The organism is Microbacterium salsuginis (genome assembly GCF_012524205.1).
In the GTDB taxonomy this organism is placed as follows: domain Bacteria; phylum Actinomycetota; class Actinomycetes; order Actinomycetales; family Microbacteriaceae; genus Microbacterium; species Microbacterium salsuginis.
The window spans coordinates 961,839-1,017,337 of the sequence record NZ_JABACI010000001.1 but is presented as its reverse complement, the minus strand read 5'-3'; the positions used below and the strand labels follow the sequence as shown (position 1 = coordinate 1,017,337).

General features: G+C 69.9%; 54 protein-coding genes and 1 tRNA gene (2 of these 55 cut by a window edge). 30 read left to right on the top strand and 25 right to left on the bottom strand.

Going from position 1 to position 55,499, the window contains the following annotated elements:
• On the bottom strand, window positions 1-754 hold the 5' portion of the coding sequence (locus HF576_RS04960) for a substrate-binding domain-containing protein (RefSeq protein WP_168911624.1). 257 nt of this gene lie to the left of the window's left edge; 754 of the gene's 1,011 nt are visible here — the first part of the coding sequence; its start codon is at window positions 752-754; its stop codon lies off the left edge, out of view.
• Window positions 755-906: 152 nt separating this feature from the next.
• On the opposite strand from HF576_RS04960, the gene HF576_RS04955 reads away from it, so the two are divergent.
• The 9 genes from HF576_RS04955 to HF576_RS04915 all read left to right on the top strand — a co-directional run bounded on the left by HF576_RS04955 (window position 907) and on the right by HF576_RS04915 (window position 11,702).
• On the top strand, window positions 907-2,430 hold the full coding sequence (locus tag HF576_RS04955) for an ATP-binding cassette domain-containing protein (protein WP_168911623.1): 1,524 nt from the start codon (window positions 907-909) through the stop codon (window positions 2,428-2,430).
• Window positions 2,427-3,464: an ABC transporter permease gene (locus HF576_RS04950; protein WP_168911622.1), complete on the top strand. Its 1,038-nt coding sequence runs from the start codon at window positions 2,427-2,429 to the stop codon at window positions 3,462-3,464. The genes HF576_RS04955 and HF576_RS04950 overlap by 4 nt, the downstream gene beginning before the upstream one ends.
• The gene (locus HF576_RS04945; RefSeq protein ID WP_168911621.1) at window positions 3,461-4,534 is read left to right on the top strand and encodes an ABC transporter permease; all 1,074 of its coding nucleotides are present in this window, start codon (window positions 3,461-3,463) and stop codon (window positions 4,532-4,534) included. Before HF576_RS04950 ends, HF576_RS04945 begins: the two co-directional genes overlap by 4 nt.
• Window positions 4,535-4,566: 32 nt before the next feature.
• Window positions 4,567-5,607 (top strand): rhamnose ABC transporter substrate-binding protein, encoded by a 1,041-nt coding sequence (rhaS, locus tag HF576_RS04940; RefSeq protein ID WP_168911620.1) that lies wholly within the window; start codon window positions 4,567-4,569, stop codon window positions 5,605-5,607.
• 229 nt (window positions 5,608-5,836) lie between these two features.
• Window positions 5,837-6,835, top strand: a complete 999-nt coding sequence (locus HF576_RS04935; RefSeq protein ID WP_168911619.1) for an ABC transporter substrate-binding protein — start codon at window positions 5,837-5,839, stop codon at window positions 6,833-6,835.
• Between the two features lie 80 nt (window positions 6,836-6,915).
• The gene (locus tag HF576_RS04930; RefSeq protein WP_168911618.1) at window positions 6,916-8,490 is read left to right on the top strand and encodes a sugar ABC transporter ATP-binding protein; all 1,575 of its coding nucleotides are present in this window, start codon (window positions 6,916-6,918) and stop codon (window positions 8,488-8,490) included.
• Entirely contained in the window at window positions 8,487-9,533 is a 1,047-nt protein-coding gene (locus HF576_RS04925; RefSeq protein WP_168911617.1) for an ABC transporter permease, read from the top strand. The genes HF576_RS04930 and HF576_RS04925 overlap by 4 nt, the downstream gene beginning before the upstream one ends.
• Window positions 9,530-10,564, top strand: coding sequence for a galactofuranose ABC transporter, permease protein YjfF (gene yjfF, locus HF576_RS04920; RefSeq protein WP_168911616.1), 1,035 nt, complete (start codon window positions 9,530-9,532; stop codon window positions 10,562-10,564). Before HF576_RS04925 ends, yjfF begins: the two co-directional genes overlap by 4 nt.
• 124 nt (window positions 10,565-10,688) lie before the next feature.
• The gene (locus tag HF576_RS04915; RefSeq protein WP_343234165.1) at window positions 10,689-11,702 is read left to right on the top strand and encodes a LacI family DNA-binding transcriptional regulator; all 1,014 of its coding nucleotides are present in this window, start codon (window positions 10,689-10,691) and stop codon (window positions 11,700-11,702) included.
• A 200-nt stretch (window positions 11,703-11,902) separates the two neighbouring features.
• Here the strand turns inward: HF576_RS04915 and HF576_RS04910 are convergent, their stop codons facing one another.
• From HF576_RS04910 to HF576_RS04890, 5 genes are all read right to left on the bottom strand, one after another.
• Window positions 11,903-13,141 carry an MFS transporter gene (locus tag HF576_RS04910; protein WP_168911614.1) on the bottom strand — a complete coding sequence of 413 codons (1,239 nt, stop codon included), beginning with the start codon at window positions 13,139-13,141 and terminating at the stop codon, window positions 11,903-11,905.
• Window positions 13,142-13,302: 161 nt separating this feature from the next.
• Window positions 13,303-15,243, bottom strand: coding sequence for a glycoside hydrolase family 127 protein (locus HF576_RS04905; RefSeq protein WP_168911613.1), 1,941 nt, complete (start codon window positions 15,241-15,243; stop codon window positions 13,303-13,305).
• Window positions 15,240-16,133 carry a carbohydrate ABC transporter permease gene (locus tag HF576_RS04900; protein WP_168911612.1) on the bottom strand — a complete coding sequence of 298 codons (894 nt, stop codon included), beginning with the start codon at window positions 16,131-16,133 and terminating at the stop codon, window positions 15,240-15,242. The genes HF576_RS04905 and HF576_RS04900 overlap by 4 nt, the downstream gene beginning before the upstream one ends.
• Window positions 16,134-16,144: 11 nt before the next feature.
• A complete protein-coding gene (locus HF576_RS04895; protein ID WP_168911611.1) occupies window positions 16,145-17,086 on the bottom strand; it encodes a carbohydrate ABC transporter permease in 942 nt (313 codons plus the stop codon).
• Between the two features lie 55 nt (window positions 17,087-17,141).
• Window positions 17,142-18,443, bottom strand: a complete 1,302-nt coding sequence (locus tag HF576_RS04890; protein WP_168911610.1) for an ABC transporter substrate-binding protein — start codon at window positions 18,441-18,443, stop codon at window positions 17,142-17,144.
• Between the two features lie 165 nt (window positions 18,444-18,608).
• Here HF576_RS04890 and HF576_RS04885 point away from each other — a divergent pair, with 165 nt between their 5' ends.
• Window positions 18,609-19,631 carry a substrate-binding domain-containing protein gene (locus tag HF576_RS04885; RefSeq protein ID WP_168911609.1) on the top strand — a complete coding sequence of 341 codons (1,023 nt, stop codon included), beginning with the start codon at window positions 18,609-18,611 and terminating at the stop codon, window positions 19,629-19,631.
• A 13-nt stretch (window positions 19,632-19,644) separates the two neighbouring features.
• Here HF576_RS04885 and HF576_RS04880 read toward each other — a convergent pair whose 3' ends face one another.
• The gene (locus HF576_RS04880) at window positions 19,645-20,634 is read right to left on the bottom strand and encodes a DUF5937 family protein (RefSeq protein WP_168911608.1); all 990 of its coding nucleotides are present in this window, start codon (window positions 20,632-20,634) and stop codon (window positions 19,645-19,647) included.
• A 75-nt stretch (window positions 20,635-20,709) separates the two neighbouring features.
• Between HF576_RS04880 and HF576_RS04875 the strand changes: the two genes are divergently transcribed.
• Both HF576_RS04875 and HF576_RS04870 read left to right on the top strand, forming a co-directional pair.
• The gene (locus HF576_RS04875) at window positions 20,710-21,129 is read left to right on the top strand and encodes a cupin domain-containing protein (protein ID WP_168911607.1); all 420 of its coding nucleotides are present in this window, start codon (window positions 20,710-20,712) and stop codon (window positions 21,127-21,129) included.
• 2 nt (window positions 21,130-21,131) lie between these two features.
• A complete protein-coding gene (locus tag HF576_RS04870; RefSeq protein WP_168911606.1) occupies window positions 21,132-21,422 on the top strand; it encodes a DUF4287 domain-containing protein in 291 nt (96 codons plus the stop codon).
• A gap of 76 nt (window positions 21,423-21,498) precedes the next feature.
• Here the strand turns inward: HF576_RS04870 and HF576_RS04865 are convergent, their stop codons facing one another.
• Both HF576_RS04865 and HF576_RS04860 read right to left on the bottom strand, forming a co-directional pair.
• Entirely contained in the window at window positions 21,499-22,095 is a 597-nt protein-coding gene (locus HF576_RS04865) for a DnaJ family domain-containing protein (protein ID WP_168911605.1), read from the bottom strand.
• Window positions 22,092-22,946, bottom strand: a complete 855-nt coding sequence (locus HF576_RS04860) for an NAD-dependent epimerase/dehydratase family protein (RefSeq protein ID WP_168911604.1) — start codon at window positions 22,944-22,946, stop codon at window positions 22,092-22,094. The genes HF576_RS04865 and HF576_RS04860 overlap by 4 nt, the downstream gene beginning before the upstream one ends.
• Window positions 22,947-23,003: 57 nt before the next feature.
• Here HF576_RS04860 and HF576_RS04855 point away from each other — a divergent pair, with 57 nt between their 5' ends.
• Window positions 23,004-24,005, top strand: a complete 1,002-nt coding sequence (locus HF576_RS04855) for a LacI family DNA-binding transcriptional regulator (protein ID WP_168911603.1) — start codon at window positions 23,004-23,006, stop codon at window positions 24,003-24,005.
• 10 nt (window positions 24,006-24,015) lie between these two features.
• Here HF576_RS04855 and HF576_RS04850 read toward each other — a convergent pair whose 3' ends face one another.
• Window positions 24,016-25,035 carry an aldo/keto reductase gene (locus HF576_RS04850; protein WP_168911602.1) on the bottom strand — a complete coding sequence of 340 codons (1,020 nt, stop codon included), beginning with the start codon at window positions 25,033-25,035 and terminating at the stop codon, window positions 24,016-24,018.
• Window positions 25,036-25,143: 108 nt separating this feature from the next.
• On the opposite strand from HF576_RS04850, the gene HF576_RS04845 reads away from it, so the two are divergent.
• The 6 genes from HF576_RS04845 (at window position 25,144) to HF576_RS04820 (ending at window position 31,784) form a co-directional block, all read left to right on the top strand.
• A complete protein-coding gene (locus HF576_RS04845) occupies window positions 25,144-25,755 on the top strand; it encodes a TetR/AcrR family transcriptional regulator (protein WP_168911601.1) in 612 nt (203 codons plus the stop codon).
• Window positions 25,756-25,841: 86 nt separating this feature from the next.
• On the top strand, window positions 25,842-26,570 hold the full coding sequence (locus HF576_RS04840) for an L-ribulose-5-phosphate 4-epimerase (protein ID WP_168912079.1): 729 nt from the start codon (window positions 25,842-25,844) through the stop codon (window positions 26,568-26,570).
• Entirely contained in the window at window positions 26,567-28,207 is a 1,641-nt protein-coding gene (locus HF576_RS04835; protein WP_168911600.1) for a xylulokinase, read from the top strand. Before HF576_RS04840 ends, HF576_RS04835 begins: the two co-directional genes overlap by 4 nt.
• 97 nt (window positions 28,208-28,304) lie before the next feature.
• Window positions 28,305-29,816 (top strand): L-arabinose isomerase, encoded by a 1,512-nt coding sequence (araA, locus tag HF576_RS04830; protein ID WP_168911599.1) that lies wholly within the window; start codon window positions 28,305-28,307, stop codon window positions 29,814-29,816.
• Window positions 29,817-29,916: 100 nt separating this feature from the next.
• Window positions 29,917-30,861: an aldose 1-epimerase family protein gene (locus HF576_RS04825; RefSeq protein ID WP_168911598.1), complete on the top strand. Its 945-nt coding sequence runs from the start codon at window positions 29,917-29,919 to the stop codon at window positions 30,859-30,861.
• Between the two features lie 41 nt (window positions 30,862-30,902).
• A complete protein-coding gene (locus HF576_RS04820; protein ID WP_168911597.1) occupies window positions 30,903-31,784 on the top strand; it encodes an RNA polymerase sigma-70 factor in 882 nt (293 codons plus the stop codon).
• A gap of 9 nt (window positions 31,785-31,793) precedes the next feature.
• Here HF576_RS04820 and HF576_RS04815 read toward each other — a convergent pair whose 3' ends face one another.
• The 4 genes from HF576_RS04815 to HF576_RS04800 all read right to left on the bottom strand — a co-directional run bounded on the left by HF576_RS04815 (window position 31,794) and on the right by HF576_RS04800 (window position 34,120).
• The gene (locus HF576_RS04815) at window positions 31,794-32,333 is read right to left on the bottom strand and encodes a hypothetical protein (protein ID WP_168911596.1); all 540 of its coding nucleotides are present in this window, start codon (window positions 32,331-32,333) and stop codon (window positions 31,794-31,796) included.
• Between the two features lie 8 nt (window positions 32,334-32,341).
• The gene (locus HF576_RS04810) at window positions 32,342-32,761 is read right to left on the bottom strand and encodes a DUF4383 domain-containing protein (RefSeq protein WP_168911595.1); all 420 of its coding nucleotides are present in this window, start codon (window positions 32,759-32,761) and stop codon (window positions 32,342-32,344) included.
• Between the two features lie 149 nt (window positions 32,762-32,910).
• Window positions 32,911-33,111 carry a hypothetical protein gene (locus tag HF576_RS04805; RefSeq protein ID WP_168911594.1) on the bottom strand — a complete coding sequence of 67 codons (201 nt, stop codon included), beginning with the start codon at window positions 33,109-33,111 and terminating at the stop codon, window positions 32,911-32,913.
• Window positions 33,112-33,271: 160 nt separating this feature from the next.
• The gene (locus HF576_RS04800; RefSeq protein WP_168911593.1) at window positions 33,272-34,120 is read right to left on the bottom strand and encodes an SDR family NAD(P)-dependent oxidoreductase; all 849 of its coding nucleotides are present in this window, start codon (window positions 34,118-34,120) and stop codon (window positions 33,272-33,274) included.
• 109 nt (window positions 34,121-34,229) lie between these two features.
• On the opposite strand from HF576_RS04800, the gene HF576_RS04795 reads away from it, so the two are divergent.
• Both HF576_RS04795 and HF576_RS04790 read left to right on the top strand, forming a co-directional pair.
• Window positions 34,230-34,814 (top strand): asparagine synthase, encoded by a 585-nt coding sequence (locus tag HF576_RS04795; protein WP_168911592.1) that lies wholly within the window; start codon window positions 34,230-34,232, stop codon window positions 34,812-34,814.
• Window positions 34,815-34,852: 38 nt separating this feature from the next.
• Window positions 34,853-34,925, top strand: a tRNA-Arg gene (locus HF576_RS04790).
• Window positions 34,926-35,008: 83 nt separating this feature from the next.
• On the opposite strand, the gene HF576_RS20105 is transcribed toward HF576_RS04790, so the two are convergent.
• The 3 genes from HF576_RS20105 to HF576_RS04770 all read right to left on the bottom strand — a co-directional run bounded on the left by HF576_RS20105 (window position 35,009) and on the right by HF576_RS04770 (window position 37,378).
• The gene (locus HF576_RS20105) at window positions 35,009-35,896 is read right to left on the bottom strand and encodes a zinc-ribbon domain-containing protein (RefSeq protein ID WP_205834725.1); all 888 of its coding nucleotides are present in this window, start codon (window positions 35,894-35,896) and stop codon (window positions 35,009-35,011) included.
• A gap of 33 nt (window positions 35,897-35,929) precedes the next feature.
• The gene (gene dinB / locus HF576_RS04775; protein ID WP_168912078.1) at window positions 35,930-37,126 is read right to left on the bottom strand and encodes a DNA polymerase IV; all 1,197 of its coding nucleotides are present in this window, start codon (window positions 37,124-37,126) and stop codon (window positions 35,930-35,932) included.
• 75 nt (window positions 37,127-37,201) lie between these two features.
• Window positions 37,202-37,378, bottom strand: coding sequence for a hypothetical protein (locus tag HF576_RS04770; RefSeq protein WP_168911590.1), 177 nt, complete (start codon window positions 37,376-37,378; stop codon window positions 37,202-37,204).
• A gap of 124 nt (window positions 37,379-37,502) precedes the next feature.
• Here HF576_RS04770 and HF576_RS04765 point away from each other — a divergent pair, with 124 nt between their 5' ends.
• Window positions 37,503-37,868, top strand: a complete 366-nt coding sequence (locus HF576_RS04765) for a VOC family protein (RefSeq protein ID WP_168911589.1) — start codon at window positions 37,503-37,505, stop codon at window positions 37,866-37,868.
• A gap of 101 nt (window positions 37,869-37,969) precedes the next feature.
• A complete protein-coding gene (locus HF576_RS04760; RefSeq protein WP_168911588.1) occupies window positions 37,970-39,565 on the top strand; it encodes an L-serine ammonia-lyase, iron-sulfur-dependent, subunit alpha in 1,596 nt (531 codons plus the stop codon).
• 212 nt (window positions 39,566-39,777) lie between these two features.
• On the opposite strand, the gene HF576_RS04755 is transcribed toward HF576_RS04760, so the two are convergent.
• On the bottom strand, window positions 39,778-40,779 hold the full coding sequence (locus HF576_RS04755) for a hypothetical protein (RefSeq protein WP_168911587.1): 1,002 nt from the start codon (window positions 40,777-40,779) through the stop codon (window positions 39,778-39,780).
• Window positions 40,780-41,194: 415 nt separating this feature from the next.
• Between HF576_RS04755 and HF576_RS04750 the strand changes: the two genes are divergently transcribed.
• Complete coding sequence (locus HF576_RS04750) at window positions 41,195-41,662, top strand: Hsp20/alpha crystallin family protein (RefSeq protein ID WP_168911586.1); 468 nt, start codon at window positions 41,195-41,197, stop codon at window positions 41,660-41,662.
• Between the two features lie 30 nt (window positions 41,663-41,692).
• Here HF576_RS04750 and HF576_RS04745 read toward each other — a convergent pair whose 3' ends face one another.
• Window positions 41,693-42,310: a thymidine kinase gene (locus HF576_RS04745; RefSeq protein ID WP_168911585.1), complete on the bottom strand. Its 618-nt coding sequence runs from the start codon at window positions 42,308-42,310 to the stop codon at window positions 41,693-41,695.
• Window positions 42,311-42,318: 8 nt separating this feature from the next.
• Window positions 42,319-42,759, bottom strand: a complete 441-nt coding sequence (locus HF576_RS04740) for a MarR family winged helix-turn-helix transcriptional regulator (RefSeq protein ID WP_168911584.1) — start codon at window positions 42,757-42,759, stop codon at window positions 42,319-42,321.
• A gap of 42 nt (window positions 42,760-42,801) precedes the next feature.
• Between HF576_RS04740 and HF576_RS04735 the strand changes: the two genes are divergently transcribed.
• Complete coding sequence (locus tag HF576_RS04735) at window positions 42,802-44,610, top strand: DUF2207 domain-containing protein (protein ID WP_240948633.1); 1,809 nt, start codon at window positions 42,802-42,804, stop codon at window positions 44,608-44,610.
• A gap of 71 nt (window positions 44,611-44,681) precedes the next feature.
• On the top strand, window positions 44,682-46,349 hold the full coding sequence (locus HF576_RS04730) for an alpha-amylase family protein (RefSeq protein ID WP_168911583.1): 1,668 nt from the start codon (window positions 44,682-44,684) through the stop codon (window positions 46,347-46,349).
• 412 nt (window positions 46,350-46,761) lie between these two features.
• Here the strand turns inward: HF576_RS04730 and HF576_RS04725 are convergent, their stop codons facing one another.
• Together HF576_RS04725 and HF576_RS04720 are read right to left on the bottom strand one after the other, a co-directional pair.
• Complete coding sequence (locus HF576_RS04725; RefSeq protein ID WP_168911582.1) at window positions 46,762-48,372, bottom strand: MFS transporter; 1,611 nt, start codon at window positions 48,370-48,372, stop codon at window positions 46,762-46,764.
• Between the two features lie 108 nt (window positions 48,373-48,480).
• Window positions 48,481-49,104, bottom strand: coding sequence for a class I SAM-dependent methyltransferase (locus HF576_RS04720; RefSeq protein WP_168911581.1), 624 nt, complete (start codon window positions 49,102-49,104; stop codon window positions 48,481-48,483).
• 187 nt (window positions 49,105-49,291) lie between these two features.
• Between HF576_RS04720 and HF576_RS04715 the strand changes: the two genes are divergently transcribed.
• From HF576_RS04715 to HF576_RS04705, 3 genes are all read left to right on the top strand, one after another.
• Window positions 49,292-49,879, top strand: a complete 588-nt coding sequence (locus tag HF576_RS04715) for a helix-turn-helix domain-containing protein (protein ID WP_168911580.1) — start codon at window positions 49,292-49,294, stop codon at window positions 49,877-49,879.
• A 139-nt stretch (window positions 49,880-50,018) separates the two neighbouring features.
• Window positions 50,019-50,723 (top strand): DUF899 domain-containing protein, encoded by a 705-nt coding sequence (locus HF576_RS04710; RefSeq protein WP_168911579.1) that lies wholly within the window; start codon window positions 50,019-50,021, stop codon window positions 50,721-50,723.
• A 29-nt stretch (window positions 50,724-50,752) separates the two neighbouring features.
• A complete protein-coding gene (locus HF576_RS04705) occupies window positions 50,753-51,910 on the top strand; it encodes a DUF4232 domain-containing protein (protein WP_168911578.1) in 1,158 nt (385 codons plus the stop codon).
• Between the two features lie 53 nt (window positions 51,911-51,963).
• Here HF576_RS04705 and HF576_RS04700 read toward each other — a convergent pair whose 3' ends face one another.
• The gene (locus HF576_RS04700; protein WP_168911577.1) at window positions 51,964-52,449 is read right to left on the bottom strand and encodes an Rrf2 family transcriptional regulator; all 486 of its coding nucleotides are present in this window, start codon (window positions 52,447-52,449) and stop codon (window positions 51,964-51,966) included.
• A 59-nt stretch (window positions 52,450-52,508) separates the two neighbouring features.
• Between HF576_RS04700 and HF576_RS04695 the strand changes: the two genes are divergently transcribed.
• Window positions 52,509-53,252, top strand: coding sequence for an SDR family oxidoreductase (locus HF576_RS04695; RefSeq protein WP_168911576.1), 744 nt, complete (start codon window positions 52,509-52,511; stop codon window positions 53,250-53,252).
• 25 nt (window positions 53,253-53,277) lie between these two features.
• On the opposite strand, the gene HF576_RS04690 is transcribed toward HF576_RS04695, so the two are convergent.
• Both HF576_RS04690 and pgi read right to left on the bottom strand, forming a co-directional pair.
• Entirely contained in the window at window positions 53,278-54,207 is a 930-nt protein-coding gene (locus HF576_RS04690; protein WP_168911575.1) for an aggregation-promoting factor C-terminal-like domain-containing protein, read from the bottom strand.
• A 182-nt stretch (window positions 54,208-54,389) separates the two neighbouring features.
• Window positions 54,390-55,499, bottom strand: the 3' portion of a protein-coding gene (gene pgi, locus HF576_RS04685; RefSeq protein WP_168911574.1) for a glucose-6-phosphate isomerase. It continues 573 nt past the right edge of the window; 1,110 of the gene's 1,683 nt are visible here — the last part of the coding sequence; its start codon lies beyond the right edge, outside the window; its stop codon occupies window positions 54,390-54,392.

The following is a 55,499-nucleotide window of genomic DNA, read 5'->3' as shown; positions in this document are numbered from 1 at the left end:
CGAGAAGGTCGTTGGCGGCGAAGAGGGCATCAGGCCACTCGCGCCGCGGGCGCGACACGATGCGCGCGCCCGCGGCCACACCCTCGTCGACGGTCATCGCCGCGGTCGCGACGACCTCGAGATCGATGTGGTCGCCGGCGTTCTCGGCGGCGACGCGGGCGCCTGCCAGCCGGTCGTTCACCTGGCGGATGTCGAAGGGGCCGCCGACGAAAGCGATCCGGCGCCGGCCGGTCTGGATGAGGTGCTCCGCGGCCATGCGGCCACCGACGACGCTGTCCACCGACACCGAGGAGAAGCGGCCGTCGCCGCTGAAGCGATCGACGAGCACGGTGGCGATCCCGCGCGAGCGCAGGCGCTGCAGGCGTGACGTCACATCGCCGTACGGCGCGATCAGCAGCCCGCGCACTTGCTGCTCCTCGAACAGATCGAGGTACAGCTTCTCGCGGCGGTGATCTTCATCGGTGTTCCCGTACAGGATCGCGATGCCGTGCCGGGTCGCCTCGTCTTCGGCGCCGCGCACGACGTCGTTGTAGAACGGGTTCTGCCCGTCCAGCACCACGAAGCCGACCGTGGTGCTGATTCCCGCCCGCAGCTTGCGGGCGGCGTCGTTGCGCACGTAGCCGAGCTCGTCGATCGCCCGGGTCACCTTGTCGACCGACTCGGCCGACACTTCGTCGGGCCGGTTGAGCACGTTCGAGACCGTGCCCACCGAGACGCCCGCGCGTTGCGCGACCTCACGGATGCTGACCGGCACGGCGCCCCCCACTTCCTCGTCGGATCACGATTCGGTCACCGTCGCGGCGCGGGTCAGGCCGGCGACTTGACCGATTTCGTCAGTGGAACTTAGAGTAGCCTGAAATCACCTGAATCGATTCATCTCCCTTCACCTCAACGAGGAGGACCGCCGTGGCAGCCGATGTCGCATCCGCGTCGACGCCCGCACTCCAGCTGCACCGGGTCGTCAAGTCCTTCGGTCCCGTCGTGGCGCTCCGCTCCGGAAGCCTGACGCTCGAGCGCGGCTCCATCCACGCGCTGATCGGCGAGAACGGCGCGGGCAAGTCCACGCTGGTCAAGATCGTGGCCGGCCTTTACCGACGCGATGCGGGAGAGTTCCTCCTCGACGGCGAGCCCGTGGACTTCACCAGCACGGCGCAGTCCAAGGCGGCCGGCATCGCGGTGATCTACCAGGAGCCCACGCTCTTTCCCGATCTGTCGGTGACCGAGAACATCTTCATGGGCCGCCAGCCCACCGGCGCCCTGGGCCGGATCGACCGCAGGGCGATGCGTGCGGAGGCCGTCGAGATCTTCCAGCGCCTGGGCGTCGCGCTCGACCCGGACCGCGTCACCGAGGGTCTCTCGATCGCCGACCAGCAGATCATCGAGATCGCCAAGGCCATCTCGCTCGATGCTCGCGTGCTCATCATGGATGAGCCGACCGCCGCGCTCTCGGGTGTCGAGGTGGAGCGGCTGTTCGCCGTGGCCCGGAGCCTCCGCGACGAGGGCCGTGCGCTGCTGTTCATCTCACACCGCTTCGACGAGGTCTTCGACCTGTGCGACACGGTGACCGTCATGCGCGACGGCTCCTACATCGACACCACCGCCATCGCCGACACCACCGTCGACGACCTCGTGCGCCAGATGGTCGGCCGCGACGTCACCGAGCTGTTCCCCAAGCTCCCCGCCGAGGTCGGCGACGTGGTGCTCGAGGTCGAAGGACTCACGCGCAAGGGCGTGTTCCGCGACATCTCGTTCACGGTCCGGTCCGGCGAGATCGTCGGCCTCGCGGGCCTCGTCGGCGCCGGCCGCAGTGAGGTCGCACGTGCGATCTTCGGTGTCGACGTCTACGAGTCCGGCAACGTGCGGCTCGCGGGCAGGGCGCTGCCCAAGGGCAACCCGCGCCTGGCCACGGCTCGCGGCATCGCATTGGTCCCGGAGGACCGCCGCAAGCAGGGCCTCGTGCTCGACGACGGCGTCTCGCGCAACATCACGCTGGCGATCCGCTCGAAGCTGGCGAAGTGGGGCCTGCTGTGGAGCGGCCGCGAGAACGAGGCGGCCGCGGTGTGGGCGAGCCGGCTCGAGGTGAAGACCGCGGCGCTGGATGCCGAGGCGGGCACTCTCTCGGGCGGCAACCAGCAGAAGGTCGTGCTCGGCAAATGGCTCGCGACCGAGCCGAAGGTGCTCATCGTGGACGAGCCCACGCGCGGCATCGATGTCGGCACCAAGGCCGAGGTGCACCGCCTGCTGAGCCAGCTCGCCCAGCAGGGACTGGCGATCCTCATGATCTCGTCCGAACTCCCGGAGGTACTGGGTATGGCAGACCGCGTGCTCGTCATGCGTGAAGGGCGCCTGACCGGCGAGTTCCCGCGCGCCCAAGCCACGCCGGAGGCTGTCATGTACGCCGCGACCGCCGACGCGGAGGTCGCCCGATGACCGCCACGATCACGCCCGTCCGGCCCGGCTCGAGCGCCGCATCGAAGCTTGTCCGACGGATCGGAACCGCGCGCGAGACCGGCATCCTGATCGCCCTGCTGCTGGTCATCCTCGCTGCGACACTGGCGAACCCGAACTTCCTGTTCTCCTCCGACGGCTTCCGCGACCTGCTGCTCACGCCGTCGCTGCTGCTGCTCGTGGCCGTCGGTCAGGCGGTCGTGATCATCACGCGCAACGTCGACCTCTCGGTCGGCTCGATCGTCGGACTGACCGCCTACCTGACGGGCCGCCTGTTCATCGATTTCCCCGGCCTGCCGATCGTGGTGGTCTTCCTGGGGGGCGTGCTGCTGGGTGCCCTGCTCGGTTTCATCAACGGCGCCCTCGTCGCCTTCGCCCGCGTTCCCGCGCTGGTGATCACGCTCGGCACGATGTACATCTACCGCGGCATCAACGTGGCCTGGACCGGCAGCGACCGCATCAACGCGTCCGACCTGCCGCGCGACTTCCGCGGACTGGGCACCGACTCGCTGCTCGGCATCCCGATCCTGACGATCATCGCCGTCGTGGTGCTGATCGGCGCGGCGTGGTACCTGCGCAATCTGCGCAGCGGCCGCGAGCTCTACGCCATCGGCTCCGACCCCGCCGCCGCGCACCTCTACGGCCTGCGCGTCACGAGCCGGGTGATCTCGGCGTTCGTGGTGTCGGGCGCGTTGTCCGGGCTCGCCGGCGTGCTCTACGCCGCCCGCTACGGCACGGTCAGCTCGGCGGCCGGCTTCGGCTGGGAGCTGCAGGCGATCGGCGCCGCGGTGATCGGCGGTGTCGCGATCTCGGGCGGCGTCGGCACGGTGTGGGGCGCGGCCATCGGGGCCTTCCTGCTGCTCACCATCAACCGCGCCCTGCCGATCCTCGGCATCGATGACTTCTGGCAGCGAGCCGTGGTCGGCGTCCTCATCCTGGGCGCGATCGTGCTCGACCGCGTCCTGGCCGTCAGACAGCATCGAAGGCTCATCGCGCAACGGGAGGAGACACGATGACGACGATGACGGATGCCGCGCCCGCACGTGTCTATCAGGCCCACGCCAAGCCCGCCTGGCGCCGTGCGCTCCTGACCCGCGAAGCGGCGATCATCGCGATCCTGGTGCTGGTGGTCGTGGTGGCGCTCGCCGCGGTGCCCAACTTCGACAGCCCGCTGACGGTGACGTACCTGCTGCGCGACGTCGCACCGATCCTGCTGATCGCGCTGCCGATGACGCTCATCATCATCACCGAGGAGATCGACCTCTCGGTCGCCTCGATCGTGGGCCTGTCGAGTGTGATGACCGGCATCCTCACGCAGGCGGGCCTGCCGTTCCCGGTGGCCGCGGTCGTCGCGGTCCTGGTCGGCACGATCGCCGGCGCCTTCAACGGCTTCCTCGTGACCGTCGTGGGGCTGCCCTCGCTCGCCGTGACGATCGGCACGCTCGCGCTCTTCCGCGGCATCGCAGTCGGGCTGCTCGGCACGACGGCGATCACCGAGTTCCCCGAGGAGTGGACTGATCTGGCCAAGGCCAACATCCCGGGAACGCCCATCCCGGTCATCATGATCCCGTTCGCGGTGCTCGCCATCGTGTTCGCGATCGTGCTGCACTTCACGCCGTTCGGGCGGTCGCTGTATGCGATCGGCCTCAACAAAGAGGCGGCGGCGTTCTCGGGCATCGACGTCGGCCGCACGAAGTTCCTGCTGTTCGTGTTCTCGGGCGCGGTCTCGGGATTCGCGGGCGTGTATTTCACGCTGCTGTACTCCAACGCCCGCGGCGACAACGCGATGGGCATGGAGCTGCAGGTGATCGCGGCGGTGCTGCTCGGCGGCGTCTCGATCTTCGGCGGGCGCGGCGCCCTGCACGGCGTGATCGCCGGCGTGCTGCTCATCGGCACGCTCGGCAGCGCCCTGCGCCTCGCCAACGTCACCAGCGACATCATCAACGTCATCACGGGCGTGCTGCTCATCGTCTCCGTGGTGTCGTCCAGCCTCCTCGCATGGCTCCACTCGCGGCGCGCCGCGGCCATCGGGAAGAGAGAGGGGCGGCGCAGGTCCATGCCGGACTCGCCCGCACCCTCGCAGTGAGCAATCTGTCCGCACCACGAAAGGAAACAAAGATGTTCGGACTTCAGCGCAAGCGCCGGGCCGGCGTCGCCGCAGCGGTCGTGCTCGGGGTCGCCCTCGTCGCCACCGGGTGCGCCGGCGGCACGGGCGGCGACACGGGTGGCGACGGCGGCGATGACGCCAACCTGTCGATCACGATGCTGCCGAAGAATCTCGGCAACCCCTACTTCGACACCTCGACCGGCGGTGCCGAGGAGGCGACCGAGGAGTTCGGCGGCACCTTCGAAGAGGTCGGCCCGAGTGAGGCCAGCCCCACGTCGCAGGTGCAGTACATCCAGACGGCTGCCCAGCAGGGCACCGGCGGTCTGATCGTCTCGGCCAACGACCCCGAGGCGATCTGCGACGCACTCGACGAGGCGCGTGGCGCCGGCGTGAAGGTCGTGACCTTCGACTCCGACACCAACCCCGAATGCCGTGACCTGTTCATCAACCAGGCCACTGCGGAGGGCATCGCCAAGGTCCAGGTCGACCTCATCGCCGAGCAGATCGGCGACGCCGGCCAGATCGCGATCCTGTCGGCCTCGGCCAACGCGACGAACCAGAACGCGTGGATCGAGATGATGGAGGAGGAGCTCGCCGCGAGCCACCCCGACATCGAGCTCGTCGAGGTCGTCTACGGCGACGACGATGATCAGACCTCGTTCGACAAGACTGCCGCCCTGCTGCAGACCTACCCGGAGCTCAAGGGCATCATCTCGCCCACGACGGTCGGCATCGCCGCGGCGGCGCGCTACCTGTCGACGTCGGAGTACAAGGGCACGGTCGCGCTGACGGGCCTGGGCACCCCCAACCAGATGCGCGAATACGTCGAGGACGGGACGGTGACGGCGTTCGCGCTGTGGAACCCGGCCGATCTCGGATACCTCGCAGCGTTCGCGACTCAGGCCCTGATCACGGGCGAGATCACGGGTGAAGAGGGCGACACCTTCGAGGCCGGCAAGCTCGGCGACTACGAGGTGGGCGCGGACGGCGTCGTGCTGCTCGGCGACCCCTTCGTGTTCGACGCGGACAACATCGGCGAATTCGACTTCTGAGTCGCGCCTGTCGGACGCCCGGTCGCCTCGTGCGGCCGGGCGTTCGCCGTGTGAGAATGTTCGCGCTCACATCCGTTACCTGTTCGTTGCACGATTCCCGTACCTGAGCGCTTGTGAACGCTAACAGTGAGCGCTAACATCCTGAATCGCGGCCATTGCCGGCCGCTCCGGAAACCAAGAGCGCTGCGGCACACCTCCGGCGCCCGGATGAACAAGGAGGTTCACTCACATGAAGAAGCAACTGATCTCTCTCGCCGCGGCGGGCGCCCTGGTGCTCGGTCTCGCGGGCTGCGCGACCGGCGGTGGCGCCGGCGGCACCGGCGGGGAGGCCGAGGGCCCGAAGCCGCTCGACGAGCTCGTCGTCGGATTCGCCCAGGTCGGCGCCGAGTCCGGCTGGCGCACCGCCAACACGAAGGACATCCAGGCGGCGTTCGCCGACGCGGGCATCGAGCTGAAGTTCTCGGACGCCCAGCAGAAGCAGGAGAACCAGATCAAGGCGATCCGCTCCTACATCCAGCAGGGCGTCGACTACATCGCCTTCTCGCCCGTCGTCGAGACCGGCTGGGACGCCGTGCTCAACGAGGCGAAGGCCGCAGGCATCCCCGTCGTCCTGACGGACCGCGCTGTGGACTCCAAGGATGAGTCGCTCTACGTGTCGTTCCTGGGCTCGGACTTCATCGAAGAGGGCAAGAAGGCCGGCGACTGGGTGCTCGAGGAGTACAAGGACACGACCGAGCCGGTCAACATCGTCCAGCTCGAAGGCACCACGGGCGCCGCGCCCGCCATCGACCGTGCCGAGGGCTTCGCCGAGGTCATCGCCGAGAACCCCAACCTCGAGGTCGTGGCGAGCCAGACCGGTGACTTCACGCGTGCCGGCGGCAAGCAGGTGATGGAGGCGATGCTCAAGTCGCAGCCCGACATCGACCTGGTCTACGCGCACAACGATGACATGGGGCTGGGCGCGATCGAGGCGATCGAGGCGGCCGGACTCGTCCCCGGCGAAGACATCAAGATCGTCACCGTCGACGCGGTGAAGGACGGCATGCAGGCCCTCGCGGATGGCAAGATCAACTTCATCGTCGAGTGCTCGCCCCTGCTCGGAGCGCAGCTCGTCGAGATCATCGAGACGCTCAACGACGGCGGAACCGTCGAGAAGCGGATCATCACCGAAGAGACCACCTTCACGCAGGAGCAGGCCGTCGAGGCGCTGCCCGACCGCAAGTACTGAACACCGGAGAGAGGGGCGGATGCCACGGCATCCGCCCCTCTTCACCACATACTCACCCGCCCGTTCGACGGAGAACCAGGATGACCGATCACACGCGCCCGCCGGCGCCCGCCGACACCCCGGCGCCCGTCGTCGAGATGACCGACATCTCGATCTCGTTTCCGGGGGTCAAGGCGCTGGACAGCGTCTCGTTCCGCATGTTCCCCGGCGAGGTGCACTCGCTCATGGGCGAGAACGGCGCGGGCAAGTCGACCCTGATCAAGGCGCTCACCGGCGTGTACACGATCGACTCGGGCACCACCCGGCTCGGCGGCGAGGAGGTGTCGTTCCACTCCACCGCGCAGGCGCAGGATGCCGGCATCTCGACCGTCTACCAAGAGGTCAACCTGCTGCCCAACCTGTCGGTCGCCGAGAACATCATGCTCGGGCGCGAGCCGCGACGGTTCGGCTCGATCGACACCCGGCGGATGCGGGCGCAGGCGCGCGAGGTGCTGGAGGGGCTCGGCCTCGATGTCGACCCCGGGTCGCTCCTCGGTTCCCACTCGCTCGCCATCCAGCAGCTGATCGCCATCGCGCGAGCCATCAACATCGACGCGCGCGTCCTGATCCTCGACGAGCCGACATCGAGTCTGGACGCGGACGAGGTCGCGGAGCTGTTCCGCATCATCCGCTCGCTCAAAGAGAGCGGCGTGGCGATCCTCTTCGTCTCGCACTTCCTCGATCAGGTCTACGAGATCGCCGACCGTCTGACGGTGCTGCGCAACGGCCGCCTGGTAGGGGAGTACCTCACGCCCGACCTGTTGCGCATCGACCTCGTGCAGAAGATGATCGGCAAAGAGATCGCGACCCTCGACGACCTCGAGCAGCGGGTCCGGGACGCGGAGGCGGATGCCGGTGACCCGACCGTGTTCCTGCGCGCGCAGGGCATCGGTCGGCGCGGCGCGGTCGCCCCCGTCGACGTCACGATCCACGAGGGCGAGGTCGTCGGCTTCGCGGGACTCCTCGGCTCGGGTCGCACGGAGGTCGCCCGGTTGCTCGGTGGCATCGACCGCGTCGACAGCGGCACCGTCGTCATCCGCGACGAGCCCGCGCGGCTGCGCACGCCGCGGCAGGCGCTGTCGCGCCGTGTCGCGTTCTCGAGCGAGAACCGCCGCGCCGAGGGCGTCGTCGACGAGCTCACCGTGCGCGACAACATCGTCCTCGCGCTGCAGGCCGATCGCGGGTGGTTCCGCCCCATTCCCAAGAAGCGGCAGGACGAACTCGCCGAGAGCTACATCCAGGCGCTCAACATCCGGCCGGCCGACCCCGACGCCGTCGTGCGCAACCTCTCGGGCGGCAACCAGCAGAAGGTGCTGCTCGCCCGATGGCTGGCCGTCGCCCCGCGGCTGCTCATCCTCGACGAACCGACCCGAGGCATCGACATCGGCGCGAAGGCCGAGATCCAGAAGCTCGTGGTGAGCCTCGCCGAGAACGGCATGGGCGTGGTGTACATCAGCGCCGAGCTCGAAGAGGTGCTGCGCCTCAGCCACCGCATCGTCGTCATGCGCGACCGGCGCAAGGTCGCCGACCTCGCCAACGAAGACCTCACCGTCGACAGCCTGCTCGCCCTCATCGCCGACGGCAACGGCGACGACACGGACGGAGTATCCCGATGACCGCCCTCCTCGCCCGCTTCGCCGCCAGCCGGCTCTTCTGGCCGATCGTGATGCTCGCGGTGCTGCTGCTGATCAACGTGATCGCCGTGCCCGGGTTCTTCGCGATCACCCTGCGCGACGGCAACCTCTACGGCAGCCTGATCGACATCCTCCGCAACGGGGCGCCCACGCTCATCGTCGCGATCGGCATGACGCTGGTGATCGCCACGCGCGGCATCGATCTGTCGGTCGGCTCCATCGCCGCCATCTCGGGAGCGGTGGCGTGCAGCATCCTGCTGGGCTCGCCGCAGCCCGAGCACCCGGCGACGGTCGCGACGGCGATCGTGGTCGCCCTCCTCATCTCGCTCGTCCTGGGAGTCTGGAACGGATTCCTCGTCGCGGTGATCGGCATCCAGCCCATCATCGCCACGCTCATCCTCATGACCGCCGGACGCGGCGTGGCGATGCTGATCACCGAGGGGCAGATCCTCACGGTGACGAGTCCGCCGTTCAAGGCCCTCGGCTCGGGCTTCTTCCTGGGCATTCCCATCGCGGTGTACATCGCCGCGTTCGTCTTCATCGTCGCCGCGACACTGACCCGGCGCACGGCGCTGGGCATCATGATCGAATCGGTCGGCATCAACCCCGAGGCTTCGCGCCAGGCCGGCATCCGGGCACGTGGACTGCTGTTCGCGGTCTACACGTTCTCGGCCGTGTGCGCCGCCGTCGCGGGCCTCATCCTCACCGCCAACACCATGGCGGCCGACGCCAACAATGCGGCGCTGTTCATCGAGCTCGACGCGATCCTCGCGGTCGTGATCGGGGGAACCTCGCTCGCCGGCGGACGGTACTCGCTCGCGGGCACCCTGGTCGGCGCGCTGGTGATCCAGACCCTCGTGACCACGGTCTACACCGTCGGCATCCCACCGATCGCGACCATGGTCTTCAAAGCCGCCGTCGTCACCATCGTGTGCCTGCTGCAATCGCCCACGACCAACGAGGCGCTCGCATCGTTCCGGCGAAACCTCGCCGTGCGCGCAGGAAAGGGCGTGGCATCCGCATGACGACTCTCACTCCCACGCCCGCGCCGCCCGCGCTTCGCGTCGCCGCGAAGCCGAGCGCCGCCGCCCGCATCCGCGACGCGTTCACGAGCCCCAAGTACGGCCCTGTCCTTGTGACCGCCTTGCTGTTCGTCGCGGTGTTCGTCGCCGGTGGCATCCGGTATTCCGGCTTCCTGAGCGGTCAGGTGCTGCTCAACCTGTTCGTCGACAACGCCTACCTCATCGTGCTCGCCGTCGGCATGACCTTCGTGATCCTCACCGGCGGCATCGACCTGTCGGTCGGGGCGGTCGTGGCGCTGTCGACGATGATCGCGGCGAGCCTGCTGCAGACCGGGATGCCGCCTGCCCTGGTGATCCCGCTCATCCTGGTCGCCACGAGCGTGCTGGGGCTGCTGGTGGGCCTCATGATCCACTACTTCAAGGTGCAGCCGTTCATCGCGACGCTTGCCGCGATGTTCCTTGCGCGGGGTCTCTGCTACGTCATCAGCCAGAGCTCGATCTCGATCACCGACCCATCGTTCATCGCGCTCGCCGTCGGACGCATCCCGCTCGGCGGGGGCATGTCGATCACCTGGAGCGTCGTGATCGCCGTCGTGGTCGTCGCCGTCGCGGTGTGGGTCCTGCACCGGACTCGCTTCGGCCGCACGGTGTACGCCATCGGCGGCGGAGAGCACAGCGGCATGCTGATGGGCCTCCCGGTGGCGCGCACCAAGGTGCTGGTCTACGTGGTGAGCGGGTTCTGCTCGGGTCTGGCCGGCGTGCTGTTCACGTTCTACACGCTCTCGGGGTATCCGCTCACCGCGATCGGCACCGAGCTCGATGCGATCGCGGCGGTCGTCATCGGCGGCACTCTGCTGGCGGGCGGCTACGGGTTCGTGCTCGGCTCGGTGCTGGGCGTGCTGGTGCTGGGCATCATCCAGACGATCATCACCTTCGAGGGCACCCTGTCGTCGTGGTGGACGAAGATCTTCATCGGCGTCCTCCTGCTGGTGTTCATCGTGCTGCAGCGCGTGCTCACGGCGCGTCGACGATGACGACGCCGGGCGTGAGCAGAGCGCGCCGAAACGGCGTCCGCGTCACGGCGCGGCATCCCTCGACCGCGATAATGGGGGGCGGGGCGTCTGGCGGTCCCGAGGGGAGCGGGCCCAGCACGTGAGCGTGAACGGCGACCGGAACCGCGTCGCGACGATCTTCGACGTCGCGCGCCTGGCCGGTGTGTCGCATCAGACGGTGTCGCGCGTGCTGAACGACCTGCCCAACGTACGACCGGCGACGCGCGAACGCGTCGAAGAGGCGATCAAGCAGCTCCGCTACGTGCCTTCGCAGGCAGCGCGAGCGCTGGTCACCCGCCGGTCGCGGACGATCGGCCTGGTCGCGACCGGCCTGCCCGACTACGGCCCCTCGAGCATCGTGCTCAACTTCAACGAATCGGCGCGCGACGCGGGGTACGCCGTGATCGCGACCAATCCCGCCGATGCGGAACGGGCGACCCTCCGGTCGGCGACCGAGATGCTCATCCGCCAGAACGTCGAGGCGATCGTGCTGCTCGCGGCCGAACGGGCCGCGCTCGACGCATTCGACGGATGGGAGCTGGGCGTGCCGCTCGTGGCGATCGCATCCGAGACGCGGGGGCGCGGCATCCGGGTCGCCCTCGACCAGCGCCAGGGAGCGCGCACCGCCGTCTCGCATCTGCTCGAACTCGGCCATCGCGAGATCGTGCACATCGCGGGCCCACACGGGTCGATGGACGCAGAGGAGCGACTGAGCGGCTGGCGTGACCGCCTGGCCGAGGCCGGCATCGCGGGCGAGGAGCCGATGCGGGGGGACTGGTCGCCGGAGTCGGCGTACCGAATCGGCACGGAGCTGGTCGCGAGCGGGCGGGCGCCGCGCGCCGTGTTCGCCGGCAACGATCAGATGGCGCTCGGGCTGCTGCACGCGCTCGCCGACGCCGGCCTGCGTGTGCCCGGCGACGTGAGCGTGGTCGGCTTCGACGACATCCCCGAGGCCGCGCACTTCTCCCCGCCGCTCACGACCGTGCGGCAGGACTTCGTGGGTCTCGGCCGCGACGCCATGGCCGCCGTCCTCACCCAGCTGCAGGACGAGGAGTCCACGGCGCCGCCGCCGACCCGGGTGCCGCGGCTCGTCGTGCGGGCGAGCACCCGGTCGGTCTGACTACCGCCTGACCCGGGGGCCGATGTTCGGGCGGCAGGAACTGCGGGTTGCACGCGGGTTTGCCGCGTGTTGTGACCCCCGAACGTTAGCGGGGTCTGGGTGGGAGTGTTCGGGTGGCAGGAACTGCGGGGTCGCATGCGGGTTTGCCGCGTGTTGTGCCCCCCGAACGCGCACCGGATGAGGCGAGGCGGGGCGGGGCGTCAGCGGGGCGAGCGCGCCGCGGCCGCGTTCGCCACGCCCGCGGCGAGCACGACGAATGCCGCGACGAGCGGGGCCACCAGCGCCGTGGCGGCGCCGGCCGAGTCCGCCACGAGCCCGGTGATGGCGGATGCCGCGGACTGGCCGACCACGACCGCCGAGCCGAGCATCGTCATGACGGTCGCCGAGCGGCCGTGCGGGCTGTGACCCGCTGCGAGACTGTACTGCGTCACCAGGGTCGGACCGATGCCGATGCCGATGACGAGCAGGCACAGGGTCATGCCGCCTACGGTGCCGACGAACGGCAGCGCCACCGATCCGGCGACGAGGACGCCCGCGAAGGTCAGCCAGCGCGCCGACAGTGTGAAGCGCGCCGGGAAGAGCGCCACGCCGAGCGCGAGGGCCGCCGAGCCGACGCCCATGGCTCCGTAGACCAGGCCTGCCTGCTCGGGCACGCCACGCTCGGCCATGAAGGCCGTGAGAGACGTGAGCATCGCGCCGAAGAACAGTCCCATACCGAGGGCGCCGGCGACCGGTGCGAGCACCCGCAGCCGGAAGAGCTCGCGCGCCGGTGCCTGGTCGGGGCGCTCGCCGCGGGAGGTGACCGCGGTCGCCGCGGTGGGATGCAGCGCGAACGCGCTGACGAAGACCAGCGCGAGCACCGCTGCCCCGATGACGGGCGCGACGGGGCTCAGCGTCGTGGCCAGCAGGCCGACGATCACGGGACCGAACACGAACACGATCTCGTCAGCGGCCGATTCGTACGCCATCGCGCCGTTCACGACCGACGTCCGGCGATCCTTCGGATACGCGCGGCCGATGATCCCGACGAGGCGACTGCGCGAGAGCGGGGCGACCTGCGGCATCGAGGCGCCGATGAAGAATGCGACCACCAGGAGCGCAGCATCCGCCACCGGTGCGAAAGCCAGCCACGCCATCACCGCGAGCAGCAGGCTGTTCACCGTGCCGGCGACCAGCAGCACCCGACGCTGCCCGAACCGATCGGCGGCGGCACCGAGGAGCGGGCCGATGAGCGCCGTGCCGAGCCCGGTCATCGCGCTGGTCAGGCCTCCGAGGGCCAGTGAGCCGCGCGCCGAGACGACGAGGGTCAGGATGCCGACCACCATCATCGCGAACGGCAGACGTGCCACCAGCGCGATCGGGAAGTAAGCGAAGCCGGCCTCGCGGATGAGGCTCGGGCGCCGTGTCGCCGGGGGCGCGGTGAGTGTGGTGGTGTGCATCTGCGGGCGCTTTCTGCCGCCGGTGGCGGGGGTGCTCGTGCCGCCTTGTCCGGGCGGGAACGCGCGCAGACAGGTAGATGCACATCGAGGATGGGCACCGGCAGTCTACCGAAGGAGCCTGGGCGAAGCCCGGACGCCCCCGCCTCGTCCTGATGCCGCCGTCAGGCCACGGGGATCCAGACCCGCATCGTCGAGGGGCCGCGCTCGGCCCATTCGTGGTACGCCACCAGGGGCACCGGCGCGCCGTCCGACGGGACGGGTCGACCGGCCGCGTCGCGGTAGGGCCACGCGGTGTCGCCCTCGGGAAGGCGGACCACATCGATCCATACCCGGCCGTCGCGCTCGACGGGCTCCGCGCCGGTCGCGAGCGCCACCAGCCCGACATCGTCGACGCCCGCGGGTGAGAGATCGACCGACTCGAGCGCCAGCACCTCGGGCCCGCGCTCGACCGCGAAGCAGCCGCGGACCGCGTCGATGCGCGCATCCGGCGCGGTCAGCCGCGGCGCCATGGGCAGTTCCAGCTCGACGACGTCGCCGGGCCGGAACGCCCGGCGCACCTCGGCCACGCCCGGCTCCACCTCACGTTCTTCCGTGCCGTCCGCCGTGTTCACGCGCAGTCGAGCGCCCGAAGCCCAGGACGGCACACGCAGCGACAGTGTCCACGGCGCGTGGCCGCCGGCATCCGTCCGATGGATCACGCGGATCGTGCCGCTCGCCGGGTAGTCGGTCTCCACATCCAGAGCGACCGTGCGTCCGTCGGCGAGCGTCGTGCGGATCGCGGATGGAGCGTACTGATGCAGCTGGATGCCGTCGGCATCGGCCGTCGCGACGTACGCGTCCAGGCTCGCCAGTGTGCGGGCGACGTTCGGCGGGCAGCACGAGACCTCGAACCAGGGGGCGCGCATCGACGACGAGGCGCGGGGTGACACCGCGTCGGGGTCGGCGGGGATACCGGGGACGCGCTGGTGCAGCGTGTTGGCGTAGTAGAACGAGCACCCGTCCGGAGCCGGCGAGGTGGCGATCACGTTGTAGAGGGTGCGCTCGATGAGGTCGGCATAGCGGGCGTCGCCGTCCGCGAGAAGGAGGCGCCACGAGAACATGATCGAGCCCACGCCGGCGCAGGTCTCGGAGTAGGCCCGGTCCGCAGGCAGCTCCCAGTCCTCGCCGAAGGCCTCGTCCTGGTGGTGCGAGCCCTGGCCGCCCGTGATGTAGGTGCGCCTGGCCACGGTGCGGTCCCACTGACTCCGCAGGGACGTCAGCAGCCCGTCGTCGGCGGTGTCGACGGCGACGTCGGCGGCTCCGGCGGCCAGGTAGTTCGCGCGGACGGCGTGCCCGCGCAGCACCTCGGCGTCGCGCACCGGCACGTCATCCTGGAAGTAGCTGCGACCCCACTCGATGTCGCCGAGGGTTCCGTGGCCGTGGCGCTCGATGAACGCCTGGGCCTGCTCGAGATAACGGCGCTCGCCGGTGACGCGGGAGAGCTCGGCGAGGCCCACTTCGACCTCGGCGTGACCGCAGATGCCTTCTCTGCCGTCGGGCCCGAACTCCCGGCACACGAGGTCCGCGGCGCGTCGTGCGATCGAGAGCAGCCCGTCATCGGCATCCGGTCGGGTCCGGGCTCGGGCGACGGCGGCCTGGAAGAGGTGTCCGAGGCAGTACAGCTCGTGGCCCCATTGCAGGGCCGACCAGCGTGCGCCTTGACCCGGCCGGCCGAACATCGTGTTGAGGTAGCCGTCCGGCTCCTGCGCCGCCGCGACGCGCGACACCACCGCCCGGAAGCGCTGGTCGAGTGCGGGGTCGCCGGTGCGGCCGATCTCCCACGCGAGGGCCTCGAGGTATTTGTAGACCTCGGAGTCGGCGAACTCGCGACCACGCCGGCCATCGGGCAGGGAGCCCGCGGCCGCGAGGTCGAAGTTGCCCAGCCATCCCTCTGACTCCAGCTTCGCCTCGATGTGCGCGAGCGTGCGGCGACCGTTGACGCCCTGCCGCTCGCCCCAGAAGCCGCCCGTGATGCGCACCTCGTCCTGGCCCAGCGGCCGGCGAGCGCCGTGCGGGGGAGCGACGGGCGACTGGGGCTGGGTGGTGGTGGTCTGCATGGTCATCCCTTGAACGCTCCCGACATGAATCCGCGGACGTAGTGACGCTGCAGCACCAGGAACAGCAGGATGCAGGGCAGCGCGAGCACGACCACGCCCGCCTCGGTCGCGCCGTAGTCGATCACCCCCTGCACCTGCACCCGGAGGTTCGACACGGCCAGCGGCAGCGTCATCCGGTTGGTATCGGTGATGAGGATGAGCGGCGCCATGAAGTCGTTCCACGCCGCGAGGAAGGCGAACATGCCGACCGTGATGAGCCCCGGCTTGACCGCGGGGATCAGCACGCGTCGCAGCGCCCCGAACGTCGACGCGCCGTCGACCATGGCGGCTTCGTCGAGCTCCCGCGGGACGGACTCGAACGAGATCCGCATCATGAACATCGAGAACGGCAGCTGGAACATCGTCAGCACGATCGCGACGCCGACGAGCGAGTTGCTGAGTCCGACCGCGCTGAGGATGACGTAGAGCGGGATCAGCAGCGTCGCGTACGGAACCATGAGGATCGCCAGCACGGTCAGGAACAGCAGGTTCTTGCCCGGGAACGAGAAGCGCGCGAACGCGTAGCCGCCGAGCGTCGAGACGATCAGAGTGAGCAGCACGGTCAGCAGGGCTACGAAGGTGGAGTTGCCGAGATAGACCCAGATGCCTGCCTGGTAGTTCGCGAGCGCGGCGTAGTTGCCCAGTCCCCAGCCCTCCGGCTGGCTCGTGCCGGCGCGAGGAGCCACCGACGAGACGGCGGTCCAGATGAGCGGGTAGAGGAACATGATCGCGAGCGCGGTGGTGAGGACCGCGTACGGGATGCCGAACACCAGGCGGGCGGCGGAACGTCGATCGCGTTGACGTGGCGAGCGCGTCTGGATGAGCCGCGTGGCCGACGGAAGGGTCTGTGCAGTCATGTCGGGCTCCTTCACTCTTCGTCGGCGCGGCGGAAGGCGCGCAGCTGGAAGACGTTGATGACGATGAGTGCGAGCAGCACGATGACCGACAGCGCGGCGGCGATGCCGAGATTGTTCTGCCCTTGGAAGGCCACGTTGTAGATCAGCTGCACGATCGTCATGGTGCTGTTGTCGGGGCCTCCCTTGGTGAGGATGTAGAACTGCTCGAACGCGAGCAGCGAGCCCGTGACGCACAGCACGATCGTGAGCGCGAACGTCGGACGCAGCAGCGGCACCGTGATGCCGCGGAACGTCTGCCACGTCGATGCGCCGTCGATGCGGGCGGCCTCGTACACGTCGTCGGGGATCGCCTGGAGTCCGACCAGCATGAGCAGCATGTAGAAGCCGGCGTACCGCCACACGATGAGGAAGACCGTGGACCACAGTGCGCCCTCGGGCGTGCCCAGGAACGTGAACCCCCACGCCTGCATGAGGTCGGCGAACGGGCCCGCGTACGGCGAGTACAGCACGTAGAAGAGGAGGGATGCCGAGGCCAGGCCGAGGGCGCTCGGCACCAGGAACGATGTGCGCAGGAGCGATTTCCAGCGCGTGGACTCCTGCACCAGGAGCGCGAGTCCGAGGCCCAGGCCGATCAGCAGGACGGTCGTGATGACGGTGTACTTCAGGGTGAACCAGATCGAGTCCCAGAACAGCCGGTGATCCACCGCGTCGACGTAGTTCTGCGGCAGGTTCCAGCCACGGTTGCCCGCGAGCAGCGGCCAGTCCGACGCCGACATCTGCAGCACCAGCACAAGGGGCACGAGGAACACGAACACGACGAACAGTGCGGTCGGCGAGGCGTAGAGCCAGCCGCGCAGGGCGTCGCGCCGGGCACGCGGCGTACGGCGCCTGATGGCGGGCGTGCCGGGCGGGCTCGAGGCGCGAGTCGACGGGGTCAGGGTGTCGGTGGACATGTCGTTCTCCGGGGGAGTGGGGTGGTGGCCCGGGCGTCCGGGCCACCACCGGGCGTCACTGGGCGAGGATCTCCGTGATCGCGTCATTGTCGGCGTCGACCGTGTCGGTGCCCTCCAGGACGGCATTGCGCACGAGCGTCAGCCAGGGGCTGCCGGGCGCATTGAACGCCTGCTGGAAGTTCAGCGCCACGGGGGTGTCGCCCTCGGATGCCACTTCGTTGATCGTCACCAGGCGCGGGTCCTTGGCCGCGTACTCGTTGTCGGCGAAGTCGGCGCGCGAGACGACGTCGTTGTTCTTCGCCAGCACGTCGACCTGAGCCTCCTCCGACATGAGCCATGTCAGGAAGTTCCACGCCTGTGCGGACTGCTTCGAGTCCTTCGAGACGCCGATCCCGTCACCGCCGACGAACGTCGATGCCCCGCCGTCGACACCGGGGATGCCGGCGACTCCCGCATCGAACGGCGTGGACGACAGCAAGGTCGCCGGGTAGAACATCAGGCCCACGTTGCCCTCGGTGAAACCGGCCGTCCAGGTGGGGCCCGCCTCGTCCTGCGAGCTCGGCAGCACCGCGCCCGACTCCCACAGGTCGCGCCAGGTGCTGTAGATCTCCTGGGCGGCGTCGTTCGCGAGCAGCGACTCGCGACCGTCGTCGCTCAGGACGTCCTCTCCAGACGCCCAGATGCTGGGGAACCACGTGAAGACGAGGCATCCGCCGCAGTTCAGCCCGGTCGCGGTGCCGTACACGCCGTCTTTGCCGAGCGCCTGGATCTTCTTGGCGGCCTCGGCGTACTCCGCCATCGTGGCGGGCGCCTTCTCGGGGTCCAGGCCTGCCTCGGCGAAGAGCTCCTTGTTCCAGAACAGCATCGACAGGTCGAGCACGAAGGGCAGCACGTGCTCCTGTCCATCGGCGTCGGTTCCGGCCGACAAGTGGCCCTGATTGATCTCGTCCTTGTAGTCGAGTTCGTCGATCTGAGCGCTGAGGTTCTGGAACAGCCCCTGCTCGACCCAGTTGGGGACGTAGACGATGTCGGCGGCGAACAGGTCGGGGAGTCCGCCCGACCCGGCAGCGGCACCGACCTTGGCGACGTAGTCGTCGTTCGGGACGACCGTCAGCTCGACCTGATTCTCGTGGCTGGCGTTGTACGCGTCGACGAGCAGGTTCGCCTGCTTCTCGAGCGGTGCGCGCGTCCAGAGCGTGAGCGTGCTGCCGTCGTCGATCCCCTCGGCGGGGATGTCTTCGGGGGCGGTCGTGGCTCCACCTCCGCCGGCGCAGCCGGCGAGGCCGACCAGAGCGCCTGAGAGGAGGAGAGCAGTCGCGGCACGCCAGCCGGCGGCGCGACGTCGGGTGTGGATCATTGCAGTCTCCTTGGCTCGACATTGAGCGTGCGCGTGCGGGTGTGCGAGCGCCGCTGCCGTGTGGGATATCGAAAACTTCGAAATCGCTTTCGGCAAGGTATCGTGTGAGATCGAGGGCGGTCAAGTGGGCGCTTCGATAACGTTTCAGCAACGAGGGGAGTCCCGGTGCCGAGTGAGGGAGGCGCACGCAGCGCGACGTTGAGCGACGTGGCGCGTCGGGCAGGCGTGTCGATCGCCACGGCGTCGAAGGCCCTGAACGGCCGAGACGACGTCGCGCCCGCCACGCGTCGCCGCGTCGTCGAAGCGGCCGATGAGCTGTCCTTCACTCCCAACGCGATGGCACGCGGACTTCTGGCCGGGCGCACCGGCACGGTCGGGCTGCTCACCAGCGACCTCGAGGGCCGGTTCATGCTCCCGATCCTGATGGGAGCGGAGGATGCCTTCGGCGCCGGCCAGGTGAACGTGTTCCTGTGCGACGCGCGAGGCGACGCGATCCGTGAGCAGCACCATCTGAAGGCGCTGCTCAGCCGTCGCGTCGACGGCATCATCGTCGTCGGGCGGCAGACCGACCCACGGCCCTCGCTCGGGCAGGAGATGCCGGTACCCGTCGTCTACGCGTACGCGCCGTCGGACGACCCTCGCGACCTCTCCCTCACCCCCGACAACTACGCAGGCGGCCGGATGGCGATCGAGCACCTGATCGGCTGCGGCCGTACCCGCATCGCCCACATCACCGGCGATCCGGCCTACGCGGCTGCGCAGGACAGACTGGCCGGGGCGCGGGCGGCGCTGGACGCGGCCGGTCTCGAGCTGGTCGGCGAGGCGATGTTCTCGGAGTGGAGCGAGCACTGGGGAAGGGATGCCGCGGCGATGCTGCTGCAGCGGCACCCGGATGTCGACGCGATCTTCTGCGGGTCCGACCAGATCGCACGCGGGGTGCTCGACACCGCCCGTGACCTGGGCCGGAGCGTGCCCGACGATCTCGCGGTCATCGGCTACGACAACTGGGAGGTCCTGTCCACGAACTCGCGCCCCCAGCTCACGAGCATCGACGCCAACCTGCAGCAGCTGGGACGGCAGGCGGCCCAGCGCGTGTTCGACGCGATCGACGGCGTCGACATCGGCGAAGGCACGCACCACCTTCCCGTGCGCCTCGTCATCCGCGGCTCGACGATCCCGCGCCGCTGAGCCGGGTCCGGTCTCAGAGCACCGCGCCCACCATCGCCTCGCCCAGAGGCGTGCGTCGATGCAGCACGCGAGCACCGTCGCGCGAGCTGGCGACCAAGCCGGTGTCGCGCAGCACGGTCAGGTGATGGGACGCGGTCGAGATCGCGACGGCGGTGTCGCTTGCGACCTGCGACGTCGTGCGCGGTTCGTGGGCGTCCAGCAGGATGCGCGCCCGCGCAGGTCCCAGCAGTGCGCCGAGCGCGTCGACGGCGCCGGTCGGGTCCCGCGCCCACTCGGCGCTCACGCCCTGCGCAGGGTAGAACAGCGTCGGCTGCGCGGGCGGCTCGGTGAGCACGTTGCACCCGCTCGTGCCCATGACCGAGGGCACCAGCACGAGCCCGCTGCCACGGCAGTCGACGATCTCGCTCCAGATGCGCATCGTGACGCGCACGGCGCCGCCGGCCCATTCGACACGATCGTGGAGGGTCGCGATCATCCCGCCGATGCCGCTTTCGGCGATCCGGCGCGAGCGGACGGCGATGTCGGCGCGCAGCAGCCGCTCGAGCTGGGTCCAGACCGGGGCTATGCCGGCGTTCCACACCGAGAGCCAGGCCTCCGCGATCATCGCGCGGGCACGGTCGGGATGATCGAGCATGCGCTGCACGGCGACCTGCGCGGCGCCCCGCGAACGCACCAGCACCTTCGTCATGTCGACCTCGAAGCGCTCGTCGTCGATGTCGCGCAGGCGTTCCGCCTCGGCCTCGGGGCTGAGATCCCAGGTGGGGGTGGACGTCAGGAAGTCGGGGAAGTACCCGTCGTCGCGGATCAGCAGCGTGAGCACCTCGAAGTCGTCTCGCGGGATCGCCCCCCGGGTCGAGCGCATCCACCCCCACTGCAGCGGATGGTGGTCGGGCCGGTGCAGTGCGCGAACCGCATGGCACAGCTCATGGCCGGGCGAGATGCCGAAGCGGATCGCGGTGAGGTCACCGGGCGCCAGCTGGAAGTCGACGTACTTTCGATCCACGTCGAAAGGATAGAGCGACGGATGCCGGGGCGACAGGCTGAACACACGTCACCGGATCCAGCCAAGGAGGAACCCATGGACCTCGACGCCCTCACCCGCACGGCCACCGACATCCCCGCCATCGTCCCGGCGTCCGAGCTCGCCCTCGGCACGGGCCGCACCCGCCGCTTCATCGGCGCCGGGCACGGCGCGGGAGTGTCGTACTTCTTCGTCGACAACGAGCCCGGCCAGGGGCCCGACATCCACCGTCACCCGTACCCCGAGACGTGGGTTCTGCTCGAAGGGCAGGCGCGCATCACCATCGGCGACCGCACCCTGGACGCCGTGGAAGGCGACACCGCGACGGCGCCTGCGGGGGCGTGGCACGGCTTCAAGAACAGCGGGACCGGGCGACTGCGGGTGCTCTGCATCCACGCGTCCGACCGCATCATCCAGGAGTGGCAGGATGAGCCGGGCGTGCTCGACATCCCCGCCGCCGACCGAGAGGATCAGTAGATATGTCCTTCCAGGCATACCTCGACAACATCGAGACCAAGACCGGCCTGACCCCGCGTCAGTTCATCGACCTCGCGCGTGAGAAGGGGTTCGACGAGACCACCAAGGCCACGCCGATCGTGCAGTGGCTCGCCGACGACTACGGCCTGGGTCGCGGCCACGCGATGGCGCTGGTGCACGTCATCACCAAGGGGCCGCAGATCAGCGACAAGCACGTCGACTCGGGATCGACCCACTCCGACCCGTCGAACACGCTGTGGCTCGACGGCAAGGCCACCAACCCGAACCCGTAGCCACCCCGGCTTTCAAATCGCGCACTTTGCAACTCGGCGGGGCCGGAGGCTGCAAAGTGCGCGATTCGAAACCGGACTAGGGGCCGCGCCGCCACCACCGGCGGCGTGGGGCTGCGGCATCCGTCTCCTGCTGCGCGATGCGGGCCTCGCGCCGTGCGCGCCACGCCGCCACCTCGGCCTCGACGTCGCGCGTCGGCGTCACCACCGGAGGGCCGCCGAGCAGCTGGCGCCGCGCCTCGATCACGCGCCGGTTGAAGTCCTCGAGCGCTTCGCGCACGTCCTCTTCGCGGGCGAGCTCGTCGAGCCGGCCTGAGAGCTCCCGCTCCTCGACGCGGAGAGTGAGCGCCGGCGGGCCGAGTCCGGTGAGCCGCTCCGTCTCGATCTTGCGGCGGATCCACCAGTCGGGATCGTGATGCCGGCCGAGATCGGGGAGAGGCTTGCCCGCGCCGGGGAGATCGTCGAACTCGCCACGGCGGATCGCCTGCTGGATGGCGACCTCGACGTACGCCGCGCGATCCAGGGCGTTCGGCTCGCGCGAACTCGCGGACTGCTCATCAGCCCCGTCGTCGTCGGGGCCGGCCGGTGCGCCGCCGTCCTCCGGGGCAGGCACGTCATCGCGCGCGAGCTTGTCGACCCGATACCGGGCCGCCGCCAGACGCGGGTCCTCGCTCATGATCCCGGGACGTGGTCCCGCCACGAATGCTGCGGGTCGAAACCGAGCAGCCGGCGGGCCTTGTCGATCGACAGGAGGGTGTCGTGCTCACCGAGATCGCCGTTCACCGGCGCGTCGGGGAACACCTCGGCGACGAGCTCGGCATTGGGACGCGACATGACGGTGTCGGCCGCGGCGATGATGTACGTCTCGAAACCCGGCGGAGCCGCCTGGAGCGCGCGATCCACGGCCTGAGCGCCGTCGCGTGCATCGATGTAGCCCCACAGGTTCCATTTGCGACGGCGGGCGTCGGCATCGAACGACGGGAACTCGGCATAGTCCTCGGGCACCATGACGTTCGAGAACCGCAGCCCGGTGATCGAGAGATCCGGATGCCAGCGCACCAGCTCCACCGCCATCCGCTCTTCGAGCGTCTTGACGAGCGAATACACCGACTCGGGGCGCGGCGGGTACTCCTCGTCGACGGGGATGTACGGCGGCGGAACGTCGAACGGCAGGCCGAGGACGGTCTCGCTCGAGGCGTACACGAGGCGCCGGATGCCGAGTCTGACAGCAGCCCAGAAGACGTTGAACGTCGCCGTCATGTTGTTGTGGAACGTCGCGACATCCGACCGGATGCCGGGGGCCGGGATGGCGCCGAGATGCACGACCGCGTCGAAGCCGTCATGGCGGTCGTTCACCGCGGTGAGCGCGTCCACGACCTGGCCGTAGTCGGTCAGATCGACCTGGACGAAGTCCGGTCCGCGAGTGCCGACGACGTCGAGGCCGATGACGTCGTGCCCGGCCGCACGCAGTTCGCGTGCGACGACGGTGCCGAGTTTTCCGGACGAGCCGGTGAGGGCGATGCGCATGAATCCAGCCTGCCACTTGCGTCGGGCTGGTGGCGCCGTGGGGCTAAGGTGGCCGCGATGAGCGAGAGTGACGCCGCAGGACGCGGACGGGTCGGCGTGCGCGACGTGGCGCGCGCAGCGGGTGTGTCGACTCAGACGGTCTCGCGCGTCATCAACGAGCAGCCGAACATCCGACCAGAGACGCGTGACCGCGTGCTCGCGGCCATCGCCTCGCTCGGGTATCGCGTCAACAACGCCGCGCGATCGCTCGGCACCCGCACGACCCGCACGCTGGGCGTGATCGCCTCCGACGCGACGCTGTACGGTCCCGCGGTCGGCATCGCCGCCCTCGAGACGGCTGCACGCGAGGCCGGGCGATGGATCGCCACGGCGTATGCGGATGCCTCGTCCGAAGCATCCGTCCGCGAAGCGGCCGACCGGCTGCTCGGGCAGGGGGTCGACGGCCTCATCGTGCTGGCGCCCCACGCGACCACGCTCGCAGCCCTGCTGGACGCGCGGCTCGGCGTGGCGATCACGGCGTTGCACGCAGACGCCGGCGCCGTCCGCCAGGAGGAGGGCGCGGCGCTCGCAGTCGGCCATCTGGTGTCGCTCGGCCACCGCCGCATCGCGCGGGTCGTGGGTCCGGACGACTGGCTCGAGGCGCGGTGGCGGGACGCGGGCGGTGCTCGCGCCCTGGCGGCCGCCGGCCTCGCGCCGGGCGTGCGGTGGAGCGGGGACTGGACAGCCGCGTCGGGCGCCGACCTGGCCGCCGAGGTCGCCGCCACCGTGCGCAGTGCGGACGGCCCGACCGCCGTCGCCGCGGCCAACGACCAGATGGCACTGGGTCTGATCGCGGGGCTGCGGGCGGCAGGCCTCGACGTGCCGGGCGACGTGAGCATCGCCGGCTTCGACGACAACCCCGACGCCGCCTTCTACCGTCCGGCGCTCACGACCGTGGGACTCGATCTGGCCGGCGAGGCGCGCCGCGCGGTCGCCGCGGTGCTCGGTGTGGAGGGCGCCGACCCGCGCCCACCCGTGCTGGTCGTGCGCGCGTCGACGGCTGCGCCGGGGCGCCCCTGACGGCCCCGGTTCAGGCCGCCGCCCGATCCTGAGCGGGACGCCGGCGCAGCGCCGCGGAGAGGATCGGCGGCGTGTTGTATTCCTGATCCATCCGGCCCACGCCGGTTCCGGGCGGGACGATCGCGTCGATCCGGTCCAGCACCTCGTCGGAGAGGGTGATCTCGGCCGCCGCGAGCAGATCCTCCAACTGCTCCATGGTCCGCGGACCGATGAGCGCGGCCGTCACTCCGGGATGGGCGATCACGAAGGCGAGCGCCATGTGCGTGAGCGACATCCCCGCCTCCTCGGCGAGCGGGATGAGCTCTTCGACGGCGTCGATGCGCCGCTCGTCCCGCAGGGCCGCGAACATCCGGGTGCGGCGCAGGTCGGTCTCCTGCCCGCGGCGGATGCGACCGGTCAGCATGCCGCTGGCGAGCGGGCTCCAGATCACCGTGCCCATGCCGTACCGCTGCGCGACGGGCAGGACCTCGCGCTCGATCGTGCGGTCCAGCAGCGAGTAGTGCGGCTGTTCGGTGCGGAATCGTTCCAGTCCGCGACGCTCTGAGACCCACTGTGCCTCGACGATCTCGGACGCGGGCATGTCGGACGAGCCGATCGCTCGCACCTTGCCGCTGCGCACGAGGTCTGTGAGCGCCGACAGGGTCTCTTCGATGTCGGTCTCCGGGTCAGGGCGATGCATCTGGTACAGGTCGAGGTGGTCGGTCTGCAGCCGGCGCAGCGAGTTCTCGACGGCGGCGACGATCCACCGACGCGAGCCTCCCTGGTGGTTGACCTCGTCGCCGATCGGCCGCGCGAACTTGGAGGCCAGCACGATGTCGTCGCGGCGTCCCTTGAGCGCACGGCCGAGCATCTCCTCCGAGTCGCCGTAGGCATCGGCGGTGTCGATCAGGTTGATGCCGGCATCGAGGGCCCGCGAGACCATCCGGTTCACCTCCTCCTGATCGCCGTTGCCGAACGAGCTGAACATCATCGCGCCGAGCGCGAAGGGCGAGATGCGGATGCCGGTGCGGCCGAGTGGGCGGTACTGCATGGTTCCTCCATTGGTGTCCCCGCAGCGAGCGGGTACGGTGGTCGTAAGCGGAACGGTCATCCGCAACTATACGGAACGATGTTCCGTTTGTCACGCAGGAGAGGGAACATGAGTGCGCATGAAGCGCCGGCCGGCGGTCCTCGGCGCAAGCGGGCGGACGCCCAGCGCAACGCCGAGGTCGTCCTGGAGGCGGCGAAGGCGGCCTTTGCGGAGTCGGGGGTCGACGCGTCGATGCGCGACATCGCAGCCAGGGCCGGGGTCGGCGTCGGCACGATCTACCGCAACTATCCGCAGCGGTCGGACCTGATCATCGCCGTCTTCCGGCGAGAACTCGATGCGACGGCCGCCGAGGCGGACCGTCTGTCGTCGCAGCATCCGCCTGCGGAGGCGCTCCGGATGTGGGCGCAGAGCCTCGCGCGCTTCGTGGCGACCAAGCGCGGTTTCGCCAGCGCCCTCCACTCCGGCGATCCCGCCTACCGGCCGCTCCCGGCGCAGTTCCTCGGGACGCTCGCCCCGAGAGTCCAGGCCATCCTGGACGCCGGCGCCGCCGACGGGACCATTCGCCGCGACGTCCGCGCCGAGGACCTCATCCACGCCCTCAGCCGGCTTGCCGACAGCGGCGCCGTGGAACCAGCTCGTCCCGCCAACCCCATGATGGACGTTCTGCTGGACGGCTTGATCACGAGGGCGAGGTCAGTTCGGGAGCAGGCGACGCCCTGAAGGGAATGGCACGGGAGCGTTGTTACCGGTAACATCGACCCCGGCCCGACGACCGCGCCACGAGAACCGATGGAGGCCACGTGACCATCCCTGACCCGGCGACGCCGGCATCATCGTTCAGCGCCGAGGTCGAGGCATCCGTCGCCGCCACCCGCGCGGAGGTCGCGCGGCTGCACGGCGAACTCGTGCGCTACGGGCTCGTGGTGTGGACGGGCGGCAACGTCTCGGGGCGCGTGCCCGGCGCCGACCTGTTCGTGATCAAGCCGAGCGGAGTCGGCTACGACGACCTCGCCGCCGAGAACATGATCCTGTGCGACCTCGACGGCAATGCCATCCCCGGCACCTCGGGCAGCGAGCGCAGCCCCTCGAGCGACACCGCCGCCCACGCGTACGTGTACCGCCACATGCCCGACGTGGGCGGTGTCGTGCACACCCACTCGACCTTCGCCGTCGCGTGGGCCGCTCGCGGCGAAGAGATCCCGTGCGTCATCACGGCCATGGCCGATGAGTTCGGCGGTCCGATCCCGGTCGGCCCCTTCGCGATCATCGGCGACGACTCGATCGGCCGGGGCATCGTCGAGACCCTCCGCGGACACCGCTCGCGGGCGGTGCTCATGCAGAACCACGGTCCGTTCACGATCGGCACGTCGGCGAAGGACGCGGTGAAGGCCGCCGTCATGGTCGAGGACGTCGCACGCACCGTGCACTACGCACGTGAGGCCGGTCCGCTGATCCCGATCCCGCAGGACGCGATCGACCGCCTCTTCGATCGGTATCAGAACGTCTACGGACAGAGCGGAGACGAGCGGCGATGAGCGGAACGACGCAGGATGCCGTGGCCCAGGCGATCCGCGACGGCCGCACCGCGCTCGGGATCGAGCTCGGGTCGACCCGGATCAAGGCGTGCCTGATCGCGGCCGACGACCCCACCCAGGTGCTCGCGGTGGGCTCTCACGCGTGGGAGAACGTCTTCGAGGACCGCATGTGGACCTACTCGCTGGAGGACGTGTGGTCGGGCCTCCAGGCCGCCTACGCAGCCCTGCTCGCCGACGCCGAGGCGCGCCACGGCGTGCGGCCCGACACGTTCGGAGCCATCGGCGTCTCGGCGATGATGCACGGCTACCTCGCGTTCGATGAAGCCGGTGATCTGCTCGTCCCCTTCCGCACGTGGCGCAACACCACGACCGGGCGCGCGGCCGCCGAGCTCACCGAGGCATTCGGCGTCAACATCCCGCTGCGGTGGTCGATCGCGCACCTGCACCAGGCCGTGCTCGACCAGGAGCCGCACGTGCCGCGGGTCCGCTTCCTCACCACTCTCGCCGGATACGTCCACTTCCGGCTCACCGGACGGCGCGCACTCGGCGTGGGCGACGCGTCGGGCATGTTCCCGATCGACTCGGCCACCGGCGACTACGACGCCGAGCTCATCGCACGCTACGACCGGCTGGCCGCCGGACGCCTCCACGGAGAGAGCGTGACAGCGCTCTTGCCGGAGGTGCTGGCCGCGGGGCAGCCCGCCGGCGAGCTCACGGCCCAGGGTGCAGCGCTGCTCGACCCGACAGGGACGCTGCGCCCCGGCATCCCGCTGTGCCCTCCCGAAGGGGACGCGGGAACGGGAATGGTCGCAACGAACGCCGTCGCCCCGCGGACCGGCAACGTGAGCGCCGGCACGAGCATCTTCGCGATGGTCGTGCTCGAGCGGCCTCTCGAGAAGGTGCACCACGAGCTCGACCTGGTCACGACGCCCGCGGGCGACCCCGTCGCCATGGTGCACTGCAACAACGGCGCGAGCGAGCTCGCCGCGTGGGCCGGGATGTTCGCGCGGTTCGCCGAAGCGTCGGGCACGCCTGTCGACGACGATGCGGTGTACGAGACCCTGTTCCGCGAGGCCCTCTCGGGCGAGGCCGACGCGGGCGGGCTGCTCGCCTACAACCACCTCGCGGGCGAGCCGATCGCGGGACTGACCGAGGGGCGCCCGCTGTTCGTGCGCACTCCTGACAGCCGCTTCACGCTCGCCAACGCCATGCGCGCGCAGCTCTACGGTGTCTTCGGCACGCTCGCGCTCGGCATGCGCGTGCTCGAAGACGAAGGCGTCGTTCTCGACCGCATGTTCGCCCACGGCGGCATGTTCCGCACGGCCGGCGTCGCGCAGCGCTTCCTCGCGGGCGCTCTCGACGCTCCGGTGTCGGTGGGCGACACCGCCGCCGAGGGCGGGGCATGGGGCATCGCCGTGCTCGCTGCGTACGCCGGGGCCGTGAAAGAAGGCGATGCTGCAGCATCCGGGATCCCGCTCTCGTCGTACCTCGACGAGCGGGTGTTCGCGCACGCGCCGATCGACGCGGTCGAACCGGATCCGGCCGACGTCGCCGGCTTCGCTTCGTACCTCGACCGCTACCGCGCCGGCCTCGCCGTCGAAGCCGCCGCTGTGGCCTCTCTCGCCCCCGGTCGCTGAGCGAGCGGAGCGAGACGAAACGCCCCGTCATGCCACTGCGTCTCGTCTCGTCGCTTCGCTCTCGCTCAACGACCGGACCACGAACAAAGGAACCGATATGACCCGCACCCCGCTCTCCAGCTCGCTCGACTCGTACGAGGTCTGGTTCGTCACCGGCAGCCAGAACCTTTACGGCGAAGAGACGCTCCGCCAGGTCGCCGAGCAGTCGCAGCAGGTCGTCGCCGGCCTCGAAGGCCTGCCGGTCACCGTCGTCTGGAAGCCGGTGCTCAAGGACTCCGACTCGATCCGCAAGCTGGCGCTCGAGGTAAACTCGCGCGACGACGTGATCGGCGTCATCGCGTGGATGCACACCTTCAGCCCCGCGAAGATGTGGATCGCGGGCCTCGACGCGCTGCAGAAGCCGCTGCTGCACCTGCACACGCAGGCCAACGTCGAGCTGCCGTGGGCCGACATCGACTTCGACTTCATGAACCTCAACCAGGCCGCCCACGGCGACCGCGAGTTCGGGTACATCCAGACCCGTCTCAGCGTGGCCCGCAAGACGGTCGTCGGCCACGTGTCGAACCCGGCCGTGCGCCAGCAGGTTGAGGACTGGCAGCGCGCCGCCGCCGGATGGACCGCTGCCCGCACTCTCAAGCTCGCGCGCTTCGGCGACAACATGCGGTACGTCGCGGTGACCGAGGGTGACAAGACGGAGGCCGAGCTGCGGTTCGGCGTGCAGGTCAACACGTGGGGTGTGAACGAGCTGGTGGAGGCGGTGGATGCCGCGTCCGACGCCGACGTGGACGCCCTGGTCGCCGTCTACCTCGACGAGTACGACGTGGCCGACGAGCTGCGTCCGGGTGGCGACCGGCACCAGTCGCTGCGCGACGGCGCGGCGATCGAGCTGGGGCTGCGCTCGTTCCTGGAGGAGGGCGGCTTCGGCGCGTTCACCACCTCGTTCGAGGACCTCGGCGCGCTGAAGCAGCTGCCCGGACTCGCCGTGCAGCGGCTCATGGCCGAGGGGTACGGCTTCGGCGCCGAGGGCGACTGGAAGACGGCGATCCTCGTTCGCGTCGCGAACGTGATGGGCGCGGGCCTTCCCGGTGGCGCGAGCCTCATGGAGGACTACACCTACGACCTCGTGCCGGGCTCGGAGCGCATCCTCGGAGCGCACATGCTCGAGGTGTCGCCGTCGCTGACCACCGCGAAGCCGCGCCTCGAGGTGCACGCGCTCGGCATCGGCGGCAAGGAGGACCCGGTGCGCCTCGTCTTCACCGCGGACCCGGGCCCGGCCCTCGTCGTCGCGATGAGCGACATGCGCGACCGGTTCCGGCTCGTCGCGAATGTGGTCGAGAACGTCGCGGCCCCCGATCTGCCGAAGCTCCCCGTCGGCCGCGCGGTGTGGAAGCCCGCACCCGACTTCGCCACCAGCGCCGCCTGCTGGCTCGCGGCCGGCGCCGCGCACCACACCGTCATGACGACCGCCGTCGGCATCGAGGTGTTCCGTGACTTCGCCGAGATCGCCAGGACGGAGCTCGTCGTGATCGATGAGGACACCACGGTCCGCGGCTTCCAGCGCGAACTGCGCTGGAACCAGGCCTACTACCGTCTGGCGCAGGGCCTCTGAGCCGACCCCGTCCCGCCACGGCCGCGGCCCACGCTGTGAGAGCGATCCCGGTAGCCTGGCCTGCGGCGAACTTCCCGAACACACCCAGAGGATCCGAACCATGGCTGTAACCCCCGCATCCGGCACTCAGCACGCTCTGCGCGCCGGCGACTACGAGGCCGTGATCGCGAGCGTCGGTGCGACGCTGCGCTCGCTCACGTATCGCGGGCGCGATCTCGTCGTCCCCTTCGAAGCCGACGAGGTGCGCCCGGCGCACCGCGGCGCGACGCTCGCGCCCTGGCCGAACCGCGTGGTCGACGGGAAGTACTCGTTCGCCGGTCGCGAGTTCCAGCTGGCTCTGACCGAGCCGGCCCGCTCGCACGCGCTCCACGGCCTCGCGACGTGGCTCGACTTCGAGGCGATCGACAAGGGCTCCGACCACGTGACCCTCGCCGCGGTCATCCAGCCGCAGACGGCGTACCCCTGGCGCGTCATCGTGACCGCGCGGTTCGAGCTCGGACCCGATGGCCTCACGCAGTCGGTCACCGCCCGCAACGACAGCGCCGAGCCGGCGCCGTGGGGCACCGGCCCGCACCCGTACCTCGTCGCCGGCCCCGGCCACGTCGACGAGTGGACGCTCGAGCTCCCCGCCACCCAGGTGCTCGCCGTCACCCCGGACCGTCTCATCCCCACCGATCTCGTGCCGGTCGACGCCGACGACCCCGAGCGCTTCGACTTCCGCACCGCCCGTTCCATCGGTGCGGCCGAGATCGACCACGCGTACACGGGTCTCATCCGCGGTTCGGACGGTATCGCCACGGTGCGCGTGGCGAGCGCCGAGGGGACCGGTGTCGAGATGTCGTGGGATGCCTCGTGCGCATGGGTGCAGGTGCACACCGCCGACAAGCCCGACCCGGCGCAGAGCCGGCTGGGGCTCGCGGTCGAGCCGATGACGTGCGCCCCCGACGCGTTCAACGCCGGATCGTACGACTACGACGCCGGTCTGATCGTGCTGGAGCCGGAGGCATCCGCGACCGCGTCCTGGCGCATCGGCGCGATCGTCTGACACCGCCCCGCCCTGCCTGCGGACGTCGTAGGCTCGGCGGTATGGACGCGCTCGTCGACCCGTTCGTCACGCATCGGGGCCTGCTCTTCACGGTCGCGTACGAGATGCTCGGATCCGCGGCCGACGCCGAGGACGTGCTGCAGGAGTCGTGGCTGCGCTGGGCCGACGTCGATCGCGATCAGGTGCACGACCCTCGGGCATACCTGGTGCGCATCGTCACGCGTCAGGCGCTCAACCACCTCCGCACGTTGTCGCGTCGTCGGGAGGACTACGTGGGGGAGTGGCTGCCCGAGCCGCTCCTGACGTCACCCGACGTCGCAGACGACGTCGAGCTCGCCGAGAACGTGTCGATCGCGATGCTGACCGTGCTCGAGACCCTCGCTCCGACCGAGCGCGCGGTGTTCGTGCTGCGCGAGGTCTTCGACCTTCCGTACGACGAGATCGCCGAGGCCGTGGACAAGTCGACCGCCTCCGTGCGGCAGATCGCCCACCGCGCGCGTGACCACGTCGCCGCTCGCCGCCCGCGCGTGAAGGTCGAGCGCTCCGAGCACGAGAAGGTCGTGGCGCGCCTCGGCCGTGCCATCGCCACCGGTGACCTGCAGGCGCTCATGGATGTGCTCGCGCCCGACGTCGTGTCGGTCGCCGACGGCGGCGGCAAGGTGCGGGGCGCAGCGCGCCGTCCGGTCGTGGGCGCCGACAAGCTCGCGCGGTACCTCGTGGCGGGCCTGGGCAAGTACGGCAGCGGCCTGAGCCTGTCGCCCATGATGGTCAACGGACAGCCCGGCTTGCGCGCCGAGGTCGACGGCGAGCTGATCGGCGCCATCAGCGTCACCGTCGAGGACGGGCGCGTCAGCCGCATCTACTCGATCGCGAACCCCGAGAAGCTGGCCCGGCTCGACTCCGAGATGGGACTGACCCGCTGACGATCCGGATCAGTGATGGTCCGGCTCGACCACGCCGTGGGTGCCGTGGTCCGGGGCCAACTGTGCGGCCTCGGTCGTGCCGAGGGCCGGCGTGACCACCGCGGCGACAACGACCGCTGCGACGATGAGCGCCCGCACACGCAGGGGGGCGGCATCCGCCCCGTCCTTCTTCCGCTCTCGCAGTCGCAGGCCGCACGCGAGAGCCACGACGATGAGCAGAGCGGATGCCGCGGCCACGGCGATCACGCTCGTTCGTGCCGGCTGAGCGACCAGCAGGGCCGTGAGCGCACCGAGACCCGCGAGCGCCCCCGCCACGGCAAAGCGCGGCAACACCGCTCGCGCGTGCACCAGCGCGGCCACACCCCACGCGATCCCGCCGGCGCCGAGGGTGACGAGGAGGAGGCCGGCCCCCCGGGCGGCCACATCTCCCGTCACTCCATCGGCGCCGGTCAGTCCCCCGGCGCCGAGAGCGAGCTGCACCAGCCCGGCTCCCCACGCCGCGACCGCAGCCACCGCCGGAGCGGAAGAAGCCTTGACTGCGGTGGGCATCTGTCGGCTCAGACCGTGCGTGCCGACGTCGAGCTGCGCACGCCGCGCTCGGCCCCGAGCCCGACGCCCAGCAGCACGAGTGCGCTGACGAGGTGCAGGAAGTGGTCGAACGTGTTGAGCGCGAGGATGTTGAGGGCAGTTCCGACGAGGAAGAAGCCCACGATGCCCAGCAGCAGGTAGACGGCACCGACGACGATGTTGACCGCCTTGGCGGCGGTCACCGACTTCAGGCCGCCGATGAGCAGGGCTGCCCCGATGAGCAGGTGGGCGATGTTGTGAAGCGGGTTCACCTCGAAGATCCCGAGCAGCAGTCCTCCGTCGGTCGCGATGAATCCGACCCCGCCGGTGACGGCGAAGCCCAGCGCGCCGACGACGAGGTAGACGGCTCCGAAGATCGTCGCGACGAGGCGATTGGGTGACGAGCGCATGTGCGTTCCTCCTTGTTCAGTGCGGCCGATGCCGCGTCAGGTGTTGTTCGGACCCCACGTCCGATCGGTTTGGCGAGGATGCGACGAGGGCCCCGGCGTACCGGAGCCCTCGCACACTGACACCGGAGACCACCGGTGCCTCGACGAGATCACGTCTCGTCGCGCAGGTCTTCTTTGATGTCGTTGCGGGCCTTGACCGAGTCCCGTTCGGCCTCCGCCTTCTTCACGTCGGATTCGGCCTTCATCTCGTCGACTTTGTCGCCGATCCGGTCGGTGGTGTCCTCCCACGTGTCCTTGACCTTCTCGCCGACAGCCTTGGCCGTCTCTTTGGCGTCGTCCATGAATCCCATGGGTTACTCCTCTCGTGGGGGCGTGACGACGACGCTACGGAACGCGCCTTCCACGGTCAGGGGGCTTGCGCGGACGCACGCCGATTGCTAGTTGTGCGGGCGCACTCGAGCCCACGTACCCCGCGCCCGCCGAAGCGGCGGCGTGCCACCGTCGCCGGACCTACGCGCGGTCCCTGACGGGCGTGGTCGTGTCGATGGCGTTCCGCAGGGGGCGCCGCATCGGCGCCCAGTAGTGGCTCGGCGCGATCCGCGCGAGCACATCGACCAGGCGTGCCTCGCGACCGACCATGGTGCGCGACCGGCGGTTCACCGTCGCCTCGACGATCCGCCGCGCAGCGTCGGCGGGCTCGGTGTGGTACATCGCGGCCTGCGCCGCCGCCGCGCGGGCGGCGATCGCCGGGTCGATGGCTGCGGCGAAGCGGCCCCGCAGGATGATGCCGGTCTTGACGCCCGCCGGGTAGACCGCGCCCACCGTCACGGTGGAGCGCTCGAGCTCGTGGCGGAGCGCCTCGGTGAACCCCCGCACGGCGAACTTGCTCATGGCGTAGGGGATGCGACCGGCCGGGGCGGTGAGGCCGTAGATCGACACCAGGTGCGTGATGTGCGCCGCCGGCTCGCGCCGCAGGGCGGGGAGCAGCGCCTTGGTGATGTTGACCGTGCCCCACAGGTTCACGTCCATCAGCCAGCGCATCTCGTCCATCGTGAGCTGGTCGATGTCGCCCAGCATGGACGAGCCGGCACACGTGACGAGGGCCTGCACGCGGGAATGGGATGCCTCGATCTCGCGCGCGGCCGCGACCACCGCGCCGTCGTCGGCGAGGTCGACGACGTGCGTCGTGTGACCAGAGCCGGGGAGGTCGGCGGCCACGGCCGCCAGCCCGTCGGGATCGCGGTCGACGAGGGCGACGCGTGCCCCGCGCCGCGCGAGGTCGCGGGCGACCTCTGCCCCCATCCCTGCGGCAGCGCCCGTGATGACGGTCGTACGTCCTCGCACGTCGAGTCGTCGCATCCGTGCCACGCTTCCTCCCGTGTGCGGGCATCGCCTGTGTTGCCCGACGCCTTCGATTCTCGCCCACCGCGGCGGCGCCGACGCACTAGCCTTTCCCGAGGGAGGTGCGATGGGCAAGACCGCGGATGCGATCGCCGAGGGCGTCTCCATCGCGTCCGCCGCCGCTCGTCTGGCCCTGCGCAACCGGATCCTCGTCGAGACGATCGCCAACGACGAGCCGTTCGACCTGACGCGATTCGCGCCGTACGCGGGCGAGATCCTGATCTCGCTGGCCGATGAGCAGGACCAGGCGGCTGAGCTCGCCCGGCGTCAGCGCAAGAAGGCGTGGGGCAAGTTCACCGATCCCGACGGCACGCACGACTACCGCGATCGCGATACCCGCAACCTGCGCAAGCGCCACCGTCAGTACGTCGGAGTCGCGAAGGAGCTCCGCCGCATGGCGGAGGATCCGCACGTCGTGCGCGTCCTCGTCGAGCAGTCGCGCGATGCCGCGTGGGGAGACGTCGAGGCGAACCTGCAGCGGCGGCTCACCGTGGAGGGCATGCGGCCCGACCTCGACCCCGACTACGAGCGGATGCGCGCCGCGCGGATGCAGTCGATCCGCGTGGTCGACCTGCCGCGGCTGTCGGCTCACCGGCGCCGCGCCACCGAGCCCGAGGAGCCCGACGCCGATTCGCGCCGATCCGCACCGTGAGGTATTCTTGACGACGTTGTGCGCGAGAGCGGCAACGTGCGCCTCTAGCTCAATGGATAGAGCATCTGACTACGGATCAGAAGGTTGGGGGTTCGAGTCCCTCGAGGCGCGCACTGTGTTGAGACAGTAAGGAAGAAGCCCCGGATCCGGGGCTTTTTCTGTTTCTGCGCTCGTGCCTGATCGCCCGGTGCGGTTCACGCCAGGTACGGGTCGACGAGCAGCGGCCCGCGGATGCCTCTGAGCGTGTCGACGAGACGATCGAGTCCCTTGCGGTTCCAGGCGGTCAGCTGCAGATCGTGGGGGCCGAGCGGTTCGAGCTTGCCGGTGCGGATGCGCACCACCTCCCACTTCGCCGCGCGCAGCGCGCGGTCTTTGCGACGGTCGGCTTCCGCGCGCTTGCCGACGTGCTCCAGACCATGTCGGCCAGTGCTGTCGTACTCGACGGCGATGCGCAGTTCGGGCATCAGGATGTCGGGCCACACCTCGACGTGGTCGAAGAACGGCCGCGCGACCCGCACCGCGTTCAGGCCTGCTGTCACCGACACGCGCGCGAACACGTCGGCCCTCACCTGCGCCTCGACCGCGGATGCCGGCTTCGGCGCGCATTCGGACCGGAAGGGCGTGCCGGGCGGCAGATCAGGTGTCTTCGGGCAGAGCTGGACCTTGCGTCTGGGCCTCCTCTCCCGCAGGACCGTGCGTTCGATCGGGATCGCGATCGCGGTGGGGACGGGCGCGCCGGGAGGTGTCACCACATCCCGCATCGGGAGCGCACGGGCGGGGCGCGCGAGATCCGTGCATTCGGGACACCATGCTGAGCGGCGACGTTCACGACCGGGGCGGTTGCGCTGCTCGTCGGGGGTCGCGGCGAACTTGTGGCCTGCCTCGCACTGCCACAGCAGCAGCACGTCGGCGGCGGGCGGCACCTGGCTCAGCACGATGCCGGCGTTGAGCTCCGGGTGGTACTGGCGGATGAGGGCGGGGAACGGTGCCCACGCTTCGCGGTAGCTCCCCACCGGGTAGGGGACGGCCGCGCCTTTGGAGAACTGCCGGCGCGCCCACCACAGTTCGACACGCTCCGCCATGCGGGCAGAGTAATCGCGGCTGACGACATCCGCTCACTCGTGCTCGGGCAGCACCGGCGTCGACCAGCCCGGGTCGTGACCGAGCTGGGCGGCGCGGGCGACGGATGCCGCTCCGAAGCGATCGCGCACCGCGTCGAGCACCGTGTCGAGGCGCGCACCGTCCTCCCACTCGATCGGAAGCTCCGGCTGGATGCTGTCGGCGTGCCCCAACTGCGAGAGCGAGATGCCGATGAGGGTGATGCCCCGTTCTGCGATCCGAGGTGCGGAGGCGGCGAGCAGAGCGCGCGCGACCGAGAGCACCACCGCGGTGCGGTCGGTGGGGAAGCGGACGGTGCGAGAACGGGTGGCCTTGGTGTAGTCGCCGAACCGCAGGCGCAGCACCACGGTGCGGCAGACCCGGTCGCGCTCGCGTAGACGGCGGGCGAGCCTGTCGACGATCTGCGTCAGCATGAGGTCGAGCTCGTCGAGCGAACGCGGACGGTTGCCGAGCGCCCGTTGCGAGCCGATCGATCCGCGACGACGCGTGGTGTCGACCGGGCGGGGATCCCGCAGCCGGGCCAGCGCGTGCAGGTGCGCTCCGGTCGCCTTGCCCAGCAGTCTCTCGGCGGCCGCGGCCTCGAGCTCGGCGAGCTGACCGACCGTGCGGATGCCGAGACGATGCAGCTTCTCGGCGGTGACGGCGCCGACTCCCCACAGTCGCTCGACAGGCAGGGGCAACAGGAAGCCCTGCTCCTCGTCGGGCTCGACCACGAGCAGCCCATCGGGTTTGCTCACGGCGCTCGCGACCTTGGCGAGGAACTTGGTCCGGGCCACGCCGACCGAGATCGGCAGCCCCACCTCGGTGCGCACGCGCTCGCGCAATCGCACCGCGATCTGCTCGGGAGTGCCCGCGATCCGGCGGAGCCCCCCGACTTCGAGGAACGCCTCGTCGATCGAGAGCCCTTCCACGAGCGGCGTGGTGTCGCGGAAGATCGCGAACACGGCGCGGCTGGCCTCGGAGTAGGCCTCCATCCGAGGCGGGACGACCACCGCGTCCGGGCACAGGTCCCGCGCCTGCCGTCCGCCCATCGCGGTGCGGACGCCGCGGGCCTTCGCCTCGTAGCTCGCGGCGAGGACCACGCCGCCGCCCACGATGACGGGCCGCCCGCGCAGCGCAGGCGCGTCGCGCTGCTCGACCGACGCATAGAAGGCGTCGAGATCGGCGTGCAGCACGGTCGCCTCGCCCCGCATCCCACCCTCCCGCCGATCGCGCGTCCAGCGGATCGTCGCATGCACCGCGGACATGGCAGGTCGGGGCGGGGCTGCCTAACGCCCGGGTGGGTCGCTGTCCATGCGCTGCGCGGTGATCGGGACGGCGACGGCTGCGGCGATGCACAGCACGCCGGCGACGAAGATGAGTGACGACAGGGTCGGCGCGGCGAAGGCGACGCCGACGAGCCACATCCCACCGATGAGCAGGATCGCGTAGAGAACGAAGAGCACGGTGAACCTCCCGAGATCGGTCGTATCCTTCGTATCCGCCGGGCAGGCGTGCCGTCGCGGGGGTTGACAGAGTCCGATCCCGCCACCCGGTGACGTGGCACCGGCTGAGCGCGACAATGTGTGCATGAGACTTGCGCAGGTCGCACAGCGGGCGGTGGACCTCGATCGCGCGGGCGCGTTCTATACGGCGCTGCTCGAGATGGAGCCGGTCGCGCGATTCGACCCGCCCGGGCTGCTGTTCTTCGACCTGGACGGCATCCGTCTGCTGCTGGACCGCAACGCCCCGTCGTCGCTCATCTACTTTCACGTCGCGAACGTCCACGAGACGCTCGAGCGACTGGACGGCGTCGCCCGGGTCGTGTCGCATCCCCACGTGATCTTCCGCCACGACGACGACCGGCTGGGTCCCGAGGGCCACGAGGAATGGCAGGCGTTCATCGAGGATTCCGAAGGCAACACCGTGGGGCTGATCGCCTTCCAACGCCCGTGAAGCGCACACTGCACGTTCGAGCGGCCTCTGTCGAGGCATCCTGCACCTTCTCGAGAAAGCGCGGCGCGCACTTTGCCCGCCGCGCGGCGTAGCCTGGAGTCGTGAGCGCCTACGTCTCGGCGTTCGAGCTGTTCTCCATCGGCGTAGGACCCTCGAGCTCCCACACGGTCGGTCCCATGCGGGCCGCACATGACTTCGTCGTCCGCTTGCGCGAGACCGGGGTGCTGCCCCGGGTCGAGCGCGTGACGTGCACACTGTATGGATCGCTGGGGGCTACCGGCATCGGGCACGGAACGCCGGACGCGGTCGTCGCGGGATTGCGCGGGCTGCGGCCCGAGACGGCGGACCCGGATGCCGTGCGCTCGTCGTGGAGCGGATGGCCCCACGACCGCCCCCTCGACCTCGGTGGCGAGCACTCGGTGTCGTTCGACCGGTCCGACGTCGTCTTCGAGCCGCGGACGCGGCTGCCCGCGCACCCCAATGCGATGACGCTCGAGGCGTGGGCATCGCCGCAGCAGGGTCCGCCGAGGCACGGCCACGGCCACGCGCTCGGGGTGCGGGCGACCGGCGCTGGCGGGCGGGCGACGGCCGTGGCATCCGGCGGGCCGGCGCCCGGGCTCCTCGCCCGCGAGACGTACTACTCGGTGGGCGGCGGGTTCGTCCGGCGCGAGGGCGAGGCGGCGCCCGTCCGCGAGCACGCGTTCCCCGTCGACTTCGCCAGCGCCGAGGAGCTGCTCGCACTGTGCGACGAACGCGGGCTCACGATCGCCGAGGCTGCGCGACTGAACGAGGTGACGCTGCGCAGCGACGAGGAGCTCGCCGACGGTCTCGACGCCATCTGGGACGCGATGGCGGCCTGCGTCGAGGCGGGACTGCAGGCGGACGGAGTGCTGCCGGGCATGCTGGGGGTGAAGCGGCGTGCCGCCGCGATCCGGGCGCAGCTCGAGGCCGTCGAAGCCGACGGGAGGCGCGAGCTGCCGGGCGAGTGGCTGGGCGCGTTCGCGCTCGCGGTGAACGAGGAGAACGCCGCGGGAGGACGCGTCGTCACGGCCCCGACCAACGGGGCCGCGGGCATCGTCCCGGCCGTGGCGATGTACTGGTGGCGGTTCCTGGCGGACTCGGGACTCGGGGCAGGGAACGCCGTCACGCCGTATGGCGAGCTCGTCGGCAGTGCGCTGCTGGGGTTCGGCGGAGGCGCGCACGTGCCGGCCGTCGGTGCTCAGGAGGACGAACGCCTGATCGCCGAGGCGAACCGCCGCCGCGGCATCCGTCGGTTCCTGCTCACCGCGACAGCGCTGGGTTCGCTCTTCAAGGCCAACGCCTCGATCTCGGGCGCTGAGGGCGGATGCCAGGCCGAGGTGGGGTCGGCGTGCGCGATGGCCGCCGGCGGCCTGACCGCGGTGATGGGCGGCACCAATCGGCAGATCGAGAACGCCGCCGAGATCGCGATGGAGCACCACCTGGGTCTCACATGCGACCCGGTCGGCGGCCTCGTGCAGATCCCGTGCATCGAGCGCAACGCGATCGCGGCCTCCACCGCGGTCACGGCCGCGCGCCTTGCGCTGCGCGGGGACGGCTCTCACTACGTCTCGCTCGACGCCGTCGTCGAGACCATGCGCCAGACCGGCATCGACATGTCGCACAAGTACAAGGAGACCAGCGAAGGCGGTCTCGCCGTCAACGTCATCGAGTGCTGACCCGGCCAGCCCTCAGCTGCTGGGGCTCGAGGGTCAGTTCCGGTGGGATTCGCGGGTGGCATGCTGCAGTTACTGACCCCCGAGCTCGCGTTCTGGCGCGGGTCTGGGGCTCGCGGGTCAGTTCGCGCGCCGTCGTGACTCGGGATGCTGCAGTAACTGACCCCTGAACATCGGGGCGGCGCTGATCCGACAGCGAAGCTCGCGACTGAGGACTACGCCGGGCGCCAGCCCCGGGCGATGAGTACGTCGCGCACCATCTTCACCGCGGTGGGGCGTGCGCCGCGGATGTGTTTCGACGTGAGGCGCACGACCGCCCATCCCTCGGCCGCGTAGGCGGCGTATTTCTCGATGTCGCGGTTCCATTGCCTGCGGTCGCGGCGATGATGGTCGCCTTCGACCTCGATGACTGTGCGAGTTTCGCGATGGACCAACTCGGTGATTCCCAGCAGCGTGCCGCGGTCGTCATGGATCTCGACGTCAAGCTCGAACTCGGGAAGACCTCCTGCCGCGGCATCCAATCGGAAGTCCGTCTCCAGGGGCGAGGCGGACCCGACTCTGACCTCCTCGAGTGCTTCTCGGAGCTTTCCGACGCCGACCCGCCGCCCTGCCGTTATCGCTCGTGCCAGCTGCTGCACTGTGGCGGCCTGGCTGTGGGGGCATAGGTCTCCGCGCTCATCGCGGGGGACGCGCACGATCGCGTCGCCGAGCGAGACCAACTCCCGAACGCTCAATTCACCCGCGAGCATTGCCCACGTGGTCGCCGGCGTCGTCATCCGCAGATGGTCGTGGATCTGTGTGTGAGCGAGGTTCGGTGAGACCTTGACTCCGCGGATGCCTCGACGCCGCGGCGGGCGTCGCGGGGACTGGACGGCAATGACGAGGTCGTCTCCGGGCTCGATCGGCCATTTCCTGAGCACCGCGGCAGTCCGCCCGGCGAAGAACTCATGGGGACCCATGATCTTCGCGTATGCCCTGGCCATGCGCAGTGTCGCCGCATGCGCGAGCTCGTCCTTCGTCGGTGGTCGTTCGTTCTCCGCCAGCGGTTCCCGCACGGACGGCTCGCGGTCGGCCACAACTGTCGTGCGCACGCCGCGAAACGGTTGCTCCAGGTCCGCTGCGCGAAGTCGACCGGCCGTGACGCCGGCCTCAGCAGCCTCTGCGATCGTGAAGATGTCGCCGAGCGTCGAGGGAAGCGTGCGCGGGGCCCGAGGCATCCGTCCACGATGCCGGCCGCGTGCGTGGTCGCCCGCCGTCCGAGGTCGGTCCGTGGAGAACTCCGCGCTTCCCGCGCTTGGGGAGGAACCCCACGATCGGCCCATGCCAGGGCTGGTCGCTCCCATCGGCGGCTCGGCTGCGGCATTCGGGGGTCAGCTCCTGCGGGTATTGGTGGCGGGATGCCGCGCGAAGTGCCCCTCGAGGCCGCGGGCAGCAAGGCCTCCGGCGTTCGCGGGTCAGCTCGTGCGGGTAGAGGTGGGGTGCCGCGCGAAGTGGCCCGAAAGAGCAGCGCCCGATGAGGTTCTTGTTCGTTCTGAGCGAACAAGAACGCCCTTAGCACTCTCATGCCTAGAGTGCTAATCTGGTCGTAGTTGAGCCGAGGTGGCTCAACTTCCAGACCAGAGAGGAGAAACCATGGCCACCTACGACCCGTTCCGTGATCTCGACCGCCTCGCGTCGAGCCTGTTCGACACCGTCCGCGGTCCGCGCCGCATGCCGATGGACCTCTACCGCGACGGAGACCACTACGTGCTGACCGCCGACCTTCCGGGCATCGACCCGGGCTCTGTCGACATCGACGTCGACGGCCAGCTGCTGACGATCCGCGCCGAGCGCACCCTCACGAGTGGCGAGGACGTCAAGTGGATCACGCGCGAGCGCGAGGCCGCGAGCTTCTTGCGGCAGCTCAACCTCGGCCAGGGCATCGACACCGAGCGCATCTCTGCGAATTACAGCAACGGTGTGCTGAGCGTCATGATCCCGGTCAGCGAGAAGGCCAAGCCGCGCAAGATCGAGGTCAGCTCCGAGGGCTCGGCGCCCGTGCTCCAGGCGCAGGAGAGCAACCAGTCGAACAAGGACGAGCCGCAGCCGATCGAGCAGTAGGCGAGGGCTCACAAGACGGGAACGGATGCCTCATCCCCGGGATGAGGCATCCGTTCCGTCGTCTGCGGGCTTGTCGGCTCCGGTGAAGTGACGCCGGCAGCGCGCCTGGTACGACTCGATGCCGCCCACCTGTGCGGGAGTCGGAATGCGGGGGTCGCCGAGCTCACCCGGCGACAGGCGCTGGTGGAACGCCGCGTCGGCGCCGCACACCGCACACACCGCCGTGAGCTTGAGCACGTCGTCCGCGATGGCCATGAGTGACGGCAGGGGTTCGAACGGGCGTCCGTCGAACGTGACGCACAGGCCGGCGACCATCACGGTCACGTCATCGGCGACGAGGGTGTTGACCGCGTCGACGAGGTCGCCCCCGAAGAACTGCGCCTCGTCGATCGCGACGACGTCGAGCCCGCGACCGCTCACGCCGGCGACGAGCGCATCGACGTCCGGCACGGACCGCGAGGGCACGGCGAGCCCGGAATGCGAGCTGACCTGACCCTCGCCGCGCCGGTCGTCCAGCGCGTGGCTGACGACATCGACCGACAGCCCGGCGATGCGGGCACGCCGCACTCGGCGGAGCAGCTCCTCCGACTTGCCGGCGAACATCGGGCCGGCCACGACCTGCAGGCGGGCGGGGGCGGGCGTGTGCATGACCCGCTTCAGCAGCTCGGCTGCTTCTTGCGCAGCTTGGCGGTCAGTTCGCGCAGCTGCTGCAGCTCGTCGTCGTTGAGCAGCGACATGCGTTCGGCGATCGCCCGCCCGTGTGCACCCGCGACGCGGCGGAAGAGGGCGGCTCCGGCATCCGTCGCCTTCACCAGCGAGCCCCGGCCGTCGTCGGGGTCGGCGCACTTCGAGATCAGGCCGCGGGCGACCATGCGGTCGACCAGACGCGACACGCTCGGCTGGCTGATGAGCATGTTGGCCGTGACGTCGCGCAGCCGTGCGGTCATGTTCTCACCGCGCGTGACCGTCAGCAGAACGTCGTACTCGGCCTGATTGAGGGTGTCGTCGTGGAAGTCCTCGTTGATGTCGCCGAACACCTCGTGCTGCGCGCGGAACAGGCTCTCCCAGGCGTCGATGGCAAGGCGTCGATCGGTCATAGCGACAAGATTACGGCGAACCGGCACCCGTAGGCTGACCCCATGGGGACTGGATTCGCCACGCCGCCGTTCGACCACCGCCGCCGAGCCGGTGCGCTGCTCCTCGCGATCGTCGCCGGGCTGGTCGCGGCGGTCATCGGGCTCGGCGGATCGCCGGCTCGCGCCGACGTCGACGACTTCGCCTTCGAGAGCCTCGACGTGGAGTACCGGCTCGACCGCGACGAGGACGGCGCAAGCACGCTGACGGTGGTCGAGACCTTCGTGGCGCTGTTCCCCGAGCACGATCAGAACCGGGGCATGCAGCGGGCCGTTCCCGACTCCTACCAGGGCGCGCCGCTGCATCCCGAGCTCGTCTCCATCACCGACGAGACGGGGGCCGAGCGTCCGTCCGAGGTCGAATCGGAGGACGGCTGGTACGTCATGACCTCGCGTGCCGACGACTTCGTGCACGGACGCCAGACCTACGTCTTCACCTACACGCTCGAGAACGTCACGCGCCCGTTCGCCGACACCGCCGCCGACGAGTTCTACTGGGACGTCAACGGCACCGGCTGGCCGCAGCCGTTCGGCAGCGTCACCGCGCGGGTCACGATGACCGACGCGCTCGCCGAGGCGCGGACCGGCCAACAGGCCTGCTACGTCGGCGCCCAGGGCTCGACCCAGACGTGCACCCTCACCGGCGACGGCACCGAGGCCGAGGCATCCGTCGGCCCGCTGGGCCCCCACGAGACGATGACCATCGCCATCGGCTTCGAGCAGGGCACCTTCACGCGGTTCGACTCGTCGTACTTCGCCTCACCGTGGGGCTGGCTGCAGGCCGGCGCGGCGGTGCTGGGCCTCGGCGGGGCGGTGGCTCTCGCCGCACGCGCGCGGCGGCGACACCTGCGCGACGCACCGGGCCGCCCGGTCGTCGTGGCCGAATTCACCCCGCCCCGCGGGATCGACGCGCTCGAGAGCGCGGTCCTGCTGGGCACGACCACCAAGGCGATCCCCGCGGAGGTTCTCGAGCAAGCGGTCGTGGGCAGCATCCGGATCGAAGAAGGCGCGTCGAAATGGTGGGGCGGCACCAAGCTCAAGGCGGTGCTCCTCGATCCGTCGAAGGCCGACGGCGATGGGCGGATGCTGCTGCAAGGCCTCTTCCCGGACGGCCGGCCAGGCGACGAGTTCGAGTTCGGTCGCACCGACACGAGATTCTCGTCGGCCGCGCAGGCGATCCTCAAGAGCGCTGCTCAGGAGCTGGTGACACGAGGGATGCAGCGGCAGGTGCGCGGCAGCGTGCGGGCGCTGCCCGTCCTGGTGGTGATCGGGGCCGCCGTGCTCGTCGTCGGCTTCGGGATCGCCGGGCTCATCGGGTTCGTGCAGCCGCTCGTTCCCATCGTGCTCATCGTCGCCGCGGTGCTCGCCGTGCTGCTGGTGATCCTCCTGGTCGTGCACAAGCCCCTCACGGCCGCGGGCGCCGAGACACGGGATCACCTTCTGGGGCTCAAGCAGTTCATCGAATGGGCCGAGGCCGACCGCATCCGGATGCTGCAGTCTCCGGAAGGCGCCGAGAGGGTGCCCGTGGACACCGACGACCCGCGTCAGATGCTGCGGCTGTACGAGACGCTGCTGCCGTACGCGGTCGTGTTCGGCCAGGAGAAGCAATGGGCGCGCGAGCTCGCTGTGCTGTACGGCGAGGGCAATTCGCCCACGTGGTACGCGGGCAGCGCCGGTTTCAACGCCGCCGCGTTCTCGGCCGGGATCTCGAACCTGTCCTCGAGCTCGGCGTCGGCGTCGTCGACGTCGGGCGGTTCCAGCGGCGGCGGTTCGGCCGGCGGTGGCGGCGGAGGCGGGGGCGGCGGCGGGGTCTAGTCGTCTAGCTCATCGCTCCGGCTCGCGAAAGGGGCTTCTGCGCGGCATCCGTCCCGACAACGCTCGGGGGAATGAGGATCACCGACACGAGCGACCTGTGGTGGAAGTCCGCCGTCATCTACTGCCTGGACGTCGAGACGTTCCTGGACTCCAACGGCGACGGCATCGGCGACCTGCAAGGCCTCGCCGCCCGCATCGACTACCTCGCCCAGCTGGGCGTGACGTGCATCTGGCTCATGCCGTTCTACCCGTCTCCGGACCGGGACGACGGCTACGACGTGACCGACTTCTTCGGCGTCGACCCGCGGTTGGGCGATCACGGCAGGTTCGTCGAGATGGTGCGCACCGCCAAGGACCGCGGCATGCGCGTGATCGTGGACCTGGTGATCAACCACACCTCGGACCGGCATCCGTGGTTCGTCTCGGCCAAGCGCAGCGTCAACTCGCCCTACCGCGACTACTACGTGTGGCGGGACGATCCGCCCCCGAAGGGGCAGAAGAACTCCGTGTTCCCCGGCGAGGCCGATGGGATCTGGACGAAGGACGAGAAGTCGGGGCAGTGGTACCTGCACAGCTTCTACGAGCATCAGCCCGACCTCAACGTCGCGAATCCGCGGGTGCGGGATGAGATCGCGCGAACGGTCGGATTCTGGCTGCAGCTCGGCGTCGCGGGCTTCCGGGTCGACGCGGTGCCGTTCCTGCTCGAAGTGCCCGAGGGCGCCGAGATGGCCAATCCGCATGACTTCCTGCGCGACGTGCGGCGGTTCCTGCAGCGTCGCTCGAGTGAGGCGGTGCTGCTGGGCGAGGTCAATCTGCCGTACGACCAGCAGGTCGCGTTCTTCGGTGCGAACGACGACGGCCAGGAGCTCACGATGCAGTTCGACTTCGTCGCGATGCAGCGCCTCTATCTGTCGCTGGTGCGGCAGGACCCGACCCCGCTGGTCGAGGCGCTGACCGCGCGGCCGGAGCTGCCGACCGAGACGCAGTGGGCGAACTTCCTGCGCAACCACGACGAGCTCACCCTCGACCAGCTGAGCGAGGACGAGCGGCAGGAGGTGTTCGACGCGCTCGCTCCCGACGAGAAGCAGCGTGTGTACGGGCGTGGCATCGTGCGGCGCCTTCCGACGATGCTCGAGGGCGATCCGCGGCGCATCCGCATGGCGTACAGCCTGCTGTTCACGCTGCCGGGCACGCCGGTGCTCTTCTACGGCGAGGAGATCGGGATGGGCGAGAACGCCGAGATCACCGGCCGGCAAGCCGTGCGGACGCCGATGCAGTGGTCGCGGGACAAGAACGGAGGATTCTCGGATGCCGCGGCTTCACGTCTCGTCTCGCGGCCGCCGGGCGACGGCTTCGCGCCCGAGCACGTCAACGTCGCCGATCAGCTCGAGGACCGCGGCTCGCTGCTGCACTTCTTCCGCGACCTGATCTCGCGATACCGGATCTCTCCTGAGCTCGGCTGGGGCAGATTCGAGGTGCTGTCGCCGAAAGGATCGCGGGTCCTCGTGCATTCGCTGCGGGCAGACGTCGGGCGCATGGTCGCGGTGCACAACTTCGGCGACGCGCCGGCGGTCATGGCCTTCGCCCTCGAGGACGAACCCGAGGGGGCATCGCTCGTCGACCTGCTGGGTGCGGAGCGGATCGGTCTCGGCGATCGAGGACGCGTCGAGCTCGAGGTGCCCGCCTACGGCTACCGGTGGCTGCGGGTCGCCCGGCCGGGCGACGGGCGGGTCACATAGGACGGGCGAGGGGCACAGAAAAGGGCCGGTCGGAGAGGCTTCCGACCGGCCCTTGTCCCTGCACCAAGAGTGTCCTGCAATCACATGTCGGCAGCTGCCACAGCAAAACAACTACCTTCGTGAACTCTATAACGACCAGGTAACGAAGGCAAGGTTTCTCGTTATCTTTCTGTGATCTGGCCGCGGGAGCGTTGCCCGCGCGACGGCAAAGGTGAGGGCCGGTCGGAGAGGCTACCGACCGGCCCTTGTCCCTTTGCACCAAGAGTGTCCTGCAATCACATGCCGGCAGCTGCCACAGCAAAACAGCTACCGTGCAAGCACTGTATAACGGCGAGATAACGACAGCAAGGGTTTGCCGTTATCTTTCCGTGATGCGGTGGCCATGAGACGGGATCCTCGTTGGTGGGGACGCTCAACCTTCGCGCTGAACGCTGAGGGCATCAGAGCGGTTCGGAGCCTCGTCGACGGTGTCGTTCAGCGGCTCCGAGGGTGTGGAGTGGGGGCCACGGAAGAGCACGAAGATCACGAGGACGGTCATGACGGCGACGCCGACCCACATCGCCTGCTGCCATCCGGCGATGAATGCCTCGTTCGCAGCGGTGAGAATCTGCTCCGCGTAAGCCCCGGCGTTCTGGCTGATCGCGGCGGCGTTGGCGATGCCTTCGCGCGCTGTCGCAGCGAGTTCTTCGGGCACACCGGAAAGGCGTCCGGCGATCGCGCTCTGGTATCCGGCCACCAGCACACCGCCCAGAAGCGCGATGCCCAGGGCTGCTCCGAGCTCCCGCGAGAGGTCGTTCAGGGCCGAGGCGACACCCTGCTGCTCGCGAGGGAGTGATGAGGTGATCGCTTCGGTGGAGGGCGTCATCGCCAGGCCCGAGCCCAGTCCGATCGCGATCAGTCCAGGCAGCACGCTGAGGTAGCCGCCGTCGGCGGAGACGAGCCCGGCCATCAGCGCGAGGCCCGCGGTGGTGATGGTGAGTCCGGCGACCATGGAAGCCCGGGCTCCGATGCGTGCTGCCAGACGAGGGGCGAGCCCGGCGGCGAGCATCATCAGCAGCATCATGGGCATCATGGCGAGCGTGGAGAGCAGCCCACTCCATCCGAAGCCGACCTGGAAGAAGGGGTAGAGCACCAGGGAGATCCCACCGAGCACGCCGAACAACACAAGCAGGAGCGTGGTGCCGGATGAGAGGCCTCTCGTGCGGAAGTGCCGAACGTCCAGGAGCGGGGAGGGGATGCGCAGCTCCCACAGAATGAACCCGGCGGTAGCGAGCGCTGCCGCGATGAGCGGGATCAGCACGATCGGGTCGGCCCAGCCAAGAGACGGTGCTTCGTGCAGGGCGAAGGTGAAACCGACGGCCGCGATGATCGAGGTCAACGCCCCCAGGGCATCGAACCGGCCCGGGGCCTTGTCGCGGGAGTTCGGAACCGCGCGGACGGCGATCAGCAGTGCCGCGACAGTGAGCACGATGGGGAGCGCGAACAGCCAGCGCCAGGACGCGATATCGACCAGCAGCGCGGAGAGGTACATCCCCACGATGCCGCCCCCTCCTGCGACCGCGCTCCACACCCCGATCGCCCGGGACCGTTCCTTGTCCGGGAACGAGGCGGTGATCACCGACAGAGTGACGGGCATGATCAGCGCCGCGCCGATGCCGCTGAGCAGACGCGCGGCGATCATGACCTCCATCACCGGGGCCACGGCGGCGGCGATGTTCGCGATTCCGAACACCGTCAGCCCCACGATGAGCACCGGCTTGCGACCCAGCCGGTCGCCCAGTGCTCCCAGTGGCAGAAGGAGGGCTGCGAGGGTGAGTGTGTAGGTGTTGATGATCCACAGCACCTGCCCCTGGGAGGCGCCGAAAGTCGTCGCCAGCTGCGGTTGAGCGACGTTGAGGCCGGTGACTGAGGCGACAACGGCCATCAATGCGATGCAGACGGCCCACAGGATGGCACGTCTGCGTCGGGGATCGTCGATGACAGGAGCGGCGTTCTCTGCACCGGCGTGAGTGATGGAAGTCATGGCGGGATCGTGTTTCCTTTCAGGAAGTGCTCTGCGCGGCCCTGACCGCGGGCAGGCCGAAGCGGCGCCGAGGTTGACACACCTTGGCGCGAACAGGGAAGGACGAAGTCAGGGAAGTCGGTGGACGCGGACGATCACGTCACGCAGGTGCACTGGCGAACCGCCGGGATGGACGGTGCGGGTGTGCTCATAGGCTGAGTCGATTCGCCATTCCGGGGAGCTGAACAGGTTCGTGATCCCCTCCAGCGTCGCTGTCGCTCCCTGGGGATGGTCATGTCCGCGGGGGACGTCGTGATGGTCGCCGTGCAGGTGTCCCACGATGAGGAGCGTTCCGCCAGGGGCGACCCAGGAGGCGATACGCCGGTATAACGGGAGTTGCCCGATCTGCGCGTGGGCGTAGCTGGTGAAAACCAGATCCCAGCTCCGTGCCGGCTCCCACCGCGACAGGTCGGTTTCCACCCAGTCGATGTGCTCGCCTACGCCGCCGGCGGCACGAGCCCGTGCCTCCGCCAGTGCGGTCGCGGAGATGTCGGCAGCCGTGACGTCCCAGCCCTGCTCGGCCAGCCAGAGCGCTTCGGTTCCGGTTCCGCAGCCCGCATCCAGTACCGCGCCGACGGGCAGATGCGCGGTCTCTGCTCTCAGGTAGGGGTTGACGGGGAGCCGGCGCTTGCGGCCCGAGCCGGTGGGGCCCCACTGGTCCTCCCAGTAGTCCTTGCCGAACTCGTTCATCATGCGTGCAACGGGCCGCGGTACACGGCGCTCAGCCTGGCCGAACCGCCGCGGGTGATCCCGGCCTCGTTCATCTGATCGTGTGTGGTGCCCATTGCACTGTCCTCCCGCTCGTCGATCATGTCCGTACCAAGGATCACCCGAACGAGCGCCGGTGGCAATCAATCTTGCCAAATGGCAAACTGGAGCCATGAGCGAACACTCCGATCACACCCTCGACACGGTGGGTCCACGCCTGAAACACCTTCGACTGCGCCGCGACATCACGCTCACCACACTCGCCGAGGAGACCGGGATCTCCATAAGCACCCTCTCCCGACTGGAGGCGGGACTACGGCGGCCGACTCTGGAACAACTGCTCCCATTGGCCCGCTACTACGGCGTCACGCTCGATTCCCTTGTCGACGCGCCTCGCACCGCCAACCCCCGGATTGATCTCCGTCCCATGTCCTGCAGGGACGGGTCGATCATCATCCCGCTCACACGTCGCCCCGGAGGTGTCCAGGCGTACAAGTTCGTCCTCCCCACGGGCAGCGACGATACGGCGCCAGACCTGCGCTCCCACGAAGGGTTCGACTGGGCCTACGTACTGAACGGCACTCTCCGCCTGGTGCTCGGCGACCAAGACCTGCTCTTGCAGGCTGGGCAAGCTGCCGAGTTCGACACCCGCACCCCGCACTGGTTCGGGGCCACCAGTGCCGGCCCGGTCGAATACCTCAGCCTCGTCGGACGCCAAGGCCAGCGCGCCCATGTGCACGCCTCTGTCGGCGACCACTAGCGACGGTTGTCCATCGCAGGGGGCGTCGACGGACTCGGGCGGCGGGCACCGCCGCAAACCGTGCACTGCCATGCCCTCTTGACCCGTTCCGAATGATGTGTACAGTGTGAACATCCGCACTCGACATCCGGAGGTTCCGATGCAGAGCACGACTGAGAAGGCACTCCCACCCGTCGCCGACACCGAGACGTGGCGGCGCGAGCTCGCCGCATTGCGGGCGCGGGAGAAGGCGGCCACGCGCGAACTGGACGCGATCGCGGCCCAGCGCCGTCGCCTGCCGATGGTCGCGCTGCCGGAGTACACCCTCGTCGGCAAGGACGGCCCGGTGCGCCTGGCCGACATCTTCGACGGCCGCTCGCAGCTCATCACGTACCACCACATGTGGTTCGAGGGGAAGGAGTGGCAGTGCCCCGGATGCACCGGCTTCACCTCGCAGTTCACGCGGCTGGAATTCCTCGAGCCGTACGACGCGCGGTTCGTCATCATCACTCAGGGCCCGATCGACGAGGCGCTGGCGTACAAGGAGAAGGTCGGCAACCGCATGGAGTGGTACTCGACCGCCGACAGTCCCTTCGGTGAGGACATGGACGCGCCGAAGGGCGGAGGGTTCGCGGTCAACGTGTTCCTCCGTGACGGCGACGACGTCTATCGCACGTGGCACACCGACGGTCGCGGTACGGAACAGCTGGCGCACACCTTCCCGCTCATCGACCTGCTGCCGTACGGGCGCCGGGAGCCGTGGCAGGACTCCCCGGAGGGCTGGCCGCAGGCCGAGACGTTCGACGGCTGGCTCACGTCGCAGCAGGTCGCGCAGCACTACGGGCCGCACGCACCGGTCCGCTGACCGCCCGTCCATCGGCCAGGATGGACTCGATGAATGAACCCTCCGGCCGGCGTCGGGCCCTCTCGAGTGTCGTGGCCGGAGCGCTCTGGCTGGTCGTGGCCGGAGTCGCGTGGGCGTTGCGGCAGCTCCCCGGGGGTCTGCCGCAGCTGGCGAGCCTGGTTCCCGACATCCTCCCGCCCACCGTCTGGACGTGGCCGGCCGCATGGCCCGCGGTGCTGGCGGTGTTGAGCGGCGCCGCGATCGTCGTCTGCCATGCGCTGTTCGCTTCGCTTGCAGGGCGCGGGGCTGCAGCACCCGGCGTCATCAGCCCGTGGTTCGCCGCCGTCGCCGCCGGAGCGATCGTCGGGCTCGCGCTCGACATCGCGGTCGCCTGGAGTTCGCTCTCGATGTTCGGTCCGCGCGGCCTCCTCGGCGGCGACTTCGGCGCGGCGGCCGCCTCGGGTGCGCTGTGGGGAGTGGCGGCGGGATGGATGCCGGGACTCATCGTCGCGCGCGGAACAGCGCGCGGCGCGGCCGCGGCCGGCCCGCCCGAGCGGCGCCCCTGGGTCTGGGCGGCCGCCGCGGCGTCCGTCGTCGTGGTGCTCATCGCAGGCATCGCGGGTGATGACGCCCGGCGCCTCGACATCGAGGCGCAGGTCGAAGCTGCCCGGCAGGCGCAGGCCGAGACCAGCTTCGGCGCACCGCCCGACCCGAACGCGGAAGGGGTTCCGGTGCCGGCTGAAGCCGAGGCATCCGTTCCCGATGATCCGCAATGGTGCACGGCCGAGCGCGCGACGCTCCTGCTCGGGGGCAGCGATGCCGCCACCGGCCACCGAGGCCAGGCGGTGCAGCTGATGAACTTCTCGGAGGAGCCGTGCGTCATCGAAGGGTATCCAGACGTCGCATTCGGCGACCAGAACAACCATCTGCTCGACGTCACGATCGAACACGGCGGGTCGTTCATGACGCAGGACTTCGGGGCGCAGCGCATCGAAGTGCCGGCGGGCGGCTATGCCGTCGCGTACCTCGGATGGGACGCGGCGTCCACGCACGGCGCGCTCATCACGGCTTCTCTGCACGCCGCGGCAGTCCCCGGAATGACGCGCGGTTCGTGGCCGGTCGAACTCGACATCGTCGAGGGGTCCACCGTGGCGGTCACGGCGTGGCAGCCCGATGACGGAGCTGCGCTCGGGGGCAGCGGGCAGTAGCGCCTCGGGCTCATGCCTCGGCCGCGCGCCGGCGTGGCATGCGCCGCGGTCCCTCAGCGACGCGGCAGCGGATCCTCGATGAGCAGGCGGCGGTTCTTGGCGACGACGTCGGAGGAGAGCCCCGCGATGACCCCACCGAGCGTCACGTCGCGCAGCGACTGCAGCCACGCCTCGTGGGCGCGATGCATCGCCACCGCCAGAGCGCACGGTCGCGTGCAGTCCTCGGGCCGCGCGCTTCCGCGCCCCTGCTGTCGCAGCTCGCGGCACACGTAGGGGTCCGAGACGCCGTCGACGGCCGCCACGACGTCGAGGAGCGTGATCTGCGACGCCGGCCGCGCCAGGCGGAAACCTCCGCGCGGTCCCGTGCTGCCCGTGAGGATCCCGCCACGCACCAGCTTCGCGAGCTGCTTGGAGAGGTACGGGTTGGGCACTCCGAAGTGCTCAGCCAGCTGCGCGCCCGAGATCGTCGAGTCCGCGGGAAGCTGTGCGAGCACCGCGGCGGTGTGCAGTGCCCATTCCGTGGTCTCGGGAAGCTTCACTTGTCCAGAGTAACCGTCATGGCTATTGTGGACACGAAATATCCACAATAGGAGATCTCATGCGCAGTGCGGTGGCGGGCGGTACCGGTCGGATCGGAGCGCTAGTCGTGGAGCGGCTTCGGGCTCGTGGACACGACGTGGTCTCGCTCAGTCGCGGGCAGCGCGTCGATCTCGTGACGGGGGAGGGCCTGGACGGCGCACTCGCCGGAGTCGACGTCGTCATCGACGTCAGCAATCCGCCCGTGGCCGATGTCGCGACCGCGGAGCGGGTGTTCGCCGCCGTCAGCGAGAACCTGCTCGCCACCGGAGCGAAGGCGGGCGTGGGCCACCACGTCGCGCTGTCGATCGCGGGTGCCAGCAGGGTGCTCGGCAACCCGCATTATTTCGGCAAGCGCGTTCAGGAGCGGGTCGTGGCCGCCGGTCCGGTGCCGTACACGATCGTTCCGGCGACGCAGTTCCACGACTTCCCCGCGATGATCGCCGACTGGAGCACCGTCGACGGCGTCTCGCACGTGCCGCCCCTTCTGCTGCAGCCCATCGCGCCCGAAGACATCGCCGATGTCTTGGTGGAACTCGCCGAGGGCGAGCCGCAGGGGCGCTATGCCGACGTCGCGGGACCTGTGACCGAGGATGCCGTCGACATGGCGCGGCGCACGCGCGCGGCCCGGCGAGACACCCGGCCGATTCGAGCGAGCTGGCAGGGCTCGGCACTCGGCGTCGAGTTCGCCGGAGAAGTCCTGCTGCCGGGCGACGGCGCGCGGATCGCGCCGACGACGTTCGACGACTGGCTCGCCGCGCTCTGACCGGGACCGCGCCGCCGCCGCCGCGTCAGTACCAGTTGGTGGCCTGCGAGTGCCCCCAGGCTGCGCACGGCGTGCCGTACGCGCGTGAGATGTAGTCAAGGCCCCACGCGATCTGCGTCGCAGCGTTGGTCTGCCAGTCGGCTCCGGCCGTGGCCATCTTGCTGCCGGGAAGGGACTGCGGGATGCCGGTGGCGCCGCTGGAGTCGTTATAGGCCTGGTAGTTCCAGTTCGATTCCTTCTGCCACAGCGAGTTGAGGCACGAGAACTGGTCGCCGCCCCAGCCGTAGCGTTCGGCCGCCATCGCCTGAGCCGTCGCGCGCGCACCCTCGGGAGTGTTCGCCGCGGCCAAGGCGGCTGCCGCCGCTTCGGCCTGCCGCTGCGCCTCGGCCGCCGCTGCGGCGGCCGCCGCAGCAGCCTCCTCGGCAGCCTCTTCGGCGGCGCGCTGGGTCCGTGCCGCTTCCAGCCGCTCGCGCAGTTCGGACACGCGAGCGGCGACAGTGCGCGTCTGGACGGCGACCTCGCCGGCTGCGTCGGGGAGCAGGAGGAGCGGAACAATGTCGAGGCCGGCCAGCCCGGCGATCGCCGCGCGCAGGCGAGTGGTGTCGATCGCGGTGGGCTCGGCGCCCAGATCCAGGCCCGAGCCGACGATCTCGGCGTCGACGGCGTCGGCGTCGGCCAGCGCGAGTCTCGCCGATTCCAGGGTGGCATCCGCGTCGGTGGCGATGTCGCGGAGGGACTCGGTGGCGGGCAGCACGCTCGCGGCGGCGGCGACGGCTGCCGACGAGGCCGCCAGCGGCGAGGCGGCCGCGGCGGCGACGGAGGGGGGAGCCAGCACGAGGCCTGCGGCGGCAAGGATCCCGGCGGCGGCGCCGACGGCGATCACGGGCAGAGCGGACCGGCGGCGGCGGGTGCGGAGCGTGCGGCGGGTAGGAGTGGACGAGGGGTCTGAGAGCATGACGAACGTACGATCCTTCGGGTGTTCCGCGCGGGCATGGCCGTGCGGGGCGCCCTCGGGTCGGACGCACAAGTCCCCGAGTCTGCGCCGCCGGTCTGGACGAGTCCTCCGCTTTTGCTGGGCGAACCGTGTACGCGGCCGGTCGTGGGGGCGGATGCCGGGACCCCGGCATCCGAAATCCGTCAGCTCTTGCGGTGCGCCGCGTAGTACGCCAGGAGCGCGCGCGTCGAGGCATCCTGCGCTGCCAGCGCCTGCTCGTCGCCCTCCAGAGCCGGGGCGATCTGCAGTGCGAGCTGCTTGCCGAGTTCGACGCCCCACTGGTCGAACGAGTTGACGCCCCACACCACACCCTGCGTGAAGGTGATGTGCTCGTACAGCGCGATGAGCTGGCCGAGCACCGCGGGGGTGAGCGCCGGCGCGAAGATCGACGTCGTCGGCTTGTTGCCGGCGAACGTGCGTGCGGCGACCAGGGCACCGGTCGTGCCCTCGGCCTCGACCTCCTCCGCGGTCTTGCCGAACGCGAGAGCCTTGGTCTGCGCGAGGAAGTTCGACAGGAACAGTCCGTGCACATCGCGGCCATCGTCGGCCAGCGGGTACGCCGGGTTGGCGAACGCGATGAAGTCCGCCGGGATGAGGCGCGTGCCCTGGTGGATGAGCTGATAGAACGCGTGCTGACCGTTCGTGCCGGGCTCGCCCCAGAACACCTCGCCGGTGTCGGTCGTGACGGGGCTGCCGTCCCAGCGCACCGACTTGCCGTTGGACTCCATCGTCAGCTGCTGCAGGTAGGCGGCGAAACGGCTCAGCTGCTGCGCGTAGGGGAGTACGGCGTGCGACTGCGCCCCGAGGAAGTTCGAGTACCAGACGTTGAGCAGGCCCATGAGCACCGGCACGTTGCGCTCGAGCGGCGTCGTGCGCACGTGCTCGTCGACGGCGTGGAACCCCGCGAGCAGCTCACGGAACACGTCGGGTCCGAGCTCGATCATGAGCGACAGGCCGATCGCCGAGTCGACCGAGTACCTTCCGCCGACCCAGTCCCAGAAGCCGAAGGCGTTGTCGGTGTCGATGCCGAAGGCCGCGACCTTGTCGAGAGCGGTCGAGACGGCCACGAAGTGGTGGGCGACGGCATCCGTCTTCTTCTCATCGCTGCCGTCGATGGCACCGGTGGCCGCCAGACCCGACCACAGCCAGTCGCGGGCGAGCCGGGCGTTGGTCAGGGTCTCGAGGGTGGTGAACGTCTTCGAGGCGACGATGAAGAGGGTCGTCTCGGGATCGAGCCCCTTGGTCTTCTGTGC

Excerpts from the sequence above, each read along its gene's own strand:
- HF576_RS04895 (WP_168911611.1), bottom strand. The coding sequence starts at position 17,086 with ATGTCCACCGACACCCTGACCCCGTCGACTCGCGCCTCGAGCCCGCCC.
- HF576_RS04845 (WP_168911601.1), top strand. The coding sequence starts at position 25,144 with ATGAGTGCGCATGAAGCGCCGGCCGGCGGTCCTCGGCGCAAGCGGGCG.
- HF576_RS04735 (WP_240948633.1), top strand. The coding sequence starts at position 42,802 with ATGGGGACTGGATTCGCCACGCCGCCGTTCGACCACCGCCGCCGAGCC.
- HF576_RS04740 (WP_168911584.1), bottom strand. The coding sequence starts at position 42,759 with ATGACCGATCGACGCCTTGCCATCGACGCCTGGGAGAGCCTGTTCCGC.
- HF576_RS04935 (WP_168911619.1), top strand. The coding sequence starts at position 5,837 with ATGAAGAAGCAACTGATCTCTCTCGCCGCGGCGGGCGCCCTGGTGCTC.
- HF576_RS04945 (WP_168911621.1), top strand. The coding sequence starts at position 3,461 with ATGACGACGATGACGGATGCCGCGCCCGCACGTGTCTATCAGGCCCAC.
- HF576_RS04875 (WP_168911607.1), top strand. The coding sequence starts at position 20,710 with ATGGACCTCGACGCCCTCACCCGCACGGCCACCGACATCCCCGCCATC.
- HF576_RS04825 (WP_168911598.1), top strand. The coding sequence starts at position 29,917 with ATGGCTGTAACCCCCGCATCCGGCACTCAGCACGCTCTGCGCGCCGGC.
- HF576_RS04930 (WP_168911618.1), top strand. The coding sequence starts at position 6,916 with ATGACCGATCACACGCGCCCGCCGGCGCCCGCCGACACCCCGGCGCCC.
- HF576_RS04800 (WP_168911593.1), bottom strand. The coding sequence starts at position 34,120 with ATGCGACGACTCGACGTGCGAGGACGTACGACCGTCATCACGGGCGCT.
- HF576_RS04855 (WP_168911603.1), top strand. The coding sequence starts at position 23,004 with ATGAGCGAGAGTGACGCCGCAGGACGCGGACGGGTCGGCGTGCGCGAC.
- HF576_RS04810 (WP_168911595.1), bottom strand. The coding sequence starts at position 32,761 with ATGCGCTCGTCACCCAATCGCCTCGTCGCGACGATCTTCGGAGCCGTC.
- HF576_RS04705 (WP_168911578.1), top strand. The coding sequence starts at position 50,753 with ATGAATGAACCCTCCGGCCGGCGTCGGGCCCTCTCGAGTGTCGTGGCC.
- HF576_RS04725 (WP_168911582.1), bottom strand. The coding sequence starts at position 48,372 with ATGACTTCCATCACTCACGCCGGTGCAGAGAACGCCGCTCCTGTCATC.
- HF576_RS04750 (WP_168911586.1), top strand. The coding sequence starts at position 41,195 with ATGGCCACCTACGACCCGTTCCGTGATCTCGACCGCCTCGCGTCGAGC.
- HF576_RS04805 (WP_168911594.1), bottom strand. The coding sequence starts at position 33,111 with ATGGGATTCATGGACGACGCCAAAGAGACGGCCAAGGCTGTCGGCGAG.
- yjfF (WP_168911616.1), top strand. The coding sequence starts at position 9,530 with ATGACGACTCTCACTCCCACGCCCGCGCCGCCCGCGCTTCGCGTCGCC.
- HF576_RS04870 (WP_168911606.1), top strand. The coding sequence starts at position 21,132 with ATGTCCTTCCAGGCATACCTCGACAACATCGAGACCAAGACCGGCCTG.
- HF576_RS04835 (WP_168911600.1), top strand. The coding sequence starts at position 26,567 with ATGAGCGGAACGACGCAGGATGCCGTGGCCCAGGCGATCCGCGACGGC.
- HF576_RS04850 (WP_168911602.1), bottom strand. The coding sequence starts at position 25,035 with ATGCAGTACCGCCCACTCGGCCGCACCGGCATCCGCATCTCGCCCTTC.
- HF576_RS04715 (WP_168911580.1), top strand. The coding sequence starts at position 49,292 with ATGAGCGAACACTCCGATCACACCCTCGACACGGTGGGTCCACGCCTG.
- HF576_RS20105 (WP_205834725.1), bottom strand. The coding sequence starts at position 35,896 with ATGGCGGAGCGTGTCGAACTGTGGTGGGCGCGCCGGCAGTTCTCCAAA.
- araA (WP_168911599.1), top strand. The coding sequence starts at position 28,305 with ATGACCCGCACCCCGCTCTCCAGCTCGCTCGACTCGTACGAGGTCTGG.
- HF576_RS04720 (WP_168911581.1), bottom strand. The coding sequence starts at position 49,104 with ATGATGAACGAGTTCGGCAAGGACTACTGGGAGGACCAGTGGGGCCCC.
- HF576_RS04925 (WP_168911617.1), top strand. The coding sequence starts at position 8,487 with ATGACCGCCCTCCTCGCCCGCTTCGCCGCCAGCCGGCTCTTCTGGCCG.
- HF576_RS04950 (WP_168911622.1), top strand. The coding sequence starts at position 2,427 with ATGACCGCCACGATCACGCCCGTCCGGCCCGGCTCGAGCGCCGCATCG.
- HF576_RS04905 (WP_168911613.1), bottom strand. The coding sequence starts at position 15,243 with ATGACCATGCAGACCACCACCACCCAGCCCCAGTCGCCCGTCGCTCCC.
- HF576_RS04865 (WP_168911605.1), bottom strand. The coding sequence starts at position 22,095 with ATGAGCGAGGACCCGCGTCTGGCGGCGGCCCGGTATCGGGTCGACAAG.
- rhaS (WP_168911620.1), top strand. The coding sequence starts at position 4,567 with ATGTTCGGACTTCAGCGCAAGCGCCGGGCCGGCGTCGCCGCAGCGGTC.
- HF576_RS04890 (WP_168911610.1), bottom strand. The coding sequence starts at position 18,443 with ATGATCCACACCCGACGTCGCGCCGCCGGCTGGCGTGCCGCGACTGCT.
- HF576_RS04860 (WP_168911604.1), bottom strand. The coding sequence starts at position 22,946 with ATGCGCATCGCCCTCACCGGCTCGTCCGGAAAACTCGGCACCGTCGTC.
- dinB (WP_168912078.1), bottom strand. The coding sequence starts at position 37,126 with ATGCGGGGCGAGGCGACCGTGCTGCACGCCGATCTCGACGCCTTCTAT.
- HF576_RS04730 (WP_168911583.1), top strand. The coding sequence starts at position 44,682 with ATGAGGATCACCGACACGAGCGACCTGTGGTGGAAGTCCGCCGTCATC.
- HF576_RS04745 (WP_168911585.1), bottom strand. The coding sequence starts at position 42,310 with ATGCACACGCCCGCCCCCGCCCGCCTGCAGGTCGTGGCCGGCCCGATG.
- HF576_RS04695 (WP_168911576.1), top strand. The coding sequence starts at position 52,509 with ATGCGCAGTGCGGTGGCGGGCGGTACCGGTCGGATCGGAGCGCTAGTC.
- HF576_RS04815 (WP_168911596.1), bottom strand. The coding sequence starts at position 32,333 with ATGCCCACCGCAGTCAAGGCTTCTTCCGCTCCGGCGGTGGCTGCGGTC.
- HF576_RS04710 (WP_168911579.1), top strand. The coding sequence starts at position 50,019 with ATGCAGAGCACGACTGAGAAGGCACTCCCACCCGTCGCCGACACCGAG.
- HF576_RS04820 (WP_168911597.1), top strand. The coding sequence starts at position 30,903 with ATGGACGCGCTCGTCGACCCGTTCGTCACGCATCGGGGCCTGCTCTTC.
- HF576_RS04755 (WP_168911587.1), bottom strand. The coding sequence starts at position 40,779 with ATGCCTCGGGCCCCGCGCACGCTTCCCTCGACGCTCGGCGACATCTTC.
- HF576_RS04765 (WP_168911589.1), top strand. The coding sequence starts at position 37,503 with ATGAGACTTGCGCAGGTCGCACAGCGGGCGGTGGACCTCGATCGCGCG.
- HF576_RS04900 (WP_168911612.1), bottom strand. The coding sequence starts at position 16,133 with ATGACTGCACAGACCCTTCCGTCGGCCACGCGGCTCATCCAGACGCGC.
- HF576_RS04690 (WP_168911575.1), bottom strand. The coding sequence starts at position 54,207 with ATGCTCTCAGACCCCTCGTCCACTCCTACCCGCCGCACGCTCCGCACC.
- HF576_RS04795 (WP_168911592.1), top strand. The coding sequence starts at position 34,230 with ATGGGCAAGACCGCGGATGCGATCGCCGAGGGCGTCTCCATCGCGTCC.
- HF576_RS04910 (WP_168911614.1), bottom strand. The coding sequence starts at position 13,141 with ATGCACACCACCACACTCACCGCGCCCCCGGCGACACGGCGCCCGAGC.